Genomic DNA, 52,596 nt, shown 5'->3' with positions numbered 1-52,596 from the left:
GGTCGCTCGCGTCGAGGCCGGTCAGGTCAGCCGGTACGCCTGCGTACCGAACGCGTCGACGAGGCCGCACCGTGTCGTCGGCGATCGACGCAACCGTCGACCATCACGACCGACGCGGTCACAGACCGCCTGGATGACATCCATGTCGTGACTCGACAGGACGACGGTCATCGACTCCTCCGTCGGTCCAGTCGGCGGAGTTCGCGGCGCAACTCGACGGCGCTCTCGACGTCCAGTCCGAGCGTCGGTTCGTCGAGGAACGCCACGGCCACGTCGCGGGCGAGCGTACACGCCAGCGACACCTTCTGTTTCATCCCGCGCGAGAGGTCGTTGACCGGCGTGTCGGCCTTCTCGGCGAGTTCGAGTTGGTCCAGTAGTTGCTCGTGACGCTCGGCCATCGCGCTCGGCTTCCGACCGCCCAGGCCCGCGAAGAACCGGAGGTTCTCGCGGACGGTGAGTCGCCAGTAGACGTTGCGTGCGCCCTCCAGCATCGCACCGACGTGGGCGTACGCCTCCGTCGGGTCCTCGTGGACGTCGACACCCGCGACGGTGACCGACCCGCTGGTCGGGACGACCAGTCCGAGCATCGACTTGAGGGTAGTCGTCTTCCCCGCGCCGTTCGGCCCGAGGACGCCGACGACGGTTCCGGGTGCGATGTCGAGAGTCACGTCGTCGACGGCCCGCACCACCTCGTCGCCGCCCTCGTAGGTCTTGGTCAGGCCACGTACCGACACCGCCGGTGGCGGGTCGGCGCTCTCTGCCGTCGTGCGGTCGGGGACCGTCACCGCGTCACTCATGGTCGGTACTGGTGGGGGGAGGGGAAAAGGCGTTTCCAGAAACAGGTTCCGTCGGTCTCCGCGACGGCCCCGTCGTCGGTCAGTCGCGCTGGAACCGCTTCGTCGTCTCGACCAGCGGGTGGTGGGCGTAGTCGACCTCCTGGATGTCGTCGATGGAGTGGAGGTTCGCCTTGCGTGCCGTCTCGGCCATCCCGAGTTCGACCGGTCTGTCCAGCACGATGACGTAGGCGTCCATCTCGGGGATGTCGTCGCGGTACGCCGCCTTGACGCGGTGGTGGCCGTCGGCGAGCAGCAGGTCCCGGCCACCGTTGTCGATGACGACCAGCGGTTCCGCGAGGCCGTTCTCCAGTTCGTACTTCCGACCCTCCAGTTCGTCGGTGTAGACCTTCGACTGCGTGGGGCGGAGGTCGTCGAGGGCGACCCGGCGGCGCTCCTGGTGCATCCCGACGGAGTGGATGTTCCGCAGCGTCTGCATCAGTTTGTCCACCTTCCCCGGCGTGGCGCGTTCGATCTGTGAACGCACCACTCGGCGTTCGAGATGATGCCGACGAGGTTGCCCGCGTCGTCGACGACGGGGAGTTTCTGGATGCCCGAACGCAGGATGACGCGTGCGGTGTCGTTGATGTTCATCTCCGGGTGGGCGACGATGAGGTCGTCGTTCATCACCTTGAACATCGGCTCCTCGTCGTCGGCGAGCAGCAGGTCACGCGCCGCGATGAACCCGTGGACGCGTCGGCCGTCACAGACCGGAAAGCCGCTGTGCTCCTCGCTCTCGGCGATACGGCGTTTCACGTCCGCGACGGTCTCGTCGACGCTGACCGTGACCACGTCACGGGTCATGTAGTCCTTGACGCGGAGTTTCTGCTCGCCCATTGCCGGATGGAGGGTCAGTTCGGGCAAAAGCCTCCCGGTCGGACGTATCCGGCCGCGAGGCTGTCCGACTCCTCGACGCTCGGGCACTCGCCGTTCCGTCCGCGGTTCTCCTTCGCTTCGCTCGGTCCGAACCGCGCTACTCCTCGTCCGCCCCGACGGGCAACTCCTCGACACCGCCGTCGTAGAGGTCGATGAGGTCCCAGTTCGGCCGCGCCCGCAGCGTCTCGAAGAACCGGTCGGTGACCACGTCGGTGATGACCGACGAGAGGTCCTCGTCTGCGTCCTCCTCGACGGTCCCGAGCAGGCCCAGCGGAATCTGCGCGCCGGCCATGTCGGCGTGGCCGCCGGCCTCACCGATCTGCGAGAACGCCTCGCGCAGTGTCTCGCCCACGTCGAGGTCGGTCCCGCGCGTGCGGGCGGACATGTAGATGGTGCCGTCCTTGAACCCGTAGACGAGCGTCGTCGTCACGTCCTGTAGACCGAGCAACCGGTCGGCGGCCTGTGCCAGTGCGTCACGAGCGTGTAAGCGACCGACACAGGAGGTGAGCACCTCACCGCGGACGTCGCGGTTCCGGATGGCCCGACCGACCGTCTCCAGCGTGTCGACACTGATGGAGGGCGACTCCACCCGGTCGAGGGTCGCGGTGTCGGCGAACGGGAGGAGGTACGACGCCGCCTCGTAGTCGTCGACGCTCACCTCCCGGCGGAAGTCCTTCGTGTCGATACGGATACCGAACAGGAGCCCCGTAGCGACCGCCCGCGACGGTTCGATGTCGAGGCGTCTGAGGTAGTCCGTCAGGAGCGTGCTCGTCGCGCCGATGTCGCTCCGGAGGTCGACGAACCGCGCCTCGATGGGTTCCCGTGGCGGATGGTGGTCGACGACGATGTCGATGGGGGTGTCGGGCGGGAGTTGGTCGTTGACGCCGGGCCGGGAGTGGTCGATGAGCGCGAACCCGGCGAACCGCGAGAGGTCGGTCTCGGGGTCGAGGTTGGTGAGGTCGTACTCCAGCAGGTTGACCAGCGCGAGGTTCTCCTGGTGGGAGATCTCACCGTAGTAGCACGGTTCGGCCTCACAGCCGGCGTTCTCTGCGATCTGTGCCAGTGCGCACGCGCTGGCGATGGCGTCGGGGTCCGGGTTGTCGTGCATCACGACCGCGAGCGGACCGTCGAGGTCACGGACGATACGGTGGAGCTGGCGGAGGCGGAGGCCGCCACGGCCGGCGGCCTGGAGGATTCGACGCGGGACGATTTCGGTGGGGTCGACGACGCCGTCGGCCCGTTCGTCGAACGCGGCACGCTGGTCGTCGGTGGGGTCACGGCCGACGTAGGCGACGACGGTCGCGTCGGGGTAGAGCGTCCGAGCGTGGTCGATAGCCTGGAGGTTCCGGTCGGCGTCGTCCCCGGCGACGACGACGCCGGAGACCGTCGGCAGGTCGTCGTCCTTGACGCTCTCGATGACCGCACGGTCGTCGTAGACGCCCAACTCGGCCGGGACGTTCTCCCCACGGAGCGAGTCGACGCGCCCCTCGTCGCCCGAGATGACGTGGACGTCTCCGGGTCGTTGGCGCAACTCCTCGATGAGGGCGTGCCCGAACGACCCACACCCCAGGACGAGCCGGGTGTTCATGTCCGCTCGAACGACCCCCGTGGGGAAAGCTTCACCGCCTCGGCGAGCGGTCGGCTGACGGACGGAGTCGAGAGAGAACCGGAGAACGGGTCGAAGCGGAGTGTCCCGGTCGTTACTGAATCATCGACGCCGCGGCGTCGAAGGCGACCCCCGAGAACAGTCCCAGCCCCGGGAGCAGGAGGACCGTCACGACGGCGGCGACGACGATGGCCGCGTACAGGCCGGTGGGGTAGCCACCGACCTCGAGGTCCGTGACCGGGTCCTCGATCCACATCGCCTTCACGACCCGCGAGTAGTAGAACAGCGACAGGGCGCTGTTGACGACGAGCGCGAACGCGAGGACGTACGTCCCGATGGTCGCGGCGTTCGCCGCCGCGAGGATGAGGAAGATCTTCGAGAGGAACCCGCCACCGATAGGCAGGCCCGCGAGGCTGAACAGGAACACGGTCATCGCAACGCAGGCGACCGGTGCCTGCTTCCCGAGACCGTTGTAGTCCTCGAACGTGCGGCCGACGCCCCAGTACTCGACGAGGGCGATGAACAGGAACGCCCCCGTGTTCATGAAGCCGTAGACGACGAGGTGGAGCATCCCGGCACCGAGGACGAGCGCCTGGTCTGCGCTCCCGGTGAGCGCACCGAGCGCGATGAGCACGTAGCCGGCGTGCCCGATGGAGGAGTACGCCAACATCCGCTTGACGTTCTCCTGGGTCGCGGCGGCGAAGTTCCCGAGGGTCATCGTGACGAGCGCGAGCACCTGGAAGGCGAGCACCCAGTCGATACCGAGGTCGACGGCGGTCGCCTGGGGGAACGCGACGGTGAACACGCGGAACGCGATGACGAACCCGGCGGCCTTCGAGGCCGACGAGAGGAACGCACTGACGGGTGCGGGCGCACCCTCGTACGCCTCGGGGGCCCACCAGTGGAACGGCACGCTCGCCGTCTTGAACGCGAACCCACCGATGATCATGAGGATACCGACGCCGAGCACGCCGACGAGGCCGTCACCGGCCGCACCGAGGTTCTCGGCGACCTGATTGAACTGCAGGTGGCCGGTGACACCGTACACCAGCGAGATGCCGTAAGCGAACACCGCCGACGACAGCGCGCCGATGAGGAAGTACTTCAACCCCGCCTCGACGCTCCCGCGGTTGTTCTTGAGGAACGCGACGAGCGCGTACGACGGCAGCGAGGCGAGTTCGAGGCTGATGAACGCCGTCGCCAGCGAGTTGGAACTCGCCATCAGCGTCATCCCCGTCGCCGCCAGCACGGTCAGCGAGTGGAACTCCGCCTTGTAACGGAACTCCTCGAGGTAGTCGTAGCTGGCGAGCGCGACGAGCGCGGTCACGCTCGTGAAGATGAACGTGAAGAACAGGCTCATCCCGTCGACGACGAGTTGCCCGCCGTAGAGGTCCTGGGGGTCCCCGCCGGTCGTGACGAGGATGGCTCCCGCCGCGGCCAGTGCCGCGAGCGACCCGGTGACCGTCACTCCCGAAAGGAGCGCGGACGACGACTCTTCGGGGGCGATACTGTCGATGAGGAACAGGACCAGCGCCGTCACACCGAGCAGAAGCGTCGGTGCGAGCAGGGCGAGCCCAGAGATTTCGAACGGCTGTTGTAACATCTATCGGACACCTCCGAGGACGGATCCGAGCGACTCGACGGCCGCCTCACCACCGCCCCCGACGTTGTCGAGGATGGGCCGCGTGGCGGTCACGATCATGTCGAAGAAGATGCCCGGAGCCGTGCCCAGCAGGATGACGAGCAACACGAGGACGATGAGCGGAGCCACGTCGTGGACGCCCGCCTCGCGGACCTCGTAGTCCGTCGCCGAGAAGAACTCGCCGAACAGGACCCGCTGCATCGCGAACAGCAAGTAGCCCGCGACGATGACGATACCGAACATGGCGACGCCCGTGATGAGTGCCATCCCGTTGTTGGGGAGCACCGTCGAGGCGAACGCGCCACGGAAGATGAAGAACTCGCCCGCGAAGCCGGCCATCAGCGGCAGGCCCATGTAGGCGAACGCGCCCGCGACGAGCGCCCCGACCGTGTAGGGCATCCGCGAGGCCAGCCCGGACATGTCGCCGACCATGCGCGTGTGGGTCGTGTTGTAGACGACGCCGACGCACATGAACATCAGCCCCGAGATGAGGCCGTGAGCGACCATCTGGAACGTCGCACCGCCGAGTCCGTACTCGGTGTACGCGACGAGCCCCAGGATGACGTACCCCATCGAGGAGACCGAGGAGTACGCGACGATGCGCTTGAGGTCCTGCTGTGCGAGCGCGAGCAGTGCGCCGTAGATGACGCTCGCGGCACCGATCAGGGCGATGAACACCGCGAGGTCGGTGGCGACACCCGGCAGCATCGTGAAGTTGAACCGGAGCAGCGCGTACGTCCCCATCTTCAGGAGGACGCCCGCCAGCAGCACCGACACCGGGGTCGGCGCTTCGACGTGCGCGTCGGGCAGCCAGGTGTGGAGCGGGACGACGGGCACCTTCACCGCGAACCCGATGAACATCAGCACGAACGAGACGAGCGCGATGGTCTCGCCCGGCACGCCCGCGACGCTCCCGAGGCCGCCGTCGGCGATGGCCTGGGTCACCTCGGGGAGCCCGAAGGAGCCGACCGAGTCACCCAGCGCGAACACGAGGGTGGCGAAGCCGATGAACATCACCAGCGAGGCGACGTTCGTGTAGACGAAGAACTTGATAGCGGCGTACTTCCGACGCGGGCCGCCCCAGACGCCGATGAGGAAGTACATCGGGATGAGGACGGCCTCCCAGAAGACGAACCAGAGGAAGAAGTCCAGCGCCGAGAAGACGCCGAGCAGGCTCGCCTCCATGAAGAGGACGAGGCCGTAGAACTGGCTCTGACGCTCCTGAATCGGCGTCCACGCGCTCAGGATGGCGAGCGGGACGAGGACCGTCGAGAGCACGAACAGCGGGAGCGAGATGCCGTCGAGACCGGTGTGGTACGACAGCTGGTAGCTCGCGAGCTCGAACCACGCGAGGTTCATGCCGAACATCGTCTCGCCGCCGAACAGCGCGTTGCCCGACGCCTCGAACGTCGCGTACATGAACAGCGACCCGACGAGCGGGACGAGACTGATACCCGCCGCTAGCTTGCCGGCGACCCGGTCGGGCGCGACGAACGTGAGCATCGCACCGAGCAGACAGACGCCGATGAGGGCTTCGATGAGCATCTAAAACCACCCCCCCATCAGCCCGATACCGACGAGCAGGGCGACCAGCCCCAGCGTCAGCAGCGTCGCGTAGTTCGACACGATACCCGTCTGGATGCGGCGGACGCGACTGCCTCCGAGCAGCGAGACGGAGGAGACGCCGTTGACCACGCCGTCGACGACGCCCTGGTCGAACTTGTCGGCACCACGGGCGACGCGCATCGTCAGCCCCTGGGCGAGCCACACCTGATACTCGTCTTGGTAGTAGTTGTTGAACAGCACAGTCTTGGCAGAACCGAGCCGGTCGGTGTGTTCGACCGGCGAGTCACCGCGGTAGAGCGCGACGGCGAGCGCCGACCCCGCGAGTGCGAGACCGAGCGAGACGGCTGCCGACGCCAGCATCGTCCCGACTTCACCGAGCGGATAGCCGGGGTCGACGCCGGCGACGTTGTGGAGCAGTTCCTCGTAGTACGTGCCGTTCAGGCCCTCGGGACCGTAGAACAGCCAGTCGTGGAGGTACTCGGGAACCGCGGGAACGAACGTGTGGACGGGGACAAGGTTGATGACCCCGACCGTCGCAGCCAGCACGCCGAGCACCGCCAGCGGCCCCTTGACGTTCCAGTGAACGCCGTGGGGGTCGCGTGCGGTGTCCGAGCGCGGCTCGCCGTGGAACGTCAGTAGCACCATCCGGAAGGTGTAGAAGCCGGTGAAGAACACCGCGACGAGACCCATCGCGTAGGCCAGCAGGAGGGCGATACCGATGCCGCCGTCGCTGCCGAAGCCGTGAATGAGTGTCTCGAACAGCACCTCGTCTTTCGACCAGAAGCCGGAGAACGGGACGATACCCGCGAGCGCGAGCGACCCCGAGAGGAACGCGTAGTAGGTGACCGGCATCTTCTCTTTGAGGCCACCCATCTCCCACATGTCCTCGTTGTGGTGCATGGCGATGATGACCGAACCCGCACCGAGGAACAGGAGCGCCTTGAACACGGCGTGAGTCGTCAGGTGGAACACACCCGCGACGTAGCCACCGCCACCCAGCGCGAGCATGATATAGCCGTACTGGGAGATGGTGGAGTACGCGAGCACCTGTTTGATCTCGCGCTTGACGACGCCCATCGTGGCGGCGAACAGCGCGGTGAACCCGCCGACGAACGCGATGACCGCGAGCGCCGTCGGGAGCAGCGCGTAGAAGCCGTAGATACGAGCGACGAGGTAGACACCCGCCGCGACCATCGTCGCGGCGTGGATGAGCGCGGAGACGGGCGTCGGACCCTCCATCGCGTCGGGGAGCCACGTGTGGAACGGGAACTGCGCGGACTTCCCCATCACACCGCCGAGGATGAGCAGTCCGACGACCGTGAACCACGTCTGGGCGTCGAGGCCGAACAGCAGGGTCGCCTCGCCCTCGCCCGCCAGCGCCGCCTCGGCGAGCCGAGGGAAGCTCTCGGGGCCGGCGAACTGCGCGGTGCCGAACGTGGCGAAGACGGCCACGACGCCGACGAGGAAGAAGTAGTCACCGAAGCGGGTGACGAGGAACGCCTTCTTCGCGGCGCTAGGTGGCCCGTCACGGCGGAACCAGAACCCGATGAGCAGGTACGAGCAGAGCCCGACCAGCTCGAAGAACATGAACGCCATCAGCAGGTTCGAGGACATGACGAACGCGAGCATGCTCGCGGTGAACAGGCCGAGTTCGCCGTAGTACCGGGGCAGTCCCGTCTCGCCCTCGTCGTTCATGTAGCCCAGCGAGAAGACGTGGACCAGCACGGCGATGAGCGAGACGATGATCAGCATCAACGAGGAGAGCGGGTCGAGCAGCAGACCGAACTGGATCGGCTGGTCGCCGACCGCGACGAACTCGTAGATGGCTTCGTTGTACGTTTCACCGCCGAGCACGGTCAGTGCGACCCAGATCGAGAGCAACAGCGACCCGACGGTCGCGATGATGCCAGCGAGCGCGCCGCGCTTGGGCATCAGGTGCCCGAGGAACAGCGCGACGACGAACGAGCCGAACGGGAGCAGTGCGATAGCCGGAGCGAAGTCGAATGCGCCTGCCATAGATTACCACCTCATCGTCGTCGCCTTGGTGACGTCGACGTCGGAGAAGTTGCGGTAGAGCACGAGGATGATGCCGATACCGACGGCCACCTCCGCGGCGGCGAGCGCCATCGTGAACAGACTGAACACCTGTCCCGTGAGGTTGCCGTTCTGGAACGAGAACGCGACGAGGTTGATGTTCGCCGCGTTGAGCATGAGCTCGACGCTCATGAGGAACATCAGTGCGTTCCGCCGTGTGAGGATGCCGAAGACGCCGATGCAGAACAGCGCCGCCGACAGCATCATGTAGTACTGGATCGGGACCATCAGTCGTCGTCCTCCGTGCCGCCGTCGGTGCGGAGCCGGTTACGGGACGCGCCGTAGAGTCCGCCGCCGCCCTCGCGTTTCGCGAGCAGGATCGCCCCGTCGAGCGCGGCGTCGAGGACGACCGCGATGATCAGGAACGAGACGAGGAACGGTTCGGACTGGATGGCCGCCTGGTTCGTCAGGTCGAACATCGCGTAGCCGATGCTCGCGGTGACCGACCCGTCGGGGAAGCCAGCCGGCGCGCTCCAGCCCGTCGAGGTGACGAACGTCAGCGCCAGGACGCCGAACAGGGCGAATGCAGCCAGTCCCTGCACGACGTTGATGTCGTCGTTGAGCCGCGGTCGGGAGGTCATGCCGAGACCTCCTCGTCCGATTCGGCGTCCGTCCGTGCTTCGGGAACGGACTCACGGGTCAACATGACGGCGAACGTGATGAGGATGAGAACCCCGCCGACGTAGACGAGGATCTGCATCGCCGCCAGAAACTCCGCCTGCAACATGACGTAGTGGACGGCGACCGACAGCAGCGCTGTCCCCATCAGGAGCGCCGCGTGCCAGACGTCGCGCACTAGCACCATGCCGAGGGCGCTGCTCACTGTCACGAAAGCGAACAGCGCAAATGCTAGTGTTTCTGCGAGTGGTGCCATTGGTGCCAATCGTTTTGCGGCGGGTTTCAACGTTTCGAGAACCGTCCGCGAGCGCACGCACGCGGACGGCGAGACGAACGTCTATTCTGTCGTCGCTACAAGAACTGTATTCCCCCGGTCATCGCCACGTCTCGTCGAGGAGCCGAAACCAGTTTCCACGGCTGAGCTGCTCGATATCGGCGTTCTCGAAGCCGCTCTCTCGAAGCGTGTCGAGTATCGTGGGCACGCCGGTCACGTCGCCGACCGGTTCGGGCACGGTACAGCCGTCGAAATCCGACCCCAGCGCGACGTGTTCGGTCCCGATTCGGTCCGCGACGCACTCGACGTGGTCCGCGACGACCGACACTGGGGTGTCGACGACCTGGTCGCCGTCCGCGCGCAGGTTCTCGACGGCAAGCGAGATACCCACGACCCCACCCGACCGCCCGACGACGTCCAACTGCTCGTCGGTCAGGTTCCGCGTCGAGGGGCAGCTGTCGTGGACGGCGGTGTGACTGACGACCAGCGGCGCGTCGCTCGTCTCGGCGACGTCCCGGAAGCCCGCCGCGTTGAGGTGTGGGCAGTCGACGACGATGCCACGCTCGTCGCAGGCACGGACCAACTCGACACCGGCGTCGGTCAGGCCCGACTCCACGTCCGGCGTCTGTGGGTACGCGAACGGTGCGCCCGTCGCAAAGGCGTTCGGCCGCGCCCACGTCAGGCCGATGGAGCGCACCCACGCGGCGTAGAGGAAGTCGAGGTTCGACAGGTCCGGTTCGACCGCGGCCGCGCCTTCGAGGTGTGTGACGGCCGCGGGGCCGTCGTCGACCCACGCCGCGCGGCCGTCGTCGACCGCTCGACAGACCCGCCGGTCGCCCGCGGACTCGCGTTCGAGTCGGTAGAGCCGCGCGAGCACGTCGTGGGTGAACGCCTTCGCCTGCTCGGTGTCTACCGCGGGCGAGAGCGGCATCCGGTAGCCGTCGTCGGTCCGAATCAACTCCGGGCGCTCGTCGTCCAGGACGAAGACGGCGAACAGCCCACCGCCGAACCCCGCTCCCGAGCGCGTGGGCGGTCGATATGTTCCGCGTCGCTCCGCTCGAAGAACGACCGACCGGCCTCGCTCCTGTCGAGGTGGAGGTCAGCAGCGTGTCGTTGTGACCGTCGAAGACGAGCGGGCTGTCCATGCGTCGCTGTTCGAGGGTCGGGAGTTCGTTTGGACGCAGTGGTCGACGAGGAGGCGCGAGCGTCCGCACGAGCGGACGGGGTGGGCGAGTGGGGTTCACTGGCCCGAACGAGCGTCGACGAGTGAGGGCCAGCCGTTTTCGGTCCGGATTTCTGCGCCGAGTGGTGGCGGCGATGCCGCCACCCGAGGCGTAAACCGGTGGGTCGTTACTCGTAGTCGACTTCGCCGTCGCCCTCGCCGATCCACGCACCGCGGTCGGGTTCGCGCGACGCGAGCGGGTCGATGTCCTTGTACCACGGGACGTTCTTCAACTGCTCTTTGTTGTACGCGAACTCGTCTTTCGTGTCCGCGGTGAACTCGAAGTTCTGAGTGAGCAGGATGGCGTCGACGGGACAGACCTCCTCACAGAGTCGGCAGTAGATACACTGGCCGATGTGGAGGTTGTACTGTTCGCCGTTGCGCTGGTCGTCCGTGACGATCTGTATCGTGTCGTTCGGGCAGACGTTCTCACACTGACGACACCAGATACAGCGCTCTTGGCTGAACTTGTGGACGCCACGGAACCGTGGCGACACTTCGGGTGCCGTCTCCGGATACTCGACGGTGAACGTCGAGCCGTCCAGTGCGTGTTTCATGGTGGTCGCCATGCCCTTGAGGATTCCAATCATTGGTAGTAGGTTCGAGGTGGGTTGTTTTCAACGCCGGGAACTCCGGCGGCCACCTTCAGAAGGCCACCCCCACGATGACGGCGGTGAGCAGCAGGTTGGCGAAGCTCAGGACGAGCATCCCCTTCCAGCCGATTTCGATGAGCTGGTCGATACGAACACGCGGGACCGCCGAACGGGCCCACTGCGTGAACAGGTAGACCGCGAGCATCTTCAGGACGAACCAGACGAACCCGAGTGCCTCGGGGCCCGGACCGGCCGGGCCGCCGAGGAACAGGGTCGCGATGATGGCCCCGCCCAGGAAGATGTGGATGAACTCCGAGAGGTAACAGAGCACGAAGTACACCGACGAGTACTCCGTCTGCCACCCCGCGACGATCTCGGTGGGGGCCTCGGGAACGTCGAACGGGTTGCGCCCGACCTCCGCGAGGTTCGCGGCCACGAACAGCACGAACGCGAACGGGTTGACGAACGCGTACCACGCCGGAATCGAGACCGGCCCCAGCGAGACGAGCGTCGCGGACTGTGCGGCGACGATCTCGCTCATCCGTAGCGACCCCGCGAAGATGACGACCGAGGCGGCCGTCACGACGAGGGGTATCTCGTAGGCGATGTTCTGTGCGACCGCGCGCAGCCCACCGAGAAACGAGAACTTGTTGTTCGACGCGTAGCCCGCGGTCACCAGCCCGACGCTGGCGATGGAGGCGACGGCGAACACGTAGACGAGCCCCGCTTCGGGGTCGGCGAGCTGGATGCCGCTCCCCATCGGGATGACGGCGAAGCCGAGCAGTGCCGACGACACCATGATGATGGGCGCGATGTCGTACGCCGGTCGGTCCGCGCCGTCGGGAACGATGAGTTCTTTCGACAGCAGGCGGACCGCGTCGGCGACGATGATGAGCAGGCCGAACGGGCCGTGCCGGTTGACCGCGATGCGGTCGGTGAACGCCGCCGTGATCTTCCGCTTGCCCCAGATGCCGGAGACGGCGACCAGGGTGAGCAGGAAGGAGGCGACGAGTCCCGCCGCGACGATACCCATCACGAAGGTGACGAGCGGGCCGTCACCGAGACCGAGCAGGCTGGCGAGCGTGTCCGGGAGCGTCTGGACCTCGCCACCGCCCATACCGCCACTCGCGTTCGTGGCGTTAGTACCGTTGCCCGAGCCGTTCGTCGAGTTGTTCGCCTGCTGGAGCAGCCCCCAGTTCATCGGTCGACCTCACCGAGCACGATGTCGAGACTGCCGAGCGACGCGATGAGGTCCGGGATGTACTCGCCGGTGGACATCTCCGGCAGCGTCTGCAGGTTGGAGAAACACGGCGAGCGAATCTTGAACCGGGCGGGCGTGTCCGTCCCGTCCGAGCGCATGTAGATACCGAGTTCGCCCTTCGCGGCTTCGACCGCGCGGTAGACCTCGGTGTCGTTGTCGGGTTTGAGCGTCCGGGGGACGTTCGACTGAATCTCGCGTTCCTCCTCGGGCCACTCTTCGAGCAGGTCGACACACTGCCCGATGATCTTCGCCGACTCCTCGATCTCCTTCATCCGCACGAGGACGCGCGAGTAGTTGTCACAGCCGTCCTCGGTGACGACGTCCCAGTCGAGTTCGGGGTAGTAGCCGTAGGGGTCGTCACGGCGCAGGTCGTAGTCGATGCCCGACCCACGAGCGACGGGACCCGTCGCCCCGTAGGATTTGGCGACGTCGGGTTCGAGGACGCCGGTGTTGACACACCGAAGCTGGAAGATCTCGTTACCCGTGACGAGGTCGTGGTACTCCTCGAGTTTCGCGGGGAGGTCGTCGAGGAAGTCACGGACCTTCTCGAAGTACTCCTCGCGTGGCTCGGGGAGGTCCCACGCGACACCGCCCAGACGAAGGTAGTTGAACATCAGGCGCTGGCCCGTCAGGTCCTCCAGCAGGTTCTGGACGACCTCGCGGTCACGCGTCGAGTACATGAAGATGGCCGTGAAGTCGCCGTAGACGTCCAGCGCGAACGTCCCGAGCGCGAGCAGGTGGGCTGCGATCCGGCACATCTCCGCACTCATCGTCCGGATGACCTGTGCGTACTCGGGGACCTCCAGTCCGGCGAGGTCCTCGGCCGCACGCGCGTACGCCCACTCGTTGAGGATGCCCGCCGAGATGTAGTCCCAGCGGTCGGGGTACGGCATGATCTGGTGGCGGTAGGTGCTCTGCTGGCACATCTGCTCCTCACAGCGGTGGAGGTAGCCGATGTCGGGGTCCACGTCGGCGACCGTCTCGCCGTCGAGGACCGTCTTCAGGTGGAGCACACCGTGGGTCGCGGGGTGGTGCGGACCGACGTTGACGAACATCGTGTCCGCGTCGTCCTCGCGGTGGTCCTCCTTGAGCGGGTTGGCGTGCTCGCGGAAGGTGACGACCTGTGGCTGTTCCTGGTCGTAGTCCATCCGGAGCGGGTGGCCCTGCCACGTCTCGGGGAGGAGGATACGCCGGAGGTCCGGGTGCTCGTCGTAGGTGATGCCCATCAGGTCGTAGGCCTCGCGCTCGTGCCAGTCGGCGGTGCGGAAGACGCTGTTGCCGGACTGACTGCGCGGGTCGTCACGACTCGTGGGGACGACGACGCTGACCTCCTGGGTGGGGTCGGCGTACTTCTTGAGGTGGTAGATGCTCTCGAAGCGGTCGTCGTACTCCTGGGCGGTGACACACGAACAGTGGTCGAAGCCCGCCTGCTGTTTCAGGCGACCGAGCGCTTCGGCGACGCGCTCCGGTCGGACGACGAACCCCTCGGCGTTGATGTGGGACTCGCGGCCGACGACGAGGTCGCCGAGCAGGTCGGCGAGCGCCTCGTAGTCGAGACCCTGTTCGGTGACACCGACGTGGTCGGTCGTGCTCGGCCGTGGTTTCTCCAGACTCATCGTGACTCGGCCCAGTTGTAACGCATGACGAGGTCCTCCTCGTCGATTTCGTCGGCGAGGTGGCGGACGAGTTCGTCCCCCTCCAGGTCGCCGAACTGTTCGAGTTCGTACGGTTTGACCGTCACGGGCGACGTCTCGCCGTTGGCGATGCGCTCCTGTAGCTTGGCGACGCCGTAGACGAGCGCTTCGGGACGGGGCGGACAGCCGGGGACGTGGATGTCCACCGGGATGACCTCCTCCGCGCCCTTGATGACGTTGTAGCCCTCGTGGAAGGGGCCGCCGGAGATGGTACACGACCCCATCCCGACGACGAACTTCGGCTCGGGCATCTGGTCGTAGACACGCTTCATCCGCGGGGCGAACTTCGAGACGATGGTCCCCGGGACGATGATGACGTCCGCCTGTCGGGGCGACGCACGTGGCACCCCTGCACCGAAGCGGTCGAGGTCGTGTTTGACCGCGTACGTGTGCATCATCTCGATGCTACAGCAGGCGATGCCGAACTGTAGCATGAACATCGAGGAGCCGCGAACCCAGTTCATGAACTTATCGAACTTGGTGAGGATGAACGGCGAAGAGCCGAACGCCTCCCGAAGCTTCGAGTTGAACCGGTCGTCGACGCCCTCGCCCATACGGGCCTCCTGGGTCGTCTGCAGTTGTTTGTCGCTACTCATGTGTCTGTCTGCCTCCGTTCCGTCGCGGTCGGCTTGACCCACCGCACGGCACCGTTACGCCACGCCCAGACGAGGCCGACGACGAGGACGCCGATGAAGATCAGCATCGGCACCAGCGCCTTCGTCAGACCGACCTGCGAAACCGCGTCGCGGTAGATGACCGTCCAGGGGAAGATGAGGACCGTCTCGATGTCGAAGATGACGAACAACAGCGCGACCATGTAGTACTGGATGTTGAACCGGATGCGCGTGTTCCCCGTCGGGACCTCACCGGACTCGTAGACGGCGGTTTTCCCTTGTTCCGGCACTCTGGGTCGGATGAGCGAGGACGCGGCGATCATCCCCAGCGGGATGAGCACCGAGACCACTCCCAGCGCGCCGACTGCTATCCACGGGTTACTCATTAGTGGTATCGTATTGCGGATTGGGAGGGCCGGCATATAAGGCTTGATTCTTCCGCGTGAGCCGGTTTGCGCCACGGTTTCGGTGGGTTGGCGGCGGTCACGATTCGACCTCCTCACCGCCGCTGTGGGCCACAGAGTGCGGTACGGTCCCGACAGGGCTCGTCACCGCGCACGACCGCACCACGGCGAGGCTTCAAACCGGAGGGCACGGCCAGTCTCGTCGTGGTCTGAGAACGACCCCGGCCGACTCGCGGGGGTGCGACGCACCGGCCGGGGAGCGAGGGGAGGCGCGTCGCCTGTTCGCCATCCAACTCCCTCGGTGGGACGTCCTCAGCGGCGGTCCCGGAACGACTCGGTCCCCGACTCGTGGAGGTCCCGGGACACCCGGCCGACGCCGGCGCGCAGGTCGTCGTGGTACTCGACGAGTCGCTCCTCCAGATCGGGGTGTGCGCGCGCGAGCATCTGAACGACCGAGAGCGCCGCGTTGAACGACTTGCCGGCGTCGACGGCGACCAGCGGCGCACCCGTCGGCATCCCGATGACCGAGTCGACGGACTTCTCCTGGACCGGGACGCCGACGACCGGGAGCGGGTACGCGAGCGACGCGACCATGTTCGGCAGGTCCGCGGCCTTCCCACCCGCGCCGGCGACGATGGCGTCCAACCCGCGGTCACGGGCCGTCGTCGCGTAGGCGTCCATCAGGTCGGGCGTCCGGTGGGCGCTGACGACGTACGTCTCGAAGGTGTAGCGTGCCTCCGGCGGCGCGTCGGTGTCGGTCACCTCCGCGAAGCCGAGTTCGGTCAGCGCCTCGTACGCGCCGTACATCGTGTCGAGGTCCGAATCGGACCCCATCACGATGCCCACCTCGGGCGTCTCCTCGGTCGGGCGGTCACGCTCCGCTTCGGCGTGTAGGTCGTCGATGAGCGACTGGACTGGGTCGGCAGTGTCGGTCATGCACGGAGGCGCGCGCCCGGGTCGCTTCGTGGTTACGGTCGGCGGCCGGTGAGCGGTGCCCGCAGTGCGGTCAGCGGAACGTCACCGACTCGCGCAGTGCTCGTGCCCGAGAGAGCGTCGCCGCGCTCTCCTCGCCGACGACGGTGACGTGGCCCATCTTCCGGAGTGGGCGGGCCTCGCGCTTGCCGTACCAGTGGAGGTGTGCGTCCGGGGCGGCCAGCACCGACTCCACGCCGGAGAGTTCGGCAGGGCCGGTCTCCTCGACGTCGCCCAGCAGGTTCGCCGTCACGCTCGCCCCACGGCGCTCGGTCGACCCGAGTGGCCACCCGAGCACCGAGCGGGCGTGCTGTTCGAACTGCGAACAGTGTGCGCCCTCGATGGTCCAGTGCCCCGAGTTGTGCGGCCGGGGGGCGATCTCGTTGACGAGGATTTCCCCGTCGACGTCTCCCGCGTCGCTCCGCGACGCACACTCGAACAGTTCGATGCCGAACACGCCACGGCCGTCCATCGCGTCGAGGACCGCGGTCGCCACCTCGCGTGCCCGCTCGGTCACCGCCTCGCTCGTCCGTGCCGGCTGGACGCTCTCCCGGAGAATCTCGTCCTCGTGGACCGTCTCGGTGACGGGGTAGGTCGCCCGCTCACCGTCCGCGCCGCGGACACCGATGACCGACAGTTCCCGGTCGAACGGGACCATCTCCTCGGCGAGCGCGTCGCTCCCGAGTTCTGTGAGTGCGTCCGCGGCGTCCTCGGGGCCCTCGACCGGGAAGTTGCCCCGGCCGTCGTACCCGCCTTCGCGGGCTTTCAGCATCACCGGCCAGCCGAGGCCGTCACCCGCCTCGCGTAGGTCCGCCTCGTCCGCGACGGGGCGGTACGCCGGGACGGGAACGTCGGCGTCGTCGAGCCACCGCTTCTCGGCGAGTTTGTCCTGCGTACGCCGGAGTGTCCTCGGGTCCGGGTGGACCGGCGTCCCCGTCTCCTCGCTCACTCGTTCGAGCGCGTCCGCGTCGGCCAGCTCTATCTCGTAGGTCAGCACGTCGACGCGGTCGGCGAGGTCCGATATCGCCGTCTCGTCGTCGAAGTCGGCCGCGACGGTGTCGCGGACGACCGGCGCGGCAGGAGGGTCGGGCGTCGGGTCGAGCGCGACCACCTCGACGCCGAGCGGACCGGCCGCCTCGCCGAGCATCCGTGCGAGCTGTCCACCACCGACGACGCCGACGGTCGGGCCGGGCGTCCTGAGAGCCATGTCCGAGGCTCTCCCCGGAGGGAGGTTAACCGTGGTGGAACGCCGTCGCAGCACGTGTGTCGTCGGCCGTCACCGATGACCGACCGGCGACCGTCGCGTCGTCGACTCCCGCCAGCGGGTTCTCCTCGGCCGGTAGCCGCGAGGTGTCGACGAGGAAGACCCACTCGCTCCCGTAGAGACGCATCGACCGGACGGTGACGGTGTAGTCGGGGTACCGCTCTTCGAGGGCACGACGGTGTGAGACCGTCGAGACGACGACCGGTGGGGTACCCTCGCTCTCGATGGCGTTCAGTGCGCCCAGGTTCTGGGCGCAGGCCGTCTCGGCGTCGGCTCCCTCGAGGTACCACGGCAACGGGAGGGCGTCGAACCAGCCCTCGTGTCCGGCACAGGACGGCTCCTGTCGGATCGGGTTGCCGTCGACGAGCGAGGAGCCGTAGAGGACGACGTCGGTTCCCTCGTTGCGTTCGGCGAGCGCTTCGATGGCCGCCATCTCGGGGTGGACCTCCGCGCTGGGCTGTGCGTACTGGACGAGGTCGTTCGACTCCGCCTGCGGCTGGGCGAAACTCGTCTGGTAGGCGGTCGCCACCGGGACGACCGCCGTGAAGAGGACGACAGTGAGCGCGAGACCGACCGTGAGGTAGTCGGCGGCGGGAGCCTTCCCCCGTCGCGCCACGAGACCGAGCGCCCAGACCGCGACGACGGCCGCGACGACGAGCCAGAAGACGGCGTCGGTCACCCCGAAGTCGAACCACGAGCGGCCGACGGCGACGGCGGCGACGACGGCCACGGGGAACGTCCACCGGACCTCGCTGGTCGGGCCGACGCTCCGTCCCCACCGGACCACCCGGACGATGCCGGCCCCGGCGGGCACCACCCACGGGAAGACGACGTGCGTCGCGGCCCACGGAGCCTTGATGTCGGTGATGAGCGGGTAGCCGAACACCGACGCGAGACCCCAGAGGAACGTGACGAGGACGACCGGCCGGGGGCCGCCCTCGCGGGTCGAGTCGGCACCGACGCCGACGAACGCGAGCAGGCTGACGACGACCGCACCCGCACCGAGCGTCTCGACGAGATGTTCGAGGTAGGGCGGGTACGGGTGGTCGGACTGGCCCCCGTCGTGGAGCCACAGCGAGTAGAACGACTCGACGGAGCCGACCGTCGCCTCGCGGACCAGCGCCGGGAACCGTGTCGGGTCGGCGAGCGTGGTCGAGACCGTGACGCCCGTCGCGCCGCGTGGCGCGTAGAAGGCGACGACGATGGCGAAGAACAGCACCAGACAGCACAGGAAGACGCCGACCCCGAGCAGCGCCCCTGCGGAGGACGGCCGGGGCAGCACGCGTCGAACGCCCGCGCCACCGTCGGCCAGCGGGCCGGACCAGGTGGGCCTGGGTCGACGGTCGCCCAGGCGAACCACTCCTCCCAGTCGCCCCTGAAGCAGGCGGCGACCAGTCCCCGACGAGGCGAACAGGACGAGGACGCCGTAGACCGTCAGTCCGCCGAGCCAGCAGAGGACGTAGACGGGGGCGTTCTCCTTGACCGTGAACCCGAGCGCGGTGAACGCGACGGCCGCGAAGAGGTGTCGGTACAGGCGCGTGTCGTAGAACCGGACGAACAGGAAGAACGCGACCATCATGAACGCGCCGACCAGCGGGTCGCCACGCATGAACCGCGAGTAGTAGAGCAACAGCGGGTTGAACGCGAAGAAGAACGCCATCCCGACCAGTTCGACGCCGTCGAACCGGTCGCACAGGAGCAACACCGACAGCGGGAGGAGGCCGGTGACCAGCGCGGGGACGAGTCGCATGGCGAAGTCCGTCGGGCCGAAGACGTCGAAGACGAGGGGGTTGACGTGGTGGTAGAACGGGCCGTGGATGATGGGCCGATAGGACATCTCGCCGGTCCGCACGTAGTCGAGAATCCAGTAACCGACTCGCCCCTCGTCCCAGTGGGCGACCCGGCCGCCGAGGTCGACGAGTCGCACGAGGAGGGCGGCGACGGTGACCGCACAGACGCCGAGGACGGCGTTCCGCCCCGCTCCCGTGTACTCGTCGAGCGATGGTCCGACTGCCATTACCCGCTACTGCCCGCGCCCCCTAAGGAACCTTGTGGTTCCTCAGTTCGTCGTTTGACAGTTCCAGATGCCGACAGCGGTACTTCTATGGCCCGGCCAAGCCACCGGCAGCGTATGACACGGCTCGGACTGGTGGTCGCGCGGTTCAACCGCTCGGTCACCGAGGAGATGGAAGAGCGTGCGCTCGAAGCCGCGACGGCGCGCGACGCTGAGGTCGTCGAACTGATACACGTCCCCGGCGCGTACGACGCGCCGCTCGCCGCCGACCGCCTCGCACGCCGCGACGACGTCGACGCCGTCGCCACCGTCGGCGCTATCGTCACCGGCGACACCGACCACGACCAGGTCATCGCCGACGCGGCCGCACAGGGACTGACCGACGTCAGCCTCGACCGGGACAAACCCGTCACGTTCGGCGTCATCGGACCGGGGATGAGCGGGGCGGAGGCCCAGGAACGCGTCGGCAACGCGGCGAAAGCCGTCGACGGGGCCATCGACCTCGTGGAGGCACTCTGACGATGCAGTTCGCGGACCGCGTCACCCGCGTCGAACCGAGCGCCACCGTCGCCGTCAGCAATCTCGCCTCACAGTTGGAAGCCGACGGCGTGGACGTCGTCGACCTCTCGGTGGGTGAACCCGACTTCGACACGCCACAGGCGGTCGTCGACGCCGGGAAGGCCGCCATCGACGAGGGCCACACCGGCTATGCCCCCTCGAAGGGCGTCCCCGAACTCCGCGAGGCCGTCGCCGACAGCCTCGGCGAACGCGGCCTCTCGTACACGAGCGACCAGGTCATCGTCACTCCCGGCGGGAAACAGGGGCTGTTCGAGGCGTTCCAGGCGCTCGTCGACGAGGGTGACGAGGTCGTCCTGCTCGACCCCGCATGGGTCTCCTACGAGGCGATGGCGAAACTCGCCGGCGGCACGCTCAGGCGCGTCGACCTGACGCCCCACGAGTTCCAACTCGAACCCGCACTCGACGAACTGAGCGAGGCCATCACCGACGACACCGCGCTCGTCGTCGTCAACTCCCCGAACAACCCGACCGGCGCGGTCTACTCCGAGAAAGCACTCGAAGGCGTCCGCGACCTCGCGGTCGACCACGACGCGACGGTCCTCTCCGACGAGATCTACGACCGAATCACCTACGACGCAGAGGCCATCAGCCTCGGGTCGCTCGACGGGATGGAAGGCCGCACGGTCACGCTCAACGGGTTCTCGAAGGCGTACTCCATGACCGGGTGGCGACTCGGCTACATCGCCGGTCCCGACGAGTTCGTCGACGAAGCCTCGAAGATTCAGAGCCACTCCGTCACCTGCGCCACGAACTTCGTCCAGCGCGCGGGCGTGACCGCGTTGCAGGAGTGTGACGAGTTCGTCGCCGAGATGCGCGACGCGTTCGCCGAGCGGCGCGAACTCGTGGTGGACCTGTTCGCCGAAGAGGGCGTCGACGTCCCCATCGGCGACGGTGCGTTCTACGCGATGATTCCGGTGGCAGAGGACGACCAAGAGTGGTGTGAGACGGCTATCGAGCAGGCCCACGTGGCGATGGTCCCCGGCGGCGCGTTCGGTGCCGGCGGCTACGCCCGGATGAGCTACGCCGCGAGCGAAGCGCGTCTGCGCGAGGGTGTCGAGCGGTTGGCCGACGCGGACCTGTTGTAGGGGGCGACGACTCGAACGGCCCTCTTTTCAGTCGTCCGCTTCCGACCTCGCGGTCGCCGGCATCCGCTCGGCGAGGTACTCCGCCATGATGCGGTAGGCGCGAATCTTCTGGTCGATGTCCGAGGAGCCGTGGCCCTCCTCGCCCAGTTCCTCGTACTGGAACTCCTCCGGTTCCTCCCAGCCCTGGTCTTCGAGCGCGTCACGGAAACGGCGGGCCTGACTGATGGGACAGCGCGGGTCGTTGACGCCGTGGACCATCAGGATGGGCGCGGTCATCTCCTCGACGTGCGTAATCGGCGAGCGCTCGCGGTAGAACGCGGCGTTCTCCTCGGGGTCCCCCAACTGCTGTTCGAGGACGGTCTTGAAGTGGGGCATCGACTCCTCGTAGAGCGCCTGCAGGTCGGTGATGCCGATCCAGGCGACGCCCGTGGTCCACGCCTCGGGGTGCATCGTCAGCTGGCAGTAGGCGCTGTAACCGCCGTAAGAGCCACCGAAGACGGCGATACGGTCGTCGTCGACGTACGCCTGTTCGCGGAGCCACGCCGCCCCCTCGCGGACGTCGACCTGCTCCATGCCGCCCCAGTCGTGGTGGATGGCGTTCTTGAACTCCCGTCCCCGGCCGATGGAGCCCCGATAGTTCGGCTGGAGGACGGTGTACCCGCGCGAGACGAGGAACTGCGCGTAGGCGTTGAACGAGCGAAACGACGCGGCGTGGGGGCCACCGTGGACCATCACGATGGCGGGGACGGTCGTGGCATCCGACTCGACCGCAGGGCCGTCACGAGCGTCGTAGTGGAGCGCGCCGATGTCGAGTCCGTCTTCGGACTCGTAGGTGACGAACTCGCAGTCGGCGAACGCGTCCGGGTCGATGTCGCCGTAGTCGGCCTCGACGAGCGTCTCGTAGCTGTCGTCCGCGAGGTCGTAGCGGAGGAGTTCCGGACGGGTGTTGGGCGTGGTCTGCTGGAGCAGGACCGTGCCGTCCCCGACGAGCGACTCGTCGCCGGGGAACGAGGCGACGCCGAGTGGTGCCTCGACCCGTCGTGCCTCGCCGTCCTCGTACACCAGCGGGACGACGGCCGCCTCGCGGAACCGGAGGACGAGGAAGTCGCCGTCGGCCTCGGTCCCCAGAAAGCGGACCGGGCGCTCCTCGTAGTCGCTGTCGAACCACTCGACCGACTCCGCGTCGAGGTCGTAGACGCCGACGCGGTTGGTGTCGGGGGAGTCGTCACCGACGAGCAGGCGCTCGTCCTGCCAGTCGGCGAGCGACGCCTCGAACCCCTCGTCGTTCAGGTCGAGCTTTCGCGGGGCGCTCCCGTCGGCACCGCCGGTGGAGCGCTCCACGCACGCGACGTAGACGTCGCTGTTCTCCAGGTCGTCGGACTCGTTGGTCGTGTACGCGATGCGCTCGCCGTCCGGCGAGAGTTCGACGGTGTGGACCGGTTGGTCGTAGTCGGTGATGCGCTCGTCCGTCTCGGTCTCGCGGTCGTAGCGGTGGACGTTCATCTGTCCCTCCGCGGTCGACGTGTAGAACAGCCAACGCCCGTCGTCGCTCACCGTCTGGAAGTGGCTCTGCCCGTCGCCCGCCACGAGCGGTTCGGACTCCCCCGAGTCGAGGTCGAAGCGATGGACGTCGTTCTGCTCGTCGCCGTCGTCGTCGACGTGGAGGAAGACCCCTTCGCCGTCGGCGTCCCAGGCGATGCCGTGTCGGGCCTGTCGGGGGACGTTCCCCTCCGAGACCCGCTCGCGGTCGCCCGTGTCGAGGTCCTGGACGTACAGTTCGTTGCGTCCGGTCTCGTCGTAGTAGAACGCGATGCGCGACCCGTCGGGCGAGACGGTCGGGTGGTAGAACGACGGGAGGCTGGCGAGTTCTTCGAGCGGGTACTCCGCTGACATGACACACGCTCCGGAGACGGCCCCCTTAGTGGTTTCCCGAAAGGTCGTTCTGCAGCAGAGGCGACAGGAGACGGTGACTCAACAGCGCTCGTCGCAGATGCGCTCGACGATGTCGCCCGTCGAGTAGAGCGCCTCGTCGGATTCGAGCGCCGAGGCCCGCCGGACCTCGCAGTCGATACCCCGGTCGGCGAGCGCCCGCGCGATGGCGTCCTCGTCGTGGTGCTGGTCGTGGCCGAGCACGATGACCGACGGTTCGATGCGCTCGATGGGGACGAAGATGTCCTCGCGGTGTCCGAGATGCGCCTCGGAGACCGGGTCGAGCGCTTCGACCATCAGACGGCGCTGTTCGTCGGGGACGATGGGTCTCGGTTTGTGGGTGACGTTCTCCCGCCGTGCGATGATGACGTGGAGTTCGCCGAACTCGGCGGCCTCCCGCAGATAGTGGACGTGCCCCGGGTGGAGGACGTCGAAGGTCCCCTGCGCGACGACCCGTGGCCGGTCGCTCGGGTCGCCGACCGGGTCCTCGTCGGTCGGCGTCCGGGTCATCGCCCCTCACCCGACCCGTCGTCCGGGCCGTCGTAGAGGTCGTAGTCGAGTTCGGCGTCGATGTCCTCCTGCGTGAAGTCGAAGAAGCGCTCGTCGGGGTCCGGCAGGTCCACGTCGATGACCCGCAGGTCCCGGACCTCCCCCTCCTGGTCGAACGCCTCCCAGTCGTCGGGGCCGTACGGTGCACCGATGATGATGTGGACCGTCCCCTTCCCGAAGGTGGCGAGGTCCGCGTCGCTCGGCCGGAGGACGCCGTTGGGGTGGGAGTGAACCGACCCCTGTGCCCGGAGGTCGTTTGGAATCATGCTGGTCTTGACGGTGGCACTGACCGGGTTCGACGTCGTCCCGGGGATGACCAGCACGTCGGTGATGACCGTTCCGTCCTCGTCGAGGCCCAGCGAGCGGGCGTCCTCGCCACGCAGCAGGCCCATGTACTCGTTGGGGTGGGTCTGAGCCGACGCCTCCAGCGCGAAGTCGAGCGTCGACTCCGCGATGCCGAGGACGCCACTCGACCGGAACAGCCGCATACTCGAACCGACGGGCGGTTTTCATATACGGGTTCCGGAACCGCCGGCCCACTGCGAGCGGTTCTGCGGCCGTGGGTGGGACCGTTCACCGCGCTGACGAGCGTGCTTGCCAACGCTTAAAAGTGACCGGGACGGAACACCGCTAAATGGCACCGACACATGCGGAGTCGTCCGACGAGGACGGCGATTCTTCCCCCTCTGAGACCGTCTTCGACCTCGCCCCCGACTGTACCGTCGACGCCGTCGAGACCGACGAGAGCTACCACGCCACCGTCAACGGTGTCGTCCCGTACGGCGTCTTCGTGGACCTCTCGGACCACGTCTCCGGGTTGGTCCACGAGTCCGTCCTCGACGGCGACTACGACGTCGGGGACTCGTTCATCGTCCACCTCGACGAGGTCCGCGAGAACGGCGACCTCAGTTTCAGCGAGGTCCGCCCCGACGACTACACGACCGAAGCGGTCGGTCCCGACGACGAGGCGACCGTCGGCGAACTCGACGACGAGGTCGGCAACACCGTCCGACTCACCGGCGAAATCGTCCAGATCCGCCAGACCGGCGGTCCGACCATCTTCCACCTCCGGGACGCCGACGGCATCGTCCCGTGTGCGGCGTTCGAGGAGGCCGGCGTCCGCGCGTACCCCGAGGTCGACCTCGGTGACCTCGTCGAACTCGTCGGCGAGGTCGAAGCCCGGAACGGGTCGCTCCAGGTCGAAGTCGAGGCGCTCGACGCCGTCACCGACGAGGCCGTCGCCGCCGACCTCGACGAGGCCCTCGACGCGGCCGCCGAACCCGCGACGCCCGACCCGCTCGTCGAGTGGGACGCCTTCGAACCCATCCGCGAGGACCTCGAAGCCGTCGCCGCGACGCTCAAGCGCGCCGTCCTCGACGGCCGCCCGATTCGGATGCGCCACCACGCCGACGGCGACGGGATGTGTGCGGCCGTCCCGCTCCAGTACGCGCTCGCTCGCTTCGTCGAGTCGGTCCACGTCGACCCCGGCGAGACCCGACACCACCTCCGTCGTCTCCCCTCGAAGGCCCCGTTCTACGAGATGGAGGACGTCACGCGCGACCTGAACTACGCGCTGGAAGACCAGGAGCGCCACGGGCAGAAACTCCCGCTCCTGCTCATGCTCGACAACGGGTCGACCGAGGAGGACACGCCCGCCTACCGCACGCTCTCGGAGTACGACATCCCCATCGTCGTCATCGACCACCACCACCCCGACCCGGAGGCCGTCGAACCGTACCTCGACGAACACGTCAACCCGTACCTCCACGACGAGGACTACCGCATCACCACCGGGATGATGTGCGTCGAACTCGCACGGATGATCGACCCCGCAGTTACCGACGAGGTCCGTCACGTCCCGGCCGTCGCCGGTCTCTGTGACCGCTCGCGTGCCGAGGTCATGGACGACTACATCGCGCTCGCCGCCGACGCGGGCTACGACGAGGACGACCTCGACGACGTCGGCGAGGCGCTCGACTACGCGGCGTTCTGGCTCCGCTACAACGACGGCAACGGCCTCGTCAACGACGCGCTCAACGTGGACTGCGACGACGACGAGCGCCACCGCGACCTCGTCAGCTTCCTCGCCGAACACGCCGAGCGTGACCGTGACCGCCAGCTCGACGTGGCGCTCCCCCACACCGACAGCGAGGAACTCGCCAACGGCGCGAACCTCTACCGCGTCGACGTCGAGAACCACGCCCACCGCTTCACCTACCCCGCACCGGGCAAGACGACCGGTGCGGTCCACGACCACATGGTCCGCGAACACGACGGCGACCCCGTCATCACCATCGGCTACGGTCCCGACTTCGCCGTCCTCCGGAGTGACGGCGTCCGACTGGACATCCCCGAGATGGTCACGCAGTTGACCGACGAACACCCCGGCGCGGGCGTCTCGGGTGGCGGCCACCTCGTCGTCGGTTCGATCAAGTTCGTCTCGGGCAAGCGCGAGCAGGTGCTCGACGCCCTCGTCGAGAAGATGGCCGACGCCGATATCGACGAGGACCTGCGCTCGACACTCCTGCGCGAGTAGCGCGCTCCCGACCGAGCACGGACGCGGTCTCTCGCTCCCGGTTCTCACCGCTCGAACTCGAAGCGCCGAGCCACGGCCAGCACGACGAGGACGCCGACGAGGAGCGCCACCAGCGCACCGACCGGCACGCGTTCGGCCCCACCGCTCGCGCCGTCACCCTGCCAGTCGCTCGTGAAGACCCGTCCGTAGTACCCCGCGACGGCGTCGCCCGACAACAGGAGTGCCACCTCGCGGTTCTCGCGGGCGGCGTGTGGGTTCCAGTTCAGCGACCCGACGACGACGTGGCGGTCGTCCACCACCGCGCCCTTCGCGTGGACCTTCTCGAACGCGCCGTTCGGGTCGGCGAGTCGGACCGTCAGCGGGAGACCCTCGCGGTCGGCCCGCCCGTTCAGGCGGTCGGCGAGCGCTCGGTTCTCCTCGCGGACGTACCACGCCCCCGAGAGCAGGACGCGCACGTCGACACCGCGCTCTGCGGCCGCGAGGAGTTCGCGGGCGAACGGGCCGTTCGGTCCGCCGAGGCCGACCTGCACCACGTCGACCGACTCCGTCGCGTTCCGGAGGAGCGAGCGCACGCCGGCCTCGGCGTTGTCGGGCGCGACGAGCAGGCGGACCCGCTCGGCCCGGACCGTCTCGGGGGCGAACCGTGCGGGGTACGTCGCGTCGCTCGGCACCGTGGACTGGAAGGAGCGACCCCCGGCGAACGCCGACCAGTTCCGGGCCGCGCGCCACGAGAAGTCCCCGCGGAAGGTCCCGGCGAGGCTGTCGGCCGTCCGCTCGTCGTGGACGACCGCTCCCCACCCGCGCGAGGAGTTGCCGCCGGTTCCGGACGGCTTCCAGTTCTCCGTGAGCACCAGCGCCCGGTCGTCGACGACGGCGTACTTCGAGTGGTGGTAGTCGTACCGGGCGGACGGCCCGTCGACGACGCGGACCGGGACGCCCGCCCCGACGAGTCGGTCGAGGACCCGTGCTTGCGCCCGCGAGAGACCGCCGACGGGACCGCCTTCGACCAGCACGCGAACCTCGACGCCGCGCCGGTGGGCCGCGAGGAGTTCGTCAGCCACCCGCGACGAGGAGAACGTGTAGCCCGCGAGGTAGAGTCGGTCGTCGGCCCCCGCGAGCGCCCCCGTGACGACTCCTGGCGCGTCCGGGAGCGTGAACGCCGTCACGTTCGCCGGTCCCGAGCGGACGACCGGGTAGTCGGTCGCACCGAGTGGCCGCCAGGACCACTCGTCGGTGGCCCCGTCCCGCCGGTACACCTCGGCTTCGGGGGCGTCCTCGTAGCGGAGTGTGGCGGTTGCGGTGTCACCGGCGACGAGTCGCAGTCGCTCGCCGCCGTTCGCCAGCGACAGGTCACCGGTCGCCGCGACGACCGGCGTGTCGGCCGGCGGGCGGACCCGGTCGGGGGCGGCGGTGAGGACGAGTCGGCCGCTCGCGTCGCGTGCCGGACGGAGACAGCCTTCGTCGTCGCAGACGCGGTACGCCGAGAGGTTCGCCGCCTCCGGCACGTCGAGGACGACGAACTCGCCGGCGTCGTCCTCGGCGACCGGGTTCGGGTAGACGCCGACGATGGTCGGGGCGTCGGCGGGCGTGAGAGGAGACGGCGACGACGAGTCGGCGGGAGGACTCCCGACGGCCGTGGACGGCACCGTCGCTGTGAGACAGCAGAGGGTCAACAGGACGACGAGCGGGCGGGACACGGACCGGTCTGGTCCGGTGTTCGCTGAAAAACGTTCGGAGCGTCAGGCCGCGGGTTCGGCGTGTCGCGTGTCGTCGTCGAGCGCGTCGCGTGCCTTCTCGGCCTCGTTCTGGACGATGAACGACCGGTCGTCGGCGTGTTCGCTGGCGGCTTCGAGCGCCGCTTCGGTGCCGATCTGGTTGAGCGCCCACGCCGCGCTGGTGCGGACGGAGTCGTCGTCGTCCTCGTCGAGCACGTCCTCGAGCGGGTCGATGGCACGCGTGTCACCGATCTGACCCAGTGCGCGGGCCGCTCCCGAGCGAATCTCGGGGTCCTCGGCGACGAGTCGGTCGGCGACGGTCTGGGTCGCCGCCTCGTCCCCGATAGAGCCGACGGCGCGAAGCACGACGCGCTGGAGCGGCGGGTTGGCGTCGCCCTCGATGAACTCCAGGAGCGTGTCGAGCGCACGCGGGTCGCCGATGTTCCCGAGCACCTCGATGGGGAGGACCTTCCGGCGCTGGGCACGCTCGTTCATCTCCTCGTACGCCTCGACCGGGCCGAGCGTTTGAGTGCCGTCATGCAGTTCTCCTGCATGAACTCCGAGTCGAACGTGTCGAGCGCCTTCAGGATGGGTTCGGGGTCGCGGTCACGCTCGGCCATCCGGACGACGGTGAGTTCCGGCGGGAAGTCCTTGCGGTTCTTACCGGTCAGGCGGTCGTAGAACCCCTCGTAGTCGAGTTGCTCGCGGACGGTGAGGTCGTCCCACTCCTGGGCGTCGTCGAGGTCCGACTGGAGACCCTCGGCGGTGTCGAGGAGCGCGGCGATGGTCTCCTCGTCGTCGTCCGCGTCGAAGTCGGCGTCGCGGACGGTCCCGGCGGCGTCCTCGACCGCAGTGGCGTGGGTGTCCAGGTCGTCGTCGACCGGCGCGGAGACGGTCGCCTCCAGCGTCTCGTCGAGTTCGTCGAGACGCGCCTCGACGGCCTCGCGGACCTCCCCTTCGCCCCGGTCGGTCCAGCGCGTGTCGCGGATGGTGCTCGCGGCGGCCTCCAGCGTCTCGGCGACGTCCTCGCCGTAGGGGCCGCGCTCGTCCTCGATACCCTCCCGGACGGCGTCGATGCGGTCCTGGAGGTCGCCCTTCGGGTCCTCCTCGTCGTCCTCGTCGGCGTCCGGGAGGGTCTCGACGCGTGACTCGACGGCGTCGAGGTCCTCCTCCACGGCGTCGAGGTCGGACTCCGTCTCGGCCTCGTCGAGGTCCGACTCCACCTCGTCGAGTCGCTCGTCGAGTTCCTCCGGCGAGGCTACCGGCTCTGTCTGTTCTTCGGTCGTCTCGTCCGCGGAGTCGGGGGTCTCCGTGGATTCGTCATCCCCGTCGCTCATGGCTAGAACTCCGGCAGTCGCGCTCAAAGGCGTTTCCATTACGAGGGAGAGCTCCGAGTACCACGGTCGCTTCCGCGGACGCGATTCGTCCGAGCGCCGCGCCGACGGCGGCGAGACCAGCCTACCGACCACGTCCGGCCAGTGGCTACACCTGTCGCCGCACGCGTCGTCGGTGACGGTCGCTCAGCGTCGTCTCGGAGTCCCCGCTGCCGACGACGCGTGTCGTCACCGGACCGGCTCTTCGGCCGGTAAAGAGTGACACGTGCACTGGCGGCCGTAGCGGCCCCAGTGAAGGGTTGAGACATGTCGGGGCGCGGACAAGACAGCGGACGGTCGAACGATTAGCGCCGTTCCGTGCTGTCTTTTCGGTGGCCAGGGCACGTATCAGTTAGTATAGATTACCAGGGTATATATCCCTGCTGCCGGCAGAGGATGAGAGCGTGTCGACGGGGAGTCCTCGCGGGCCGAGGCGGACCGAGCGCGGCGACCGGAGCCGTCGTGACCGAGCGTCCGTTCACCGGCGAGTGGTGGTCTGTCCGCCGTCCGTCGCCTCCCTCGCGGACTCCGCTCCGGCCGTCGTGTCCTCGTCGCCGTCGCGCCAGTAGAGGTCAGGCGCGAGGACGAGGTACGCGAGGGCGGCGAGAAGCAGGAGTCGGGGGAACGCCCGCGAGAACGCCGTCGGGAAGAACACCGCGAGCGCCTGGACCGCCCCCATGGCGAGCGCGTCGCGGACGAGCAGGTCCGGGTACGGCACCGTGACGACCATCAGGTACGCGAACGCGGCGGTGATACCGAGGAGCGCGGTCGGGTTCGTGAGGCCGGCGAGGTAGAGCGTCGCCAGCACCGTCGCGGCGAGCGTCGTGGGGACGCCGACGGTGACCGGCTTCTTCGGGTCGTGGACGGTGTAGAGGCCGAGTCTGACGACGCCCATCGCCACGAACAGCGCGGCGACACCACCGGCGACGAGCGTTCCGGTCGTCTCGCCCCACGCCTCGAAGGCGACGCCGAAGACGAACAGCGCGGGTGCGACCGAGAAGGAAGCGACGTCGGCGAGCGAGTCGAGGTACTCGCCGAACTGTGTGCCCCCGTACTTGCGTGCCAGCACGCCGTCCGCCCCGTCGGCGACGGCGGCCAGTAGGACGAGGCGGGCGGCCAGCCCCGGGTCGACGAGGACGGCAGCCGCCGCCGCGAACCCTATCGCGGCGTTGCAGACCGTCATCCCGTCGGCGACACCGAAGCGGCCGACGAACCGGGGGCGCATGTTCCGCCTCTCGGACCAGCGCGGGTTAGGGCGTTTCGGTTCGATGGCCGAACCACGGAGGCTATACGTCGCCCTCGGCTACTTCGAGACATGAAGCGGCGCACGTTCCTCACAACGGTCGCCGGCGTCACGACCACCGCCCTCGCGGGCTGTATCGGCTCCAGCCTCCCCCAACCCGCCAGCGACTACGACGTCGGGATGAGCCACCACTCCTACCTCCCCGAGGCCGTCGAGGTCCGGGTCGGCGAGACGGTCGTCTGGGGCAACAGCGGGTCGCGTGGGCACACCGTCACCGCCTACGGAGGCGAGATTCCCGAGGGCGCGGCGTACTTCGCTTCCGGCGGCTTCGAGGACGAGGACGCCGCCCGCGACGCGTGGAACGCGAACCCGAGCCAGCCGGAGGGCGGTCTCATCGCCCCCGGCGAGACGTTCGAGCACACCTTCGAGATGCCCGGCACCTACGGCTACGTCTGCATCCCCCACGAGCCACAGGGGATGGTCGGCACCGTCACCGTCGTCGAGAAGTAGCCGACGCGACGGGCGACGGCGGGCGAGGCCGAGGGGGTGCTGTCGCTCGTCGCTCGTGAGAAAATCGTCGAAGGTGAACTGCGGCGCTTAGACCTCGACGTCGGCGTCGTCGACGTCGACGCTCGTCTCTTCCTCTTCGGCGACCTCCTCGGGTCGCGCTTCGAGACGGAGCTTCTGGATCTCGACACGGCGCAGCGGGTAGATGGTCTTGGCCTCGCCGTAGATGGCCGAGGAGAGCCGCCCCTCCGTGACGCTGTCGACCAGGTCCTCGAAGGTCCGCTCGGTCGCGGCCTCCTTGACGAGGTCGATCATCAGCTTGCGGATGGCGTGCTCCTGGCTGCGGTCGGCCTTCTTGGTCGTGAACGCGACCGGCTGGACCTGCACCCGGTAGTCGTCGGTCGTGAGGACCGTGACGTAGGCGGCGACCTTCGAGGAGCCCCGGCGGACGAGGCTGCGAAGGTAGTCCCGCGTGAGTTCCTGCTGGACGAACTCGGTGTACGCCGAGTCCGACCCGACGTCGTTGATTCGGAAGGTGAGTTTCGTGCTGTTCTCGCTGGCGTCACCCTGGAGTTCGCCGAGGGTGGTCTCGATGGTTCGCCCGTGGACCTTCTCGGGTTCGTCGGCAACGGTCTCACCGAGTTCGGCCCGGTCGAACTGCTCCGGGGCGAGGACGGTGTACCAGCGTTTCTCCTGTCGCTTTCGTGATACTGAACGTTCGCTCATGGTTGTGTGGTGTCGGTCAACTGCTGTGCTACCTGCAGGTTGCTGACGTAGTCGTCTGCCGTCGTACGGAGGCCTCCCGTACGCTCTCGGGTGATGGTCGTCACCAGCGTCCGGCCCTCGACACGCGAGTCCATCTCGGCGGTGTCGTCGGGCGCGAGCGCGGCGGCGACCTGTCGGGCCGTCTCCTCGTCGTCGAACGTGACGCGAACCGTCGCGGTGCGCTCGGAGTCGCTCATTGGAGCGCCCTCCGAAGCGCCGCGACGACGGCGTCCATCTCGGACTCGTCCGTGCGGACGTACGCACACGCGGGCGTGCCCACGCCGTGCGTGGGCCGCGTCCGTGCCTCGCCACCGACCGCGTTCGCGGCCTCGGCGGCGAGCGTCTCGACGCCTTCGTCGACTGCGGCGACGGCGGCCGTCCCGCCACGGTGGGCGAGGACGACGGGTTCCGGCGACCGGTAGTCCCGGACGAGTCGGGCGACCGCCCCCAGACAGGGTCCGGTCGACGGCGACTCGCTCTCGTCCGTGCCGTCGTCGGTCGTGACGCCCGCGACCACCAGTCCGTCGTGTCGGGCGACGGTCGCGTCTCGGACGGTCCCGTGGACCGCGCGAGCGTGCTGTCGCCACGCGTCGAGGGCGGCGTCGTGGACGCCGTAGCCGAGCGCGAGTGCGACGCCCGTCCCCGGCCGCTGCCGGGCGGTCGCGTCGAGGACGTCGGCGTAGCCCGCGAGCGTCGTGAACGGTCCGGTACCGTCGAGCGTGTACGGGTTGAGCACCCGTTCGACGGCGTCGGCGGCGTGTCGCCCCCCGGATTCGAGCACCGAGAGCGCGAGCGCGGAGGCGAGCGTCCGCCCCTCGCGGTCGACCCCCGCGAGCGCCTGTGCGGCGTCCTCGGGACTCCCCGAGAACGAGGCGTGCGCGAGCGTCGTGTGTGCCAGCGTGTCGGCCACGTCGTCGGTCGGGCCGGCGACGCCGGGCGACCGGTCGAGTCCCGTGCGGTCGAGCAGGTCGGCGTGGTCGCCGGGCCCCTCGCCCGCCGCCACGACGCCCGCCAGTGCGAGGGTCGCGTCCGGGTCCGCGTCGAGTTCCGTCGCCGCATCGTAGACGACCGGTGCGACCGACGCGCCCGTGAGGGCGACGTCGCCACCGGGTGCGCCGAGCGTGACGGTCAGGTCGGCCTCCGAGTCCGCCGTCGGCCACCGCGTGACGCTCGTCTGGAACGCGACGTCGCGTTCGGCGAGCGCCGTGGCGAGCAGGCCCGTCGCCGCGAGCGCGTCGCCGTCGGGCGTGGCGACGAGTCTGACGAACTCGGCGTCACGGCACCGGCTGGCGACGTCACTGGCGGTCGGGGCACGCTCGGGGTGGTCGGCGGCGGACATGCGATTACTCGAGGAGTCGCTTGGCGACGTCGTACGTGTACTTGAAGTCCTCCGCGAGGACGTCGCCGCGGTAGTAGTCCACCAGTCGGCGGACCTTCGACTCCGTGTTCTGGAGTGCGCGCTTGTTCTGCGCGTCGCCGGGGTTGGCGTCCATGTGCTCGCGCAGGCGGATGGCCCGCTCGAACAGGTTGCGCAGGTCCTCGGGCAGGTCCTCGCTCGCGTCGTTCTCGTCGAGAATCTCGGTGACCTTCTTGCCCGTCGCCAGCTTCACGTTGGGGACCGGCGTGCCCTCGACGCCCTCGTCGCGCAGCTTCATGCCGATCCGACTGGGGTCGTGGCCCTGTTCTTTCAACTCGACGACGCGCGCTTCGACGGCGTCGGCGTCTACGTCGCTCCACTCCGGTGGTTCGTCTGCCGTGGGGCGGTCCGAACCGGACGACCCTCGACGGCGGGTGTGCATTCGTGCCATAGGCTGAATTGGAACTGCACGAACCGCTACGGGCCAACTGGCCCAGTGCACGTCCACACTCCCAAGCCGCGAAAGAGTACCCAGCGCGGGCGTTCGCGGCGATGTCGGATATGCGGCTGTGCTGTTCCCGTCGCCAACTCGGTGTGTCGACCACTAAACGGTTGCTATGCTCGCCGTGGCCGTGAGCGTCGGTGTCACCCACGGACCCGCTCGGTTCGATGGGATTAAGTACGGTCCTCGGAAAGGTTGACTTGCAACACGGGCTCGTAGATCAGTGGTAGATCACTCCCTTGGCATGGGAGAGGCCCCGGGTTCAAATCCCGGCGAGTCCACTCGAATTTTCGCGGCGCAACACGACGAGCGAAGCGAGGTCGCTTGCGACCTCGAATGCGAACGGCGAAGCCGTGAGCGAAGCGAGGAGTCAGCGCCGCGAATCCGCGCACGAGGCGGGATCTGAATCAGGGAGCGGGAGGTGAGCGAGCGTAGCGAGTGAACGAGAGCGACCGTGGTTCAAATCCCGGCGAGTCCATCTCCTTCCGTCGCTACGCTCCGTCAGTCGATGGGCTCGCCTGAGTCCCACTCGTTCACTCCGGTCGTCACCGGCGGCGAAGCCCCCGGTTTCCAGCGGGACCGGAGGTCCCGCGCGGCTCGCGGGACTCCCGGCGAGTCCACACGAATTCGCACACGAGACGGACCTCGGAGCAGAGAGCAGGAGGTGAGCGAGTGTAACGAGCGAACGGGAGCGACCGTGGGTCGAATCCCGGCGAGGCCCAGCGAGTCCACACGGCGAGTGTCGGGAGTACACCGAGTCCAGAACTTCAGTAGGTAGTCGGACGAGTCCGGAAACGGGACCCTCCGTGATCGCCGTACGCCCTACAACAGAAGCGCGAGGACGGCGAGGACGAGGAACACGACGACGAACAGGCGTGCCGCGCCCATGGAGATACCGGCCGCACCACGGAAGCCGAGCAGCGCGGCGACGATGGCGACGACGAAGAAGACGACGGCGAGCCAGAGGAACTGGCCACTGCCGCCGAGCTGGGCGACGACGCTCCCGAGCGCCGAGAGCAGTGCAGTGTTCATCGTCGAAGCTCCGGCAGCGTGTGGTCGATCGGCGATACGGTCGTAGTGTCGGTGCCCGCGTACGGGGTCTGGGTTCGTTGGGTCACGTGCTCCTCCGGTGTGACGGCTCGGGGGCTGTGCCGGAGGAACTCCTCGAAAACGGTCAGTGCTATCCGCGAGTCGCAGTATCAGGATTCGCCGCTCGGGGCATCAACCTGTCGCAGAGCGGCGTCTCGTCGAGCGTGTCGAGTCCGCGTCGCTCGCGGCTGTCGAGCGCGACGACTCACGGATCGGATGGGAGAGAAAACCGTTCGTAGCGGCGCTACTCCTCTCGCTCGTTGCCTCGCTCCCAGACTCGGTCGACTCGCTCTCCCTTGGGTGGTGTGTGACTGACGTCTTTGAGTGTCTGTTTCGGCATCGTGATATGCAGTAGCAAGTCAAACCTACTTAACCCCTTCATGAGACGTGACTTGATTCCTAAGACCCCCTTAGTTCACCCCAGATGATACTTCCGGGGGCCGACTCCGACCGCCGGTCTCGGCCGGGGTCGGCGGCCGATTAATTTATTGTTATAGAGTTCTCTGAAACAATACAATGTCTATCCGATATGCGTCTTCCTTCTGGACCGGTCGTGGTCGCGGCGTGTCGTCGACGGTCGGTGTGGTCCTCATCCTGGGGATCGTCGTCATCGGAACGACGAGCGTCGTCGCGTTGGGGTCGGTCGCACTCGACGGCACCGAACGCCAGTCGACGCTCGACCGGGCCGAGCAGTCGATGGCACAGTTCGACTCCCGGGCGGCGCAGGTCGCACTCGGCGAGGAGCGGTCGACACGGCTCTCGTTCGGCCACTCCAGTGGGACCTACCGCGTCGTCGACGACGCGGGTACCATCACCATCACGCACGTCAACCACGACGGGGGGTCGGACGCCGACGGCAACAGCGTCGACGACGGACCGGGTGACGACGACGAGGACGTCTACTCGGGGACGCTCGGTGCGGTCGTCTACGAGAACGGCGACACCGAAATCGCCTACCAGGGCGGCGGCGTCTGGCGACACCGGGGGGACTCGACGCGCATGCTCTCACCGCCCGAGTTCCACTACGAGGGGTCGACGCTCACGCTCCCCGTCGTACAGGTGTCCGGCGACGAAAGCGCGTCCGGAGCACCCACTGCGGTCGTCTCGAAGAGCGGGCAGACGAAGGGCATGTACCCCAACGCCTCCACACACTACGAAGACGACAGTAGCAAGCCGACCTACAGCAACCCCGCGAGCGACGGACAGATGATCGTCACCGTCGAGAGCGAGTACTACCGCGGGTGGGCGGAGTACTTCGACTCCCGGACCGAGGGGAGCGTCGTCGACGTCGACCACGCCAACCGGACGGTCACCGCCGAACTCATCACGCTCGGCAAACAGGGCGGGTTCGAGATTCCGACCGACAACAACCCCTTCGAGGTCCGTGGACTCGAACCCAGCATGCAGAGCGGCGAGGGCCTCGAACGCCTCTCGTTCACGGTGCGACCGAAGGACGACCACACGAACAAGTTCGCCAGTCTCGACTGGTCGCTGACCGCCCAGAACGGCGACCGGCGCATCGAGATGAATCTCGGCGGGCTGGGCAACGGCAAGTGTGGCACCGGCGAGCACGCCGACCTCACGGTCTACTACTCGGACGACGGCGGTGCGACCTACCAGGGGTGGGTCGCCGAGAACGCCTACGAGGTCACCTGCGACGCGAACGGATACGCGAAGATAGAGGTCGACCTCGTCGGGACGGGCGCACCCACCGCGGAGTACCAGTCCATCTCCGGAAAGCTCGCGGCGTACAACCCCGGACAGGGCGGTGGGTCACTGGCCGGCAGCACGACGTTCGACCACTTCGACGGCGACACCGGCACGACGTACTCGACCGGCAGCACCGAGTCCGTCGACGTGCTGGTTCGTCACTACCTCAACCACTTCGCGCCGACGTTCCACCTCGAATCCGCCGACGGCAACAACGGCAACTCGGTCAACGAAGGCGAGTCGAGCGGCGACGACATCCAGTACACCGGCGACGACGTCATCACCTACCTCCACGTCTCGGAGAACGGTATCGAGGTCCGGTTCGAGTAACGGCGGGGAGCGGGACGGCGGCCCCGATACTGAACGCTTTCTGCCGACAGTCGCTCTCGGAAACGACGATACCACGGACTGACGGTACGGTTCGACGCTCCGCCGTCCGAGGTGCATCGTCGAGCGGAACCCCCCAGCCGTGGGACGGACCGACGACCACCTACAGGGGACTCGTCTACGCTTCCGTCGAGGGTGTCGGCGCGCTCTCGTGGACGGCCGACCGTACCGTGTCGGGCGACCGATGGGCACAGTCGAAGCGGCCGGTGGAGCGAGTCACGGACCCGACAGGCTCCGCCCGTCGTGTGTCGTGGTGGCCAGTACCGTTCGGTCCGAGGCGCGTTCGGACCGGGGACCGGAGCACTGTACGACGACACGGGGAGAGACAGTGACGAGAGCACCGCTACGAACGGAGAACGGAGAGTGGGACTGTGTCGTCGTCGGGGAGAAGGGCTGTCGGCCGAGCGCTCGCCGTCAGGCGAACGTCGCGTCGATGCGGACGACGGGGAACGTCGTCCGGTCCGCGTCGAACCAGCAGGTGACGACACCCTCGTCGTCGTCGGTCACACGACAAGCGTCGTCCTGCCACGAGATCTGGTCGTCCAGATACCGTTCCCACGCGGCGGCACGGTCGGCACTCGTGTTGATTCTGTACTGAATCGCTCCATCAGCCGTCGGCCGCGGTTCGAGTGTCGAGCGACCCCCCTGCCCGGACTGAAGCTGTGTACGGACCAGCACGGTCGATTCGCCGCCGACACCGCTGGTCTCCTGCTGGTTCATCACGATGGTCGGCAGAACGACCGTCTCGCCGGGACCCGGAGCGGAGTCAGGGCCACGGAACACCATCTCCGGCGCTCGCCGGACGATAGCACCGCCATCCTGTGACCGGATGACCGCGCCGTTCTCGTAGACGATCCGTGTACCGTCTGCCTCGAAGACGATGGGTCTGAGCGTCTGTGAGTTGTTCGCCGTGTCACAGTCGTTGGAGGCGTTTCCACTCCCGTCCTCGTCCCAACACCACGAGACGGTCGTCTCCTCGCCGAACGAGAGCTGTGCGTCCGCGAGTTTCACCTCCGTCGAGCGGCCGGGCGCGCCGTCGCGTCCGATGTCCTCGACGTTGTGGGCCAGCACGTCGAACGCGCGCTCGGCGTTGTTGACCCGCTCTGCGTCGCGCGCACCGGTCAGACCCTCGAACCCCGCGACGTAGACGACGCCGACGGTCATCGTGATGAGCGAGAAGACGAGGACGAACCCGACGACTTCGCTGACCGCACGGTCGCGGTTCATCCGCTCGTCACCTCCAGTTCGTCACAGGCCGGCCCACCGGTGGTGTCGACACACCGGACGAGCAGGTCACCGCCCCTGACCGACCCCTCGTCGAGCGGCAACCGCGTGTCGAACGGGATCTCGACGGTGACGTCCGGGTCGGCCGCTTCGAGGACGAGCGAGAGTTGGCCGCCGTCGTTCACGACGTCCACCGTGTACTGTGCGCCGGTCACTCGACTGGGGAACTGGTGTCTCACGGTGAGTTCCTCGGTGCTACCGCCGGTTCGTGCGAGGCGGTCGGTCGCGTCGATGTCCGCGACCATCTGCTGGCCGATGACCTGCATCTCCGAGCGAATCGTCCGCTCGCGCTGGTCGTCGACGAACCCGCCACCGGCCATCAGCAGGCCGCTGATGAGAATCGCGGCGATACCCAGCGTGCTGACGTAGCCGATCGTCGTCGAGACACCACGGTCATCCATCGTTCTCACCCGGAGCGACCCGAATCGTCGTCTCGTAGTGCAGTTCCGGCGTGTCGACGGTGAGGCGAACCGACGTGGAGTAGACGGCCTTCGTGACGTGGGGACCGGTCGGCGCGGTATCGTCGGTGTCGTAGTGACCGGTGCCGTTCAGAGACGACGATTCCTGGTCGACGACGAGAGAGTACGTGCCATCGGCGCTCTCGCCGTGACCGAACGAAATCGTCGTACCGCTCGTGCTTTCTGGGAGCGTCCTCAGCCCGTCGCATTGCGCTCCGCCGACGGTTGCGTCTGTCAGCGAAACTCGCACGTCCTCGGTTGCGCCACCGGGAACGAGACAGGGAGTCTCTCCAGCGACCTCGACGGCGAAGTCTCCACCGTCCCGATAGAGATAGACCTCCTTCGAGCCGACGACCACTGTGAACACGTCGTCCGTGAGGATGTCGGTCGGGTCGGAGAACAGGGTGTTCCCGTCGACCGTCATCGTGAACTCCCGATAGTTCACCCCGGCCGCGAGTGTCCAACTCTCGGCACCACCGTCGTCCGTGAAAGCACGCTGTGTCGTCTGCTGGACGACAGCGCCTCTGTCGTGGGACACGTAAGATACGTCGACGGACGCCCCATCCTGAGCGCCGTAGTAGCGGACGCTCTCACCAACGCTCTTGAGACCGTCCGTGACGTCGGCGTCTTTGGTCGTGTACGGTTCTGCGTTGTCCGACCGTTCCTGACGCATCAACTGTGCAGTCGCCCGTCGGACGTCGGAGTTGACGGTACCGACCTCGTCGATACGACCGGCGTCGTCCCGGCTGGCGAGGTTCTCGGTGTAGATGGCGGAGTTCATCACCAGCGCCAGGGCGACCAGGACGACCGCGAGCGCCAGTCCACCGACGAGCAGGAGCTGTCCGCGCTCTCTCACTGTCGCCATACGATCACCTCGACCTTCACGACCCGGTGGACGCCACCGGCTCCCGAACCGGAGCCGTAGCAGGTCTGGTCCTCGCCGCTCCCGAGTACGGTTCCCGACCCGACGAGAGTGCCGTTCCCACCGTCCTGACTGAGTTCGTCGCTGTCGAGCAGCGTCACCGTCCGACTGGCGGTCACCGCGTTGTCACTCGGGTTGCCCTGATAGACCATCCACCGTCGGACGAACCCCTGACCGTCGTTGTCGTCGTCGTACACCAGCGCGACGTTGTACGCGACCGACTGCGACCCGAACGCGGCTTCGAGTTTCTCCCCGAAGCCGGTCGGCCCGTTGCTCGTTCGTGGCGCGTCCGTGTAGAACGTCTGGCCACTGGTCTCACGGAACTTCGGTTCCTGTGTGTTCTCCGGTGCGGGGTCACAGTACAGCAGCCCGCGTTTCAGCGACCCGTCGTCGATGCTCGCCGCGAGCACGCCCTGTGCGGTCGCCGCCTGCTGGTTCTCGATGTGCTGGCTGGACGTGCTGGCAGACAGGGGCGTCACCGCCGTCACCTGCAACGCGAAGACGAGACTCCCCAGCAGCAGCACCGCGGCCATGATGGCTTCGAGCGTGTGGGCCTGTCCGCGGTCTACCATACTTTCACCACCAGTTTCGCGTGGACGCCGTCGAGCGTCACCCGACGGGTCGCGGTGACGACCGACCCCTGTTCGGGCACCGAGTCGCCGGCGACGAAGGTGGCCGCGTCGTTCGGACAGTCCGCGTCGTCGTCCGCGACGAGCGACCCGTCGGTCGCACGACAGAGCGTCTCCCCGGTTCCATCGCCGTCGAGGTCGGCGAGGAGGACCGCGTTGAGGTCGGTCCGGACACCGAGCGAGAGTGCGGCGGTGGCGTCGACACCGTCGAAGTCACAGCCGTCGGCCGCCGTCGGCGCGGTCGTCTCGTCGAAGAAGACGTCCGTACACGTCGAATCGAGGACGTACGCCTCGTCGTCGGTCAGGACGTCGGTCGCCAGGCGGTCCGCGAGTCGATTGGACGCCGACATCTGCTCCTGTCCGCTGTCGGCGAACGGTTGGACCATCCCCGGCACGAACGAGAAGACGAACGCGACGGCGAGCAGGAACACGCTCACGCCGATGGCGAAATCGAGCGTCGTCTGGCCTCGGCTTCGGGTCATATGAACAGGAACACCAGAAGTGCGAACGTCGGCAGGACGACTAGGAACTTCACTCCGGCGAGGATGCTCACGTCGCGGATGTAGCCGGCGACGATGCCCGAGACGATGGCCTGGAACGTCACCGCGTGGAAGAACAGCATGTCCAACAGCGGGACGTCGACGTTCTCGGCGAGTCCACCACCGCCGAGGCCGCCCGGAGCACCGCTGGCTGCTGCGCTGCTGCCACCGCCCCCGGCGGTCGACTCCGCCAGTCCCGCGATCTCACCGAGGAACCGGACCTTCAGGATGGCCATCACCGCCAGCAGCGTGAGGAACGTCATGACGATGATGACGACCTGCATCCGAGTCCGTGACTTGCGGTCGCGGGCGATGTCGTCCTGGTTCTCGGACGCCTGTGCGGCGGTGCTCAGCACGGCCGTGATCTGACTCGACGCCTCCTGTGCCTTCGCGATGAGCTTCACCGTCCGCGCGAGGCGGGGGACGTGGTACTTGTTGTTGAACTCGTAGAGCGCGTCCTTCAGGCTCGTGCCGTAGTTCACCTTCGCGTGCATCGTGTCGAGTTCGTCGGCGAGTCGGCCGGTGGAGGTCTCCGAGACGCTCTTGATGGATTCGAGGAGCGTCATCCCGGTGTCGTTGGCCGACGAGAGCTTCCGGAGGTTCTCCGAGAGCTTCCCCATGATGCTGTTCCGGTGGCGGACGTTCCACTCGTGGAAGAACGCCAGCGGCACGCAGTTGACGTACAGCGGGAGGTAGAGCCAGAAGAACGTCCCGCGAACGGGCGCGTCCTTCATCGCCTCCACCGACAGCGGTGCCCACCCGCCGAGTACCGCGAACGCCACGAAGACGAGCGTCGCGGGGAGCGTGATGAACAGCACCGTCAGCGGGTGGTCCCGGAAGAAGATGTGCGGCCGTCTGAGCATCTGCATCGTCTCGTAGGTACCCTCTCGGCTCTTGACGCGGTCGAAGACGCTGTACTCGCCGGTGTAGCGCTCGACGAGACCGAGACTGAACAGCCCCTCGTCGTCCCGCGTTCGGCCGTTCTCCTCCCGGAGGTAGCCGTCGCCCACCTCGTCCTGCACGACCGTCGAGATCATCACGAGGAACGCGCCGCCGATGAGGGGGATGAGGCCGTAGACCGTCACGTAGAGCAGCTGTGTCTGGGACTGGCCCATCATCGACATGATGACGAGGATGATGAGCAAGAGCAGCGGGAACAGCGAGAGCGTCATGAACATCTCCCCGAACAGTTCGAGCGTCTCGAGGATGGTCTCCTGTTCCTGCTTGGAGGTCCGCATCTGCTTGTTCTTCTGGTCTTCGAGGAACTGCGTCATGTTCCCCCCGGAGTTGACGATGGAGAGCATGTCCGTGAGGAACTGGCTCAGTTCGTCGCTCGGGGTGCGCTCGGACTGGTTCTGGATCGCCGTCCGGTAGTCCGTGTCGAAGTACTGGGTCTCGCGGATGATGGCCTTGAACTCCATCGACACCTCGCCGTAGGTGTCGTCGGCCTGTGCGATGGCCTCCAGGATCTCCAGTTGGTTCAGACCGCCGACCGAGAGCGCGTACATGAACGACGTCGCGTCGGACAGGAGGACGTTGATGTTGCGTTTGCGCTCCCCGGCTTTCATGTAGGGGACGCCGAGCAGGGCCCCGAAACCGGCCCCGAACCCGACCGCACCGAAGACGACGCCGCCGACGAGGATGAGCGCCGGGACCTTGACCGCGTTGACGAGCGCCAAAGTCTCGCCCGTGAGCGGGAGACCGAGCAGAATCGGGGTCCCCTCGACGAACAGTTCGAACACCATGAAGACGCCGAGCGTCCCGACGAGCCAGAGCAAGAGCCCCGCGACGACGCCGATGGCCAGTGCCTGCGAGAGGTACATCTCGGCGGTCTGGGGCATCCGCGCCTGCGCGAGTTTCTTCTCGATGGAGGCGGTGAAATCACCCTCCTCGTCGAACAGGGTCTTGTACAGCGGGTAGAACGCGTCGCTGAAGCTGTCGGCACCGAACTGCTCGACGGAGTTCTCCGTGCTCATTGCCCGTCACCTTTCGGCCGGAACCCGCCGAACGCTGCTTCCTCGTCCACCCCCGCCAGTGCGTCCGCGAACTCGTCGACCGTGGTCTCCTCGCCGCGGTACTCCCGGAGCATCGAGGTGCCGTCCGAGAGAACCTCTTCGGCCTCCGCGAGCACTTCGAGCGTCGGGTCGGGACGAGGCACCATCTCCTCTTTCTCGGGGTCGATGTCGATACTGACCGACTCCATCTCTCGGAGGTCGACGAGGCTCTCCTCTAAGTCGCCGCTGGCGATGAGCGAGAGGATGGTGTCGGGGTCGTTGATGAACGCCTGGAGCGTCGCCGCGACCTGTGTGTAGGTGTTCAGGCGGGCCTCGATGAGGTACGCGAGGACGAGTTTGCGTTTGAACAGTTCGTCCTCGAGTTTGTCCTGGTTCCACCCGCGGTCGAACTTGATCTCCTCGATGGTGTTCGACTGCCCCATCTTCAGATACTCGTCGGTCTCGGCCTGCCACTGGTAGACGTCCTGAACGTTGATCTCGTCGTTCTCCGGGTCGTAGCGGTTGATCTCGGTCAGCGACTTGTTCCGGCGGACCTTGTTGCCGTTCACTCGGGTCGAAGTCTGGATGGAGACGAGGTCGAGCGCCGTGAACATCGTCTTCGAGACGTTGATGGGTTCGGTCGTGAACCGCTTGATGACCTCCCCGACGGAGTCGGCGTGGAACGTCGTCAGCGTGGTGTGCCCCGTCGACATCACCTGGAACAGCGTTCGACCTTCCTCCCCACGAATCTCACCCATGACGATGTACTCGGGGCGCTGGCGGAGTGCGGCCTCCAGTAGGTCGAACTCGTCGACGTCGCCCTTCCCGTCGTCGGAGAAGGAGGGGCGCGTGACCGACGCGATCCAGTTGCGCTGTGGGAGTTCGACCTCGCGCGTGTCCTCGATGGAGACGATCTTCGACTTCGAGGGGATGAACAGGCTCACGGCGTTGAGCGAGGTGGTCTTCCCCGACGCCGTGCCGCCCGCGAAGATGAGGCTCTTGTTGTTCTCGATACAGAGCCAGAGGTACGCCATCTCTTCGAGCGAGAAGGTGTTCCAGTTGATGAGGTCGATGGGCGTGAACGGGACGTCCTTGAACTGGCGGATGGTGTAGTTCGTCCCGTGGTCGCTCACCTCCTTGCCGAGCGTGAGCTGGGCACGCGAACCGTCGGGGAGCGTACAGTCGACCTGTGGCTGACGTTTCGAGATACCTTTGCCCGAGCGCTGGGCCATCTTCACGACGAAGTCGTCGAGTTCCTGCGTACCGTGGTAGACGTTCGAGATGACCTGCTCGTGGTCGGTGTGGTAGACGAAGACGGGTGACTCGTAGCCGTCACACGAGACGTCCTCCACGTTGATGTCGTGTTTGACGGGGTCGATGCGCTCGAACCCGACGAAGTCCCGACGGAGGTAGTAGAGTATCTTCTCGACCTGGTACTCGGTGAGCGTCGGCGAGTCCTCCTCGATGAGCGCCGGTTCCGGTCGTGCGGCGATGCCCTCCAGTTCGCCGTCGTGGACGACGTGTTCCTGCTCGAACCCGAACAGTTCCTTGAGTTGGGCGACGAAGCCGCCCTCCTCGCCCGCGCTCACGTCGTCGGCGAACGCGGTGATGTCGCCGTCGAAGAGGTCGTAGCGCGTGAGCAGCCGTCTGGTCTCGCGCTCGATGACCTCGGCGCGTGACTCGTCGCTCCCCTGGACGATGACGTCGTCCGCGGAGTACTTGATGGCCGTCTTCAGCTTTCCCGAGAGGAACTCCATCAGGTCCCGCTCGATGGACGTGAGGTGGGGTTCGATGGCGTAGTACTTCTGTTCGTTCTCCTTCTCGGAGTGGAAGATGGTGATGAACGCGTGCGGTTTGTTCACCCAGTAGCGGTCGACCTCCTCGAAGTGCGATTTCTTCTCGAAGGGAACCGACTTCTCGAGGTCGTAGCGGTTCGTGACGGTGGTGTGGCCCTCGACGGTCGAGAAGAACGTGTCCTCGTCGAGTTCCTCGTTCACGTTGACGCTGTTCTCCGCCTCGCGGTCACCGATGAGGTCGGCGGCGGACTCGCCGTGTGCGAGCATCCCGCCGAGTGCGTCGGGGTCGAACCCCAGTGCGCCCTCCTTGTCGAACGGGACGACGCGTTCCTCGTCGTCGACCGGAGGGTTCCCGTCCTCGTCGTAGTAGAACTCCCGTTTGTAGTCCTCCCAGGTGTAGTCGCCCACCGTGACCGACGAATCCCCTGAGACGGACGCCTCGTCCGACGAGTCACGCTGCGCGTCCTCGTCGGTGCCCTGTAGGACGTCCCTAATAGCCATGGTTTGCGATACGTTTACCCCACAAAAAGGTTTGCGTCTAATTATCGAAATGTCGGGGCGAGAAACGACCGTGCGACCCGGTGGCAGCGTGCTGATAGAACGCGGCTACCGTTCGTCGAGGAACCGCTCTAACCGGTTCATCGCGGTTCGGAGGTCGTCCATCCCCGTCGCGTAGGAGACCCGGAGGTGGCCGGCCCCGCCGGCCCCGAACGCGTCGCCCGGCACCATCGCTACACCCTCGGCGTCCAGCAACGCCTCGGCGAACGCCCCCGCGTCCGGGTCGGGCGACTCGGGAAAGAGGTAGAACGCGCCGGTGGCCTCGGGACAGTCGATACCCATCTCTCGAAAGCGCGCGAGGACGAACCGCCGTCGGCGGTCGTACTGGGCACACATCGACCGCACCTCGTCGTCGCACTCCCGAAGTGCGGTGAGTGCGGCGTGCTGGGCGGTCGTCGGGGCCGAGAGCATCGTGTACTGGTGGACGCGGTTCATCGCGCCGACGGCGTCGGCCGGCCCGAGAGCGTAGCCCAGTCGCAGTCCCGTCATCGCGTAGGCCTTCGAGAAGCCGTTGAGAACGACGGTCCGCTCGCGCATCCCCGGAAGCGCGGCGATGGAGGTGTGCTCGCCCTCGTAGGTGAGTTCGGCGTATATCTCGTCGGAGAGCACCGTCAGGTCGTGGTCGCGGACGAACTCGGCGACCGCTTCGAGTCCCGCGCGGTCCATCGTCGCCCCCGTCGGGTTGTTCGGGTAGCAGAGCACGAGCATCTCGGCGTCGGCCGCGCCCGACGCCCGGAGCACCTCGGGGGTCAGTTCGAACCCGTCTTCGGCACGGGTGGGGACCGGAATCGGCTCGGCCCCGGCGAAGGTGACGCCCGGCACGTACGAGACGTACGACGGTTGGACGACGGCGACACCGTCGCCGGGGTCACAGAGCGCCCGAAAGGCCAGGTCGATGGCCTCGCTCGCGCCCGCCGTGACGAGTATCTCGTCGTCGGCGTCGTACGTCAGGTCGAACCGCTGGACGTAGCGGGCGACCTCCTCGCGCAACTCGCGGGTCCCACGGTTGGCGGTGTAGGAGGTCCGGCCGCGTTCGAGGGCGCCGATGGCGGCTTCGCGGGCACGCCACGGCGCGGAGAAGTCCGGTTCGCCGACGCCGAGCGAGACCACGTCGTCGCGCTCCTCCGCGAGTTCGAAGAACTTGCGGATACCCGAAGGTGGGACCGAACCGACGCGCTCGGAGACGTGGAACTCGCTCATGGCGTCACGGAGAGGCGGTCGTCGTCGTCACCGTCCTCGAACGCGATGCCCGCCTCCTTGTACGTCTGCATCACGAAGTGGGTCACCGTTTTCGTCACCTCGGGGACGGGCGCGACCTGGTCGCTGACGAACCGCGAGACCGCTCGCATCGAGTCGGCCTCGACGTCGACCGCGAAGTCGTAGTCGCCACTGACCAGCCTCAGACCACGAATCTCGTCGAACTGGACGAGTCGTCGGGCGATGTCCTCGTACCCCGTCTCGCGGTCGAGCGTCACGTCGAGTTCGACGACGGCCTCGACACGTTCGTCCTCGACACGGTCCGGGTCGAGGACTGCACGATAGCCGCGAACTGCACCGTCCGCTTCCAGCGCGTCGAGTTCCGCCTGCACGGTCGCCTCGTCGGTGTCGAGCATCCGCGCCAGGTCGGCCGTCGAGGTGCGGGCGTCCTCACGCAACAGGTCGAGCAGGTCGCTGCGCTCCATAGCCGACAGGCGTGTGTGGGGGAGTTAGCCCTACCGACCGACGCAGGGTTTGCGGTCGCCACTCACCCCGACGACGAGTCGGGTCCGCCCGACCGGACGTCGGCGCAGTCGGCCCAAGTGGTGAGAGCGTCGTCCCGACCGCCGAAGATGGACGGGGCGTGGCGGGCTCGACCTTATATCCCCTCTGTGGAATATAATCTCACGATACAATTATAGGTCTTTAGACGCAGAGGAGTGATATGCGCAGTCACGCCGTCGAGACGGCTACGACGCTCTACGAGGCGGGAACACTGACGCTCGAACAGGCGGCCGGACAGGCGGGACTCTCCACCGACGAGATGGCCGCACGCGTCGGTCACGCGGACACCGACACTCGGGCCGACCCGGACGGCGAGACGCCGCTGCTCGCCGACTGAGCACTCCGGCCGAGTTCGCCGTCGGACCCCACCGACTCTCCTCTCGCCCTCGCATCCTCGCACACCCACCACTACGTCGCAAGGACCAACCCCTTTGTCCCCGCTCGCCGTACGTCGACTATGGTCATGGAAGAGTCCGAACGGACCATCGGACGCGACGAACCGGCCCCGGCGTTCGAACTCCCGGCCACGAGCGGTGACAGCTACTCGCTCGACGACTTCGGCGAGTACGAAGCGCTCCTGCTGGTGTTCACCTGCAACCACTGTCCCTACGCCAAGGCGAAGTTCGACCTGCTCAACGACGTCGCCGCGGAGTACGACGAGGTGGCCGTCGTCGGCATCAACTCGAACGACGCCGAGGAGTACCCCGAGGACTCCTTCGACCGGATGACCGAACTCGTCCGGGACGGCACCATCGCCTACGACGCCTACCTCCACGACGAGACACAGGACGTCGCCCGCGACTACGGCGCGGTCTGTACGCCCGACCCGTTCCTCTTCCGAAACGAGGGTGGGCCCGAGGAGCCACGCTTCCTGCTGTCCTATCACGGCCGCCTCGACGACGCGCTCAACCCCGACGACGAAGCCAGCGAGTTCTACGTCCGGCAGGCCATCGACAGCATCCTCGCGGGCGAGGAGGTGGACCTGGAGTTCATGCCCTCCCGCGGCTGTTCCATCAAGTGGAGGGACGACTGAGTCCCGCTCGGTGACGGCGCTGACGGAACGCGTATCACCTTTCTCGCCGAACCGCGAGCCATGCCACCACGGCCCGACGAGTTCGTCGACGGCGACCGACTCCGCGAGGACATCGAACACAACGGCACCTTCGGCGCGACCGACGGCGACGGCCACGGGCGGACGAACACGACCGGGAGCGAGGCGAACCGCGACGCCCGCGAGTACCTGGTGTCGCGGTTCGAGGCGGCCGGCCTCGCCGTCACGGTCGACGCGGTGGGCAACCTCGTCGGATACTGGGACCCACCAGGGGCGTCGGGCGCACCCGTCGCCGCCGGGAGCCACCTCGATTCGGTTCCGGACGGCGGCCGCTTCGACGGCCCGCTCGGCGTCTACGCCGCGCTCGAAGCCGTCCGCGCGATGCAGGACGCCGACTGCACGCCCGAGCGACCGGTCGAGGTCGTCTCGTTCACCGAGGAGGAGGGGACGACGTTCGCCTCGGGCCTGCTCGGGTCCTCGGTCGCCAGCGGCGCACGCTCGGTCGACGACGCCCTCGCGCTGACCGACGGGGAGGGGCGAACGCTCGACGAGACGCTCGACGCCATCGGCTTCCGCGGCGAGGGCCGACTCGACGCGAGCGAGTGGGACGCGTGGCTCGAACTCCACGTCGAACAGCACACCGACCTCGAACGGGCCGGGGCGCAGGCCGGCGTCGTCACCGACATCACGGGCATCACTCACTGCGAGGCGACGGTCACCGGCGAGGCCGACCACGCCGGAGCGACGCCGATGGGCGAGGAGCGAACGGACGCGCTCGCGGCGGCCAGCGAGTTCGTCCTGACGATGGAGGAGGCCGCCGAAGCGAGGACGGCCGAAGACCCGGCGGCCGTCGCCACGGTCGGGTCGCTCGACGTCTCGCCGAACGCGACGAACGTCGTCCCCGGCCGCGTCGAGATGGGCCTCGACGTGCGGAGCGTCGAGTACGACTCGATGGACCACCTCTGTGTGCACGCCCGCGAGGAACTCGACCGCCTCGAAGCCGAGCGGAGGGTCGAGACCACCTTCGAGCGGGGGTTCGACCTCGAACCGACGCCGATGGCCGAGCGCTGCCGCGAGGCGTTGGCGGGAGCGGGCGAGGCGGCCGACGTCGAGACGCTGACGCTCCACTCCGGAGCGGCCCACGACTCGATGTACGTCGCGTCCGTGACCGACGCGGGGATGCTGTTCGCTCCCTCGCGCGACGGCGTCTCCCACTCGCCACGGGAGTGGACCGACTGGGGCGACTGCGCGGCGGCGACACGGGTGCTGACCGGCGCGTTGGCCGACCTCGCCGGCGTGGAGTGAGGCGACCGCACACCCGTGGAGTCAGACGGTCACGAGCGCCGCCGCGACGACCTGTCGCACCGCCTCGGCCTGGAGGTCGAGGTCCATGCTCGCCGGGACGCTCCCACCGCGTTCGGGGTGTTCTGCGTTCCGGACCGCGATGGCCGGGGTGGCCGGCAGGTGGACGAACCCCGCCGGGACGTCGCGTCCGGTCGCGTCGAGGTGTGCGAGCGTCGAGTAGAGCGCGTCGTTACAGAGGTGTGTCCCCGCGGTGTTCGAGACGCGGGCCGGAACCCCACGTTCCCGGAGGTGTTCGACCGTCCGGACGAGCGGGAGCGTCGAGAGGTACGCGTCCGCGCCGTCGGGCGCGATGCGTTCGTCCACCGGGTCGGCGTCGGCGTTGTCCGGCGTCCCGGCGGCGTCCGCGACGTTGACGCCGACGCGTTCGAGGCGAATCGCCGGCTCCCCCGACGCGAGTCCCGTACAGACGACGGCGGCCGGGTCGTGGCGGTCCACGAGCGTGGCGAGGCGTTCGCCGATACCGTCGAACTCGACGGGGAGGACGCTGCCGACGAGTTCGTGGCCCGCGACGTCCTCACCGTCGAGTCGGCGAGCGAGCTGTTCGCTGGGGTTCTCCTCGAACTCGCCGAACGGTTCGTAGCCGGTGAGCAGGACGGACATGACGGCGAGAGGGACGACGACCGCAAAAGCGGTTCGGGGTACGTCGGGTCGTCGACGGGTTGAACGACGTGCCGGGAGACGACGGCTGGGTCAGTCCGCCTTCGTCACGCCGTCGTCGCGCCGCGAGCGCAGGCGGTCGAGCGGCGACTCGTAGTCGTCCTCGCCCTCCGCGAGTGCCTCCCACGCGGTGATGCCGCGTTCCTCGGGCGTGCCGGGGATGGTGTTGTCGAAGAACAGCGCGACCACGCCACCGACGGCCATGCTCGTCGACCCGACGACGAACAGCGTCCCCCCGACGGCGGGGGTGGCGAGCGCGTTCCCGACGACGGGAACCGTCCCGAGACCGGCGACGAACGCTTCACGGCCGGCGATGGCCATGTACTCGGGGACGGCGAGGCCGACGAAGACGGCCGTGCCGAGGACGAACAGGTTACGCGAGGAGTCGAGGTCGACGTACTTCAGGTTCGAGAGGCCGACCGCCACTATCTGACCGAACATGGCGACGAACAGGCCGCCGACGATGGGGTCGGGAATCGTGGCGACGAGGCGACCGAACGGGCCGAAGAAGCCGACGACGAGCATCAGCACCGCGCCGACCTGTACGACGAACCGGGAGGCGACGCCCGTGATGCCGATGGCCCCGACGTTCTCGGAGTAGGAGGTACAGCCACACGCACCCATCAGCCCCGCGAAGGCGGTCATCAGCCCCTCCATGCCGATGCCGTTGTTGATGCGCTGTTCGTTCGGTGCGCCCACGCCCGAGAGGCGAGCGACGGCGTGGTAGTCGGCGAAGCTCTCGACGATGGAGGCGATGACGCCGGCGAACATCCCGATGGCGAACGACGTCTCGAAGCGGGGCATCCCGTACTGCAGCGGGTGGATGGCGTAGACCCACTGGCCGTCGAACACCGCACCGTAGTCGACGTAGCCCAGCGACTGTGGGGTGTAGACCCCGAAGAACGAGAGGGCGAACGCGACGAGCCACGCGACGACCACACCGAGCAGGACCGGGAACAGGTCGAAGATCCGGTTCCGGTCGCCGAGATACTGCGAGAACAGGACGATGAGGCCGAGCGTGAGGAGCAGGAGCCACCAGTTCTGCTGTGCGCCCTCGACGCTCGCCGCGACGTCGACGATCTGCGGGGCGCTGAACAGCGAGAGGCCGATGAGCGCGATGACGGGCGCGACGACGAGCGGCGAGAGGTACCGCCGGAGGCGGCCGACGACGCCGAAGTAGCCGATACCCACCTCGGCGACGGCGGCGGCGACGATGGCCCCCTGCAAGAACAGCAGTTTCGACTGCCAGTCGGGCATCCCGCCGACGACGGGCGCGGCCCCCACGACGGCGATGGCGGGCGCGAGCAGTGAGAACGGCGCGCCCTGGACGATGGGGTAGCGGTTGCCGAGCGTCGTCTGGGCGAGCGTGGCGATACCGGAGGCGACGAAGAACGTCCCGACGAACTTCCCGAGGACGGCCGGTCGGTCCGCGAACCCGAGCACCCCTGCGAGGATGAGCGGGACGGCGATGTTCGCCCCGACCATCGTGAGGTAGTGCTGGCCGCCGAGCAGGAGTGCGGTCGGCAGCGGCGGTCTGTCCTCGATTCCGTACGTGACGAGCGCGTCCGAACCCGCCTCCTCGCCGGTTCGGTCGGTGTCCCCCGACATGTGCTACCGGAGCCAGCCACAGCGACGAGTTAAATCCATCGACGTGGTGTTTTCGTCACGTTCCACGGATTCGGTATGCACTATCGTGCATCACGGTGGGCCGCAGGGTTTTGCCGACCGGCAGTGAACGACTCGGCTATGAACGACGTGGTACCGGAGCACATCGAACGGTTCGCACGACTCGTCGGCCCGGACGGCGACGAGGTGGTCGCGGAGATGGACGCCCACGCCGAGGAGACGGGGTTCCCGACGGTCGGTCCCGCGGTCGGTGGGTGGTTGCGACTGCTCGCCCGGATGGTCGACGCTCGCCGGGTGTTCGAGTTCGGGTCGGGATTCGGCTACTCTGCGTACTGGTTCGCCGGCGCGGTGCCCACAGAGGGCGAAGTCGTCCTCACCGAGTTCGACGCGGAGAACTGCGAACGTGCCCGCGAGTACCTCGCTCGCGGTGGGTACGACGACCGGACCGTCGTCGAACAGGGCGACGCCATCGAGACGGTCGAACGCTACGACGGGCCGTTCGACGTGGTGCTCGTCGACAACGAGAAGGAGCGATACACCGAGGCGTTCGAGGCCGTCCGCGAGAAGGTCGCCCCCGGTGGCGTCGTCCTCGCGGACAACGCGATGACCGCCGGCCCCATCGACTTCGACGCACTCACCGAGTTGGTCGCCGGTGGAGACGTCGAGACGACCGACGCGACACGCGGCATCGCCGACTATCTGGAGACGGTCCGAGCGGCCCCCGACTTCGAGACGACCTTACTTCCGGTCGGGGAAGGCGTTGCAGTAAGCTTCCACCGGTAGAATCGGGTTGCGACAGTGCTAACAGTTAGGTGGTGACGGACGCATTGTCGGCGTATGCCAGGAGGCACTGACCTCACGCTTCGACCGTTCCTGTGGCGCGCCGAAAAGCTCTACCCCGACACCGAGATCGTCTCGCGCACCAGCGAGGGGATCACGCGATACGACTACACCGAGTACGGCGACCGCGTCGCCCAGTTGGCGAACGCACTCGACGACGTGGGCATCGGCGAGGGCGACCGGGTGGCGACGTTCTGTTGGAACCACCACACCCACTTCGAGACGTACTTCGCAGCGCCCTCG

General features: G+C 67.5%; 47 protein-coding genes, 1 tRNA gene and 3 pseudogenes (1 of these 51 running past the window's edge). 11 read left to right on the top strand and 40 right to left on the bottom strand.

Annotated features, from left to right (window positions below; all coding sequences use genetic code 11):
• Positions 1–24 precede the first annotated feature (24 nt).
• The 18 genes and pseudogenes from GQS65_RS02635 to GQS65_RS02550 all read right to left on the bottom strand — a co-directional run.
• A pseudogene (locus GQS65_RS02635) lies at positions 25–797 on the bottom strand (ABC transporter ATP-binding protein); the annotation flags it as partial.
• Positions 798–876: 79 nt separating this feature from the next.
• Positions 877–1,670, bottom strand: a pseudogene (locus GQS65_RS02630) (CBS pair associated ParBc domain-containing protein).
• A gap of 136 nt (positions 1,671–1,806) precedes the next feature.
• Positions 1,807–3,297 carry a DHH family phosphoesterase gene (locus tag GQS65_RS02625; protein ID WP_158203111.1) on the bottom strand — a complete coding sequence of 497 codons (1,491 nt, stop codon included), beginning with the start codon at positions 3,295–3,297 and terminating at the stop codon, positions 1,807–1,809.
• 112 nt (positions 3,298–3,409) lie between these two features.
• Positions 3,410–4,918, bottom strand: coding sequence for an NADH-quinone oxidoreductase subunit N (locus tag GQS65_RS02620; RefSeq protein ID WP_158203110.1), 1,509 nt, complete (start codon positions 4,916–4,918; stop codon positions 3,410–3,412).
• The gene (locus GQS65_RS02615) at positions 4,919–6,502 is read right to left on the bottom strand and encodes a complex I subunit 4 family protein (protein WP_158203109.1); all 1,584 of its coding nucleotides are present in this window, start codon (positions 6,500–6,502) and stop codon (positions 4,919–4,921) included.
• A complete protein-coding gene (nuoL, locus tag GQS65_RS02610; RefSeq protein WP_158203108.1) occupies positions 6,503–8,539 on the bottom strand; it encodes an NADH-quinone oxidoreductase subunit L in 2,037 nt (678 codons plus the stop codon). It abuts the gene before it with no gap.
• Between the two features lie 3 nt (positions 8,540–8,542).
• Positions 8,543–8,845 carry an NADH-quinone oxidoreductase subunit NuoK gene (nuoK, locus tag GQS65_RS02605; RefSeq protein ID WP_158203107.1) on the bottom strand — a complete coding sequence of 101 codons (303 nt, stop codon included), beginning with the start codon at positions 8,843–8,845 and terminating at the stop codon, positions 8,543–8,545.
• Complete coding sequence (locus tag GQS65_RS02600) at positions 8,845–9,198, bottom strand: hypothetical protein (protein WP_158203106.1); 354 nt, start codon at positions 9,196–9,198, stop codon at positions 8,845–8,847. The genes nuoK and GQS65_RS02600 overlap by 1 nt, the downstream gene beginning before the upstream one ends.
• Positions 9,195–9,491, bottom strand: a complete 297-nt coding sequence (locus GQS65_RS02595) for an NADH-quinone oxidoreductase subunit J (RefSeq protein WP_158203105.1) — start codon at positions 9,489–9,491, stop codon at positions 9,195–9,197. The genes GQS65_RS02600 and GQS65_RS02595 overlap by 4 nt, the downstream gene beginning before the upstream one ends.
• Before the next feature lie 118 nt (positions 9,492–9,609).
• The gene (locus GQS65_RS02590) at positions 9,610–10,467 is read right to left on the bottom strand and encodes a dipeptidase (protein ID WP_233264984.1); all 858 of its coding nucleotides are present in this window, start codon (positions 10,465–10,467) and stop codon (positions 9,610–9,612) included.
• Between the two features lie 392 nt (positions 10,468–10,859).
• A complete protein-coding gene (locus GQS65_RS02585; protein WP_158203104.1) occupies positions 10,860–11,321 on the bottom strand; it encodes a NuoI/complex I 23 kDa subunit family protein in 462 nt (153 codons plus the stop codon).
• A gap of 55 nt (positions 11,322–11,376) precedes the next feature.
• Positions 11,377–12,441: a complex I subunit 1/NuoH family protein gene (locus tag GQS65_RS02580; protein ID WP_394351422.1), complete on the bottom strand. Its 1,065-nt coding sequence runs from the start codon at positions 12,439–12,441 to the stop codon at positions 11,377–11,379.
• 80 nt (positions 12,442–12,521) lie between these two features.
• Entirely contained in the window at positions 12,522–14,201 is a 1,680-nt protein-coding gene (locus GQS65_RS02575; protein WP_158203102.1) for an NADH-quinone oxidoreductase subunit D, read from the bottom strand.
• On the bottom strand, positions 14,198–14,875 hold the full coding sequence (locus GQS65_RS02570; protein ID WP_158203101.1) for an NADH-quinone oxidoreductase subunit B: 678 nt from the start codon (positions 14,873–14,875) through the stop codon (positions 14,198–14,200). Before GQS65_RS02570 ends, GQS65_RS02575 begins: the two co-directional genes overlap by 4 nt.
• Positions 14,872–15,279, bottom strand: coding sequence for an NADH-quinone oxidoreductase subunit A (locus GQS65_RS02565; RefSeq protein WP_158203100.1), 408 nt, complete (start codon positions 15,277–15,279; stop codon positions 14,872–14,874). Before GQS65_RS02565 ends, GQS65_RS02570 begins: the two co-directional genes overlap by 4 nt.
• Positions 15,280–15,609: 330 nt before the next feature.
• Positions 15,610–16,233, bottom strand: a complete 624-nt coding sequence (purE, locus tag GQS65_RS02560; protein WP_158203099.1) for a 5-(carboxyamino)imidazole ribonucleotide mutase — start codon at positions 16,231–16,233, stop codon at positions 15,610–15,612.
• 70 nt (positions 16,234–16,303) lie between these two features.
• Positions 16,304–17,476, bottom strand: a complete 1,173-nt coding sequence (locus tag GQS65_RS02555; RefSeq protein ID WP_158203098.1) for a 5-(carboxyamino)imidazole ribonucleotide synthase — start codon at positions 17,474–17,476, stop codon at positions 16,304–16,306.
• 25 nt (positions 17,477–17,501) lie between these two features.
• On the bottom strand, positions 17,502–19,550 hold the full coding sequence (locus GQS65_RS02550; protein WP_158203097.1) for a flippase activity-associated protein Agl23: 2,049 nt from the start codon (positions 19,548–19,550) through the stop codon (positions 17,502–17,504).
• Positions 19,551–19,664: 114 nt separating this feature from the next.
• Here GQS65_RS02550 and ribH point away from each other — a divergent pair, with 114 nt between their 5' ends.
• Positions 19,665–20,066 (top strand): 6,7-dimethyl-8-ribityllumazine synthase, encoded by a 402-nt coding sequence (gene ribH, locus GQS65_RS02545; protein WP_158203096.1) that lies wholly within the window; start codon positions 19,665–19,667, stop codon positions 20,064–20,066.
• A gap of 2 nt (positions 20,067–20,068) precedes the next feature.
• Positions 20,069–21,211, top strand: a complete 1,143-nt coding sequence (locus tag GQS65_RS02540; RefSeq protein ID WP_158203095.1) for a pyridoxal phosphate-dependent aminotransferase — start codon at positions 20,069–20,071, stop codon at positions 21,209–21,211.
• 27 nt (positions 21,212–21,238) lie between these two features.
• Here the strand turns inward: GQS65_RS02540 and GQS65_RS02535 are convergent, their stop codons facing one another.
• The 3 genes from GQS65_RS02535 to GQS65_RS02525 all read right to left on the bottom strand — a co-directional run bounded on the left by GQS65_RS02535 (position 21,239) and on the right by GQS65_RS02525 (position 24,177).
• Complete coding sequence (locus tag GQS65_RS02535; RefSeq protein ID WP_158203094.1) at positions 21,239–23,104, bottom strand: S9 family peptidase; 1,866 nt, start codon at positions 23,102–23,104, stop codon at positions 21,239–21,241.
• Positions 23,105–23,182: 78 nt separating this feature from the next.
• On the bottom strand, positions 23,183–23,650 hold the full coding sequence (locus tag GQS65_RS02530; protein WP_158203093.1) for an adenylyltransferase/cytidyltransferase family protein: 468 nt from the start codon (positions 23,648–23,650) through the stop codon (positions 23,183–23,185).
• Entirely contained in the window at positions 23,647–24,177 is a 531-nt protein-coding gene (locus tag GQS65_RS02525; protein ID WP_158203092.1) for a Mov34/MPN/PAD-1 family protein, read from the bottom strand. The genes GQS65_RS02530 and GQS65_RS02525 overlap by 4 nt, the downstream gene beginning before the upstream one ends.
• Before the next feature lie 146 nt (positions 24,178–24,323).
• Between GQS65_RS02525 and GQS65_RS02520 the strand changes: the two genes are divergently transcribed.
• Positions 24,324–26,225 carry a DHH family phosphoesterase gene (locus GQS65_RS02520; RefSeq protein WP_158203091.1) on the top strand — a complete coding sequence of 634 codons (1,902 nt, stop codon included), beginning with the start codon at positions 24,324–24,326 and terminating at the stop codon, positions 26,223–26,225.
• Between the two features lie 44 nt (positions 26,226–26,269).
• On the opposite strand, the gene GQS65_RS02515 is transcribed toward GQS65_RS02520, so the two are convergent.
• The 3 genes and pseudogenes from GQS65_RS02515 to GQS65_RS02505 form a co-directional block, all read right to left on the bottom strand.
• The gene (locus GQS65_RS02515) at positions 26,270–27,922 is read right to left on the bottom strand and encodes a phospholipase D-like domain-containing protein (RefSeq protein WP_368279774.1); all 1,653 of its coding nucleotides are present in this window, start codon (positions 27,920–27,922) and stop codon (positions 26,270–26,272) included.
• 42 nt (positions 27,923–27,964) lie between these two features.
• A pseudogene (locus GQS65_RS22210) lies at positions 27,965–29,277 on the bottom strand (HEAT repeat domain-containing protein).
• Between the two features lie 514 nt (positions 29,278–29,791).
• Positions 29,792–30,538, bottom strand: coding sequence for a protein sorting system archaetidylserine synthase (locus tag GQS65_RS02505; RefSeq protein WP_158203090.1), 747 nt, complete (start codon positions 30,536–30,538; stop codon positions 29,792–29,794).
• Positions 30,539–30,628: 90 nt separating this feature from the next.
• On the opposite strand from GQS65_RS02505, the gene GQS65_RS02500 reads away from it, so the two are divergent.
• Positions 30,629–31,066 (top strand): cupredoxin domain-containing protein, encoded by a 438-nt coding sequence (locus tag GQS65_RS02500; protein WP_158203089.1) that lies wholly within the window; start codon positions 30,629–30,631, stop codon positions 31,064–31,066.
• Between the two features lie 87 nt (positions 31,067–31,153).
• Here GQS65_RS02500 and GQS65_RS02495 read toward each other — a convergent pair whose 3' ends face one another.
• From GQS65_RS02495 to GQS65_RS02480, 4 genes are read right to left on the bottom strand one after another with little or no spacing between them, the layout of a single operon-like run.
• On the bottom strand, positions 31,154–31,789 hold the full coding sequence (locus GQS65_RS02495) for a 30S ribosomal protein S3ae (RefSeq protein WP_158203088.1): 636 nt from the start codon (positions 31,787–31,789) through the stop codon (positions 31,154–31,156).
• Positions 31,786–32,025, bottom strand: coding sequence for a KEOPS complex subunit Pcc1 (locus GQS65_RS02490; RefSeq protein WP_158203087.1), 240 nt, complete (start codon positions 32,023–32,025; stop codon positions 31,786–31,788). Before GQS65_RS02490 ends, GQS65_RS02495 begins: the two co-directional genes overlap by 4 nt.
• A complete protein-coding gene (locus GQS65_RS02485; RefSeq protein ID WP_158203086.1) occupies positions 32,022–33,167 on the bottom strand; it encodes a hypothetical protein in 1,146 nt (381 codons plus the stop codon). The genes GQS65_RS02490 and GQS65_RS02485 overlap by 4 nt, the downstream gene beginning before the upstream one ends.
• Before the next feature lie 4 nt (positions 33,168–33,171).
• Positions 33,172–33,636, bottom strand: a complete 465-nt coding sequence (locus GQS65_RS02480; RefSeq protein ID WP_158203085.1) for a 30S ribosomal protein S15 — start codon at positions 33,634–33,636, stop codon at positions 33,172–33,174.
• Positions 33,637–33,896: 260 nt separating this feature from the next.
• On the opposite strand from GQS65_RS02480, the gene GQS65_RS02475 reads away from it, so the two are divergent.
• Positions 33,897–33,968 (top strand) — tRNA-Ala (locus GQS65_RS02475).
• Positions 33,969–34,509: 541 nt separating this feature from the next.
• Here the strand turns inward: GQS65_RS02475 and GQS65_RS02470 are convergent.
• Positions 34,510–34,719: a DUF1328 family protein gene (locus tag GQS65_RS02470; RefSeq protein WP_158203084.1), complete on the bottom strand. Its 210-nt coding sequence runs from the start codon at positions 34,717–34,719 to the stop codon at positions 34,510–34,512.
• 573 nt (positions 34,720–35,292) lie between these two features.
• Between GQS65_RS02470 and GQS65_RS02465 the strand changes: the two genes are divergently transcribed.
• Positions 35,293–36,816 (top strand): DUF7289 family protein, encoded by a 1,524-nt coding sequence (locus tag GQS65_RS02465; protein WP_449271786.1) that lies wholly within the window; start codon positions 35,293–35,295, stop codon positions 36,814–36,816.
• A gap of 471 nt (positions 36,817–37,287) precedes the next feature.
• On the opposite strand, the gene GQS65_RS02460 is transcribed toward GQS65_RS02465, so the two are convergent.
• The 9 genes from GQS65_RS02460 to GQS65_RS02420 all read right to left on the bottom strand — a co-directional run bounded on the left by GQS65_RS02460 (position 37,288) and on the right by GQS65_RS02420 (position 46,735).
• Positions 37,288–38,100: a DUF7289 family protein gene (locus GQS65_RS02460; RefSeq protein WP_158203082.1), complete on the bottom strand. Its 813-nt coding sequence runs from the start codon at positions 38,098–38,100 to the stop codon at positions 37,288–37,290.
• The gene (locus GQS65_RS02455; protein ID WP_199268390.1) at positions 38,097–38,558 is read right to left on the bottom strand and encodes a DUF7266 family protein; all 462 of its coding nucleotides are present in this window, start codon (positions 38,556–38,558) and stop codon (positions 38,097–38,099) included. Before GQS65_RS02455 ends, GQS65_RS02460 begins: the two co-directional genes overlap by 4 nt.
• On the bottom strand, positions 38,551–39,480 hold the full coding sequence (locus GQS65_RS02450; RefSeq protein ID WP_158203081.1) for a DUF7261 family protein: 930 nt from the start codon (positions 39,478–39,480) through the stop codon (positions 38,551–38,553). The genes GQS65_RS02455 and GQS65_RS02450 overlap by 8 nt, the downstream gene beginning before the upstream one ends.
• Positions 39,468–40,109: a DUF7288 family protein gene (locus GQS65_RS02445; RefSeq protein ID WP_158203080.1), complete on the bottom strand. Its 642-nt coding sequence runs from the start codon at positions 40,107–40,109 to the stop codon at positions 39,468–39,470. The genes GQS65_RS02450 and GQS65_RS02445 overlap by 13 nt, the downstream gene beginning before the upstream one ends.
• On the bottom strand, positions 40,103–40,648 hold the full coding sequence (locus tag GQS65_RS02440) for a DUF7287 family protein (RefSeq protein WP_158203079.1): 546 nt from the start codon (positions 40,646–40,648) through the stop codon (positions 40,103–40,105). The genes GQS65_RS02445 and GQS65_RS02440 overlap by 7 nt, the downstream gene beginning before the upstream one ends.
• The gene (locus tag GQS65_RS02435) at positions 40,645–42,681 is read right to left on the bottom strand and encodes a type II secretion system F family protein (protein ID WP_158203078.1); all 2,037 of its coding nucleotides are present in this window, start codon (positions 42,679–42,681) and stop codon (positions 40,645–40,647) included. The genes GQS65_RS02440 and GQS65_RS02435 overlap by 4 nt, the downstream gene beginning before the upstream one ends.
• Positions 42,678–44,996 carry a type II/IV secretion system ATPase subunit gene (locus GQS65_RS02430; RefSeq protein WP_158203077.1) on the bottom strand — a complete coding sequence of 773 codons (2,319 nt, stop codon included), beginning with the start codon at positions 44,994–44,996 and terminating at the stop codon, positions 42,678–42,680. Before GQS65_RS02430 ends, GQS65_RS02435 begins: the two co-directional genes overlap by 4 nt.
• A 105-nt stretch (positions 44,997–45,101) precedes the next feature.
• On the bottom strand, positions 45,102–46,253 hold the full coding sequence (locus GQS65_RS02425; protein WP_158203076.1) for a pyridoxal phosphate-dependent aminotransferase: 1,152 nt from the start codon (positions 46,251–46,253) through the stop codon (positions 45,102–45,104).
• Entirely contained in the window at positions 46,250–46,735 is a 486-nt protein-coding gene (locus GQS65_RS02420; protein WP_158203075.1) for an Lrp/AsnC family transcriptional regulator, read from the bottom strand. Before GQS65_RS02420 ends, GQS65_RS02425 begins: the two co-directional genes overlap by 4 nt.
• Positions 46,736–46,974: 239 nt before the next feature.
• On the opposite strand from GQS65_RS02420, the gene GQS65_RS02415 reads away from it, so the two are divergent.
• From GQS65_RS02415 to GQS65_RS02405, 3 genes are all read left to right on the top strand, one after another.
• Positions 46,975–47,151 (top strand): hypothetical protein, encoded by a 177-nt coding sequence (locus tag GQS65_RS02415; RefSeq protein ID WP_158203074.1) that lies wholly within the window; start codon positions 46,975–46,977, stop codon positions 47,149–47,151.
• Between the two features lie 120 nt (positions 47,152–47,271).
• Complete coding sequence (locus GQS65_RS02410) at positions 47,272–47,847, top strand: thioredoxin family protein (protein WP_199268389.1); 576 nt, start codon at positions 47,272–47,274, stop codon at positions 47,845–47,847.
• A 60-nt stretch (positions 47,848–47,907) separates the two neighbouring features.
• Positions 47,908–49,170, top strand: coding sequence for a Zn-dependent hydrolase (locus tag GQS65_RS02405; RefSeq protein ID WP_158203073.1), 1,263 nt, complete (start codon positions 47,908–47,910; stop codon positions 49,168–49,170).
• A 21-nt stretch (positions 49,171–49,191) separates the two neighbouring features.
• On the opposite strand, the gene GQS65_RS02400 is transcribed toward GQS65_RS02405, so the two are convergent.
• Positions 49,192–49,830: a pyroglutamyl-peptidase I family protein gene (locus tag GQS65_RS02400; protein WP_158203072.1), complete on the bottom strand. Its 639-nt coding sequence runs from the start codon at positions 49,828–49,830 to the stop codon at positions 49,192–49,194.
• 90 nt (positions 49,831–49,920) lie between these two features.
• Positions 49,921–51,495 (bottom strand): uracil-xanthine permease family protein, encoded by a 1,575-nt coding sequence (locus tag GQS65_RS02395; RefSeq protein WP_158203071.1) that lies wholly within the window; start codon positions 51,493–51,495, stop codon positions 49,921–49,923.
• A 138-nt stretch (positions 51,496–51,633) separates the two neighbouring features.
• On the opposite strand from GQS65_RS02395, the gene GQS65_RS02390 reads away from it, so the two are divergent.
• Positions 51,634–52,296 (top strand): O-methyltransferase, encoded by a 663-nt coding sequence (locus GQS65_RS02390; protein WP_158203070.1) that lies wholly within the window; start codon positions 51,634–51,636, stop codon positions 52,294–52,296.
• Between the two features lie 54 nt (positions 52,297–52,350).
• A protein-coding gene (locus GQS65_RS02385; RefSeq protein WP_158203069.1) for a long-chain fatty acid--CoA ligase crosses the window boundary here: on the top strand, positions 52,351–52,596 show its beginning. Its footprint extends 1,410 nt past the window's final position; only the first 246 of its 1,656 coding nucleotides appear in the window; it begins with the start codon at positions 52,351–52,353; its stop codon lies beyond the right edge, outside the window.

It is taken from the genome of Halomarina oriensis (assembly GCF_009791395.1).
Lineage (GTDB): Archaea > Halobacteriota > Halobacteria > Halobacteriales > Haloarculaceae > Halomarina > Halomarina oriensis.
Note: the sequence above shows the minus strand (reverse complement) of the source record. Positions and strands in the feature narration are given on the sequence as shown.

Coding starts and splice junctions, on each gene's coding strand:
- GQS65_RS02625 (WP_158203111.1), bottom strand. CDS start 3,297: ATGAACACCCGGCTCGTCCTGGGGTGTGGGTCGTTCGGGCACGCCCTC.
- GQS65_RS02620 (WP_158203110.1), bottom strand. CDS start 4,918: ATGTTACAACAGCCGTTCGAAATCTCTGGGCTCGCCCTGCTCGCACCG.
- GQS65_RS02615 (WP_158203109.1), bottom strand. CDS start 6,502: ATGCTCATCGAAGCCCTCATCGGCGTCTGTCTGCTCGGTGCGATGCTC.
- nuoL (WP_158203108.1), bottom strand. CDS start 8,539: ATGGCAGGCGCATTCGACTTCGCTCCGGCTATCGCACTGCTCCCGTTC.
- nuoK (WP_158203107.1), bottom strand. CDS start 8,845: ATGGTCCCGATCCAGTACTACATGATGCTGTCGGCGGCGCTGTTCTGC.
- GQS65_RS02600 (WP_158203106.1), bottom strand. CDS start 9,198: ATGACCTCCCGACCGCGGCTCAACGACGACATCAACGTCGTGCAGGGA.
- GQS65_RS02595 (WP_158203105.1), bottom strand. CDS start 9,491: ATGGCACCACTCGCAGAAACACTAGCATTTGCGCTGTTCGCTTTCGTG.
- GQS65_RS02585 (WP_158203104.1), bottom strand. CDS start 11,321: ATGATTGGAATCCTCAAGGGCATGGCGACCACCATGAAACACGCACTG.
- GQS65_RS02580 (WP_394351422.1), bottom strand. CDS start 12,441: ATGGGCGGTGGCGAGGTCCAGACGCTCCCGGACACGCTCGCCAGCCTG.
- GQS65_RS02575 (WP_158203102.1), bottom strand. CDS start 14,201: ATGAGTCTGGAGAAACCACGGCCGAGCACGACCGACCACGTCGGTGTC.
- GQS65_RS02570 (WP_158203101.1), bottom strand. CDS start 14,875: ATGAGTAGCGACAAACAACTGCAGACGACCCAGGAGGCCCGTATGGGC.
- GQS65_RS02565 (WP_158203100.1), bottom strand. CDS start 15,279: ATGAGTAACCCGTGGATAGCAGTCGGCGCGCTGGGAGTGGTCTCGGTG.
- purE (WP_158203099.1), bottom strand. CDS start 16,233: ATGACCGACACTGCCGACCCAGTCCAGTCGCTCATCGACGACCTACAC.
- GQS65_RS02555 (WP_158203098.1), bottom strand. CDS start 17,476: ATGGCTCTCAGGACGCCCGGCCCGACCGTCGGCGTCGTCGGTGGTGGA.
- GQS65_RS02550 (WP_158203097.1), bottom strand. CDS start 19,550: ATGGCAGTCGGACCATCGCTCGACGAGTACACGGGAGCGGGGCGGAAC.
- ribH (WP_158203096.1), top strand. CDS start 19,665: ATGACACGGCTCGGACTGGTGGTCGCGCGGTTCAACCGCTCGGTCACC.
- GQS65_RS02540 (WP_158203095.1), top strand. CDS start 20,069: ATGCAGTTCGCGGACCGCGTCACCCGCGTCGAACCGAGCGCCACCGTC.
- GQS65_RS02535 (WP_158203094.1), bottom strand. CDS start 23,104: ATGTCAGCGGAGTACCCGCTCGAAGAACTCGCCAGCCTCCCGTCGTTC.
- GQS65_RS02530 (WP_158203093.1), bottom strand. CDS start 23,650: ATGACCCGGACGCCGACCGACGAGGACCCGGTCGGCGACCCGAGCGAC.
- GQS65_RS02525 (WP_158203092.1), bottom strand. CDS start 24,177: ATGCGGCTGTTCCGGTCGAGTGGCGTCCTCGGCATCGCGGAGTCGACG.
- GQS65_RS02520 (WP_158203091.1), top strand. CDS start 24,324: ATGGCACCGACACATGCGGAGTCGTCCGACGAGGACGGCGATTCTTCC.
- GQS65_RS02505 (WP_158203090.1), bottom strand. CDS start 30,538: ATGCGCCCCCGGTTCGTCGGCCGCTTCGGTGTCGCCGACGGGATGACG.
- GQS65_RS02500 (WP_158203089.1), top strand. CDS start 30,629: ATGAAGCGGCGCACGTTCCTCACAACGGTCGCCGGCGTCACGACCACC.
- GQS65_RS02495 (WP_158203088.1), bottom strand. CDS start 31,789: ATGAGCGAACGTTCAGTATCACGAAAGCGACAGGAGAAACGCTGGTAC.
- GQS65_RS02490 (WP_158203087.1), bottom strand. CDS start 32,025: ATGAGCGACTCCGAGCGCACCGCGACGGTTCGCGTCACGTTCGACGAC.
- GQS65_RS02485 (WP_158203086.1), bottom strand. CDS start 33,167: ATGTCCGCCGCCGACCACCCCGAGCGTGCCCCGACCGCCAGTGACGTC.
- GQS65_RS02480 (WP_158203085.1), bottom strand. CDS start 33,636: ATGGCACGAATGCACACCCGCCGTCGAGGGTCGTCCGGTTCGGACCGC.
- GQS65_RS02470 (WP_158203084.1), bottom strand. CDS start 34,719: ATGAACACTGCACTGCTCTCGGCGCTCGGGAGCGTCGTCGCCCAGCTC.
- GQS65_RS02465 (WP_449271786.1), top strand. CDS start 35,293: ATGTCTATCCGATATGCGTCTTCCTTCTGGACCGGTCGTGGTCGCGGC.
- GQS65_RS02460 (WP_158203082.1), bottom strand. CDS start 38,100: ATGAACCGCGACCGTGCGGTCAGCGAAGTCGTCGGGTTCGTCCTCGTC.
- GQS65_RS02455 (WP_199268390.1), bottom strand. CDS start 38,558: ATGGATGACCGTGGTGTCTCGACGACGATCGGCTACGTCAGCACGCTG.
- GQS65_RS02450 (WP_158203081.1), bottom strand. CDS start 39,480: ATGGCGACAGTGAGAGAGCGCGGACAGCTCCTGCTCGTCGGTGGACTG.
- GQS65_RS02445 (WP_158203080.1), bottom strand. CDS start 40,109: ATGGTAGACCGCGGACAGGCCCACACGCTCGAAGCCATCATGGCCGCG.
- GQS65_RS02440 (WP_158203079.1), bottom strand. CDS start 40,648: ATGACCCGAAGCCGAGGCCAGACGACGCTCGATTTCGCCATCGGCGTG.
- GQS65_RS02435 (WP_158203078.1), bottom strand. CDS start 42,681: ATGAGCACGGAGAACTCCGTCGAGCAGTTCGGTGCCGACAGCTTCAGC.
- GQS65_RS02430 (WP_158203077.1), bottom strand. CDS start 44,996: ATGGCTATTAGGGACGTCCTACAGGGCACCGACGAGGACGCGCAGCGT.
- GQS65_RS02425 (WP_158203076.1), bottom strand. CDS start 46,253: ATGAGCGAGTTCCACGTCTCCGAGCGCGTCGGTTCGGTCCCACCTTCG.
- GQS65_RS02420 (WP_158203075.1), bottom strand. CDS start 46,735: ATGGAGCGCAGCGACCTGCTCGACCTGTTGCGTGAGGACGCCCGCACC.
- GQS65_RS02415 (WP_158203074.1), top strand. CDS start 46,975: ATGCGCAGTCACGCCGTCGAGACGGCTACGACGCTCTACGAGGCGGGA.
- GQS65_RS02410 (WP_199268389.1), top strand. CDS start 47,272: ATGGTCATGGAAGAGTCCGAACGGACCATCGGACGCGACGAACCGGCC.
- GQS65_RS02405 (WP_158203073.1), top strand. CDS start 47,908: ATGCCACCACGGCCCGACGAGTTCGTCGACGGCGACCGACTCCGCGAG.
- GQS65_RS02400 (WP_158203072.1), bottom strand. CDS start 49,830: ATGTCCGTCCTGCTCACCGGCTACGAACCGTTCGGCGAGTTCGAGGAG.
- GQS65_RS02395 (WP_158203071.1), bottom strand. CDS start 51,495: ATGTCGGGGGACACCGACCGAACCGGCGAGGAGGCGGGTTCGGACGCG.
- GQS65_RS02390 (WP_158203070.1), top strand. CDS start 51,634: ATGAACGACGTGGTACCGGAGCACATCGAACGGTTCGCACGACTCGTC.